The 55,251-nt window shown below is 75.1% G+C and carries 54 protein-coding genes, 3 tRNA genes, 1 pseudogene and 1 riboswitch (1 of these 59 only partly in view); of the genes and pseudogenes, 30 read left to right on the forward strand and 28 right to left on the reverse strand.

Annotation, left to right across the window (positions count from 1 at the left end; translation table 11 throughout):
- A pseudogene (locus ABZ449_RS19925) lies at window positions 1–238 on the reverse strand (hypothetical protein); the annotation flags it as partial.
- Between the two features lie 10 nt (window positions 239–248).
- On the opposite strand from ABZ449_RS19925, the gene ABZ449_RS19930 reads away from it, so the two are divergent.
- Entirely contained in the window at window positions 249–812 is a 564-nt protein-coding gene (locus ABZ449_RS19930; protein WP_360347357.1) for an NPCBM/NEW2 domain-containing protein, read from the forward strand.
- A 118-nt stretch (window positions 813–930) separates the two neighbouring features.
- On the opposite strand, the gene ABZ449_RS19935 is transcribed toward ABZ449_RS19930, so the two are convergent.
- The 3 genes from ABZ449_RS19935 to ABZ449_RS19945 form a co-directional block, all read right to left on the reverse strand.
- The gene (locus ABZ449_RS19935) at window positions 931–1,635 is read right to left on the reverse strand and encodes a DsbA family oxidoreductase (RefSeq protein ID WP_360347359.1); all 705 of its coding nucleotides are present in this window, start codon (window positions 1,633–1,635) and stop codon (window positions 931–933) included.
- A gap of 96 nt (window positions 1,636–1,731) precedes the next feature.
- Entirely contained in the window at window positions 1,732–2,253 is a 522-nt protein-coding gene (locus tag ABZ449_RS19940) for a universal stress protein (RefSeq protein WP_360347361.1), read from the reverse strand.
- A gap of 166 nt (window positions 2,254–2,419) precedes the next feature.
- Complete coding sequence (locus ABZ449_RS19945; protein WP_360347363.1) at window positions 2,420–4,555, reverse strand: asparagine synthase-related protein; 2,136 nt, start codon at window positions 4,553–4,555, stop codon at window positions 2,420–2,422.
- Between the two features lie 815 nt (window positions 4,556–5,370).
- Between ABZ449_RS19945 and ABZ449_RS19950 the strand changes: the two genes are divergently transcribed.
- From ABZ449_RS19950 to ABZ449_RS19985, 8 genes are all read left to right on the forward strand, one after another.
- A complete protein-coding gene (locus tag ABZ449_RS19950) occupies window positions 5,371–6,798 on the forward strand; it encodes a hypothetical protein (RefSeq protein WP_049658584.1) in 1,428 nt (475 codons plus the stop codon).
- Between the two features lie 77 nt (window positions 6,799–6,875).
- Window positions 6,876–6,939: transfer RNA gene (locus ABZ449_RS19955), tRNA-OTHER, on the forward strand.
- Window positions 6,940–7,365: 426 nt separating this feature from the next.
- A complete protein-coding gene (locus ABZ449_RS19960; RefSeq protein WP_360347365.1) occupies window positions 7,366–8,943 on the forward strand; it encodes a TROVE domain-containing protein in 1,578 nt (525 codons plus the stop codon).
- Between the two features lie 274 nt (window positions 8,944–9,217).
- The gene (trmB, locus tag ABZ449_RS19965) at window positions 9,218–10,048 is read left to right on the forward strand and encodes a tRNA (guanosine(46)-N7)-methyltransferase TrmB (RefSeq protein ID WP_360347367.1); all 831 of its coding nucleotides are present in this window, start codon (window positions 9,218–9,220) and stop codon (window positions 10,046–10,048) included.
- A 280-nt stretch (window positions 10,049–10,328) separates the two neighbouring features.
- The gene (locus ABZ449_RS19970; RefSeq protein ID WP_360347369.1) at window positions 10,329–11,507 is read left to right on the forward strand and encodes a PrsW family intramembrane metalloprotease; all 1,179 of its coding nucleotides are present in this window, start codon (window positions 10,329–10,331) and stop codon (window positions 11,505–11,507) included.
- Window positions 11,508–11,557: 50 nt separating this feature from the next.
- A tRNA-Met gene (locus ABZ449_RS19975) sits at window positions 11,558–11,631 on the forward strand.
- 192 nt (window positions 11,632–11,823) lie between these two features.
- Window positions 11,824–12,612, forward strand: coding sequence for a hypothetical protein (locus ABZ449_RS19980; RefSeq protein WP_360347371.1), 789 nt, complete (start codon window positions 11,824–11,826; stop codon window positions 12,610–12,612).
- A 506-nt stretch (window positions 12,613–13,118) separates the two neighbouring features.
- Entirely contained in the window at window positions 13,119–14,366 is a 1,248-nt protein-coding gene (locus ABZ449_RS19985) for a hypothetical protein (protein WP_360347373.1), read from the forward strand.
- Here ABZ449_RS19985 and ABZ449_RS19990 read toward each other — a convergent pair.
- The 4 genes from ABZ449_RS19990 to ABZ449_RS20005 all read right to left on the reverse strand — a co-directional run bounded on the left by ABZ449_RS19990 (window position 14,363) and on the right by ABZ449_RS20005 (window position 17,239).
- Entirely contained in the window at window positions 14,363–14,818 is a 456-nt protein-coding gene (locus ABZ449_RS19990) for a GNAT family N-acetyltransferase (RefSeq protein WP_360347375.1), read from the reverse strand. The two genes, ABZ449_RS19985 and ABZ449_RS19990, sit on opposite strands and share 4 nt — an antisense overlap.
- A gap of 36 nt (window positions 14,819–14,854) precedes the next feature.
- Window positions 14,855–15,619, reverse strand: a complete 765-nt coding sequence (locus ABZ449_RS19995) for a hypothetical protein (RefSeq protein ID WP_360347377.1) — start codon at window positions 15,617–15,619, stop codon at window positions 14,855–14,857.
- A gap of 136 nt (window positions 15,620–15,755) precedes the next feature.
- Complete coding sequence (locus tag ABZ449_RS20000) at window positions 15,756–16,484, reverse strand: sensor domain-containing protein (protein ID WP_360347379.1); 729 nt, start codon at window positions 16,482–16,484, stop codon at window positions 15,756–15,758.
- Window positions 16,485–16,648: 164 nt separating this feature from the next.
- A complete protein-coding gene (locus ABZ449_RS20005) occupies window positions 16,649–17,239 on the reverse strand; it encodes a GNAT family N-acetyltransferase (RefSeq protein WP_360347381.1) in 591 nt (196 codons plus the stop codon).
- Between the two features lie 42 nt (window positions 17,240–17,281).
- Here ABZ449_RS20005 and ABZ449_RS20010 point away from each other — a divergent pair, with 42 nt between their 5' ends.
- Window positions 17,282–18,157, forward strand: coding sequence for a hypothetical protein (locus tag ABZ449_RS20010; protein WP_360347383.1), 876 nt, complete (start codon window positions 17,282–17,284; stop codon window positions 18,155–18,157).
- A gap of 127 nt (window positions 18,158–18,284) precedes the next feature.
- Here ABZ449_RS20010 and ABZ449_RS20015 read toward each other — a convergent pair whose 3' ends face one another.
- Window positions 18,285–19,133 carry a M23 family metallopeptidase gene (locus tag ABZ449_RS20015; protein ID WP_360347385.1) on the reverse strand — a complete coding sequence of 283 codons (849 nt, stop codon included), beginning with the start codon at window positions 19,131–19,133 and terminating at the stop codon, window positions 18,285–18,287.
- Between the two features lie 13 nt (window positions 19,134–19,146).
- Window positions 19,147–19,305: riboswitch (cyclic di-AMP (ydaO/yuaA leader) on the reverse strand.
- Window positions 19,306–19,514: 209 nt separating this feature from the next.
- Here ABZ449_RS20015 and ABZ449_RS20020 point away from each other — a divergent pair.
- The 10 genes from ABZ449_RS20020 to ABZ449_RS20065 all read left to right on the forward strand — a co-directional run bounded on the left by ABZ449_RS20020 (window position 19,515) and on the right by ABZ449_RS20065 (window position 27,234).
- On the forward strand, window positions 19,515–19,805 hold the full coding sequence (locus ABZ449_RS20020; protein ID WP_360347387.1) for a YiaA/YiaB family inner membrane protein: 291 nt from the start codon (window positions 19,515–19,517) through the stop codon (window positions 19,803–19,805).
- Between the two features lie 105 nt (window positions 19,806–19,910).
- The gene (locus ABZ449_RS20025) at window positions 19,911–20,738 is read left to right on the forward strand and encodes an alpha/beta hydrolase (RefSeq protein ID WP_360347389.1); all 828 of its coding nucleotides are present in this window, start codon (window positions 19,911–19,913) and stop codon (window positions 20,736–20,738) included.
- A 57-nt stretch (window positions 20,739–20,795) separates the two neighbouring features.
- A complete protein-coding gene (locus ABZ449_RS20030) occupies window positions 20,796–21,362 on the forward strand; it encodes a WHG domain-containing protein (RefSeq protein ID WP_360347391.1) in 567 nt (188 codons plus the stop codon).
- A gap of 367 nt (window positions 21,363–21,729) precedes the next feature.
- A complete protein-coding gene (locus tag ABZ449_RS20035) occupies window positions 21,730–22,995 on the forward strand; it encodes an ATP-binding protein (RefSeq protein WP_360347518.1) in 1,266 nt (421 codons plus the stop codon).
- On the forward strand, window positions 22,979–23,392 hold the full coding sequence (locus ABZ449_RS20040; RefSeq protein WP_360347393.1) for a roadblock/LC7 domain-containing protein: 414 nt from the start codon (window positions 22,979–22,981) through the stop codon (window positions 23,390–23,392). The genes ABZ449_RS20035 and ABZ449_RS20040 overlap by 17 nt, the downstream gene beginning before the upstream one ends.
- Window positions 23,389–23,736, forward strand: coding sequence for a DUF742 domain-containing protein (locus ABZ449_RS20045; RefSeq protein ID WP_360347395.1), 348 nt, complete (start codon window positions 23,389–23,391; stop codon window positions 23,734–23,736). The genes ABZ449_RS20040 and ABZ449_RS20045 overlap by 4 nt, the downstream gene beginning before the upstream one ends.
- A complete protein-coding gene (locus tag ABZ449_RS20050) occupies window positions 23,714–24,349 on the forward strand; it encodes an ATP/GTP-binding protein (protein ID WP_360347397.1) in 636 nt (211 codons plus the stop codon). Before ABZ449_RS20045 ends, ABZ449_RS20050 begins: the two co-directional genes overlap by 23 nt.
- Window positions 24,346–25,845 carry a cytochrome P450 gene (locus ABZ449_RS20055; protein WP_360347399.1) on the forward strand — a complete coding sequence of 500 codons (1,500 nt, stop codon included), beginning with the start codon at window positions 24,346–24,348 and terminating at the stop codon, window positions 25,843–25,845. Before ABZ449_RS20050 ends, ABZ449_RS20055 begins: the two co-directional genes overlap by 4 nt.
- A complete protein-coding gene (locus tag ABZ449_RS20060) occupies window positions 25,830–26,930 on the forward strand; it encodes a cytochrome P450 (RefSeq protein ID WP_360347401.1) in 1,101 nt (366 codons plus the stop codon). The genes ABZ449_RS20055 and ABZ449_RS20060 overlap by 16 nt, the downstream gene beginning before the upstream one ends.
- A gap of 43 nt (window positions 26,931–26,973) precedes the next feature.
- Window positions 26,974–27,234, forward strand: a complete 261-nt coding sequence (locus tag ABZ449_RS20065) for a hypothetical protein (protein ID WP_360347403.1) — start codon at window positions 26,974–26,976, stop codon at window positions 27,232–27,234.
- Between the two features lie 197 nt (window positions 27,235–27,431).
- Here ABZ449_RS20065 and ABZ449_RS20070 read toward each other — a convergent pair whose 3' ends face one another.
- Both ABZ449_RS20070 and ABZ449_RS20075 read right to left on the reverse strand, forming a co-directional pair.
- On the reverse strand, window positions 27,432–28,256 hold the full coding sequence (locus ABZ449_RS20070) for an isocitrate lyase/phosphoenolpyruvate mutase family protein (RefSeq protein ID WP_360347405.1): 825 nt from the start codon (window positions 28,254–28,256) through the stop codon (window positions 27,432–27,434).
- On the reverse strand, window positions 28,253–28,753 hold the full coding sequence (locus ABZ449_RS20075; protein ID WP_360347406.1) for a carboxymuconolactone decarboxylase family protein: 501 nt from the start codon (window positions 28,751–28,753) through the stop codon (window positions 28,253–28,255). Before ABZ449_RS20075 ends, ABZ449_RS20070 begins: the two co-directional genes overlap by 4 nt.
- 156 nt (window positions 28,754–28,909) lie before the next feature.
- Between ABZ449_RS20075 and ABZ449_RS20080 the strand changes: the two genes are divergently transcribed.
- The 3 genes from ABZ449_RS20080 to ABZ449_RS20090 all read left to right on the forward strand — a co-directional run bounded on the left by ABZ449_RS20080 (window position 28,910) and on the right by ABZ449_RS20090 (window position 31,063).
- The gene (locus tag ABZ449_RS20080; protein ID WP_360347408.1) at window positions 28,910–29,677 is read left to right on the forward strand and encodes an NRDE family protein; all 768 of its coding nucleotides are present in this window, start codon (window positions 28,910–28,912) and stop codon (window positions 29,675–29,677) included.
- A 155-nt stretch (window positions 29,678–29,832) separates the two neighbouring features.
- Window positions 29,833–30,048 (forward strand): hypothetical protein, encoded by a 216-nt coding sequence (locus ABZ449_RS20085; protein WP_360347410.1) that lies wholly within the window; start codon window positions 29,833–29,835, stop codon window positions 30,046–30,048.
- 97 nt (window positions 30,049–30,145) lie between these two features.
- Window positions 30,146–31,063, forward strand: coding sequence for an undecaprenyl-diphosphate phosphatase (locus ABZ449_RS20090; RefSeq protein ID WP_360347412.1), 918 nt, complete (start codon window positions 30,146–30,148; stop codon window positions 31,061–31,063).
- A 67-nt stretch (window positions 31,064–31,130) separates the two neighbouring features.
- Here the strand turns inward: ABZ449_RS20090 and ABZ449_RS20095 are convergent, their stop codons facing one another.
- Window positions 31,131–31,997, reverse strand: a complete 867-nt coding sequence (locus tag ABZ449_RS20095; protein WP_360347520.1) for a sigma-70 family RNA polymerase sigma factor — start codon at window positions 31,995–31,997, stop codon at window positions 31,131–31,133.
- Window positions 31,998–32,153: 156 nt separating this feature from the next.
- Here ABZ449_RS20095 and ABZ449_RS20100 point away from each other — a divergent pair, with 156 nt between their 5' ends.
- Both ABZ449_RS20100 and ABZ449_RS20105 read left to right on the forward strand, forming a co-directional pair.
- Window positions 32,154–32,636: a carboxymuconolactone decarboxylase family protein gene (locus ABZ449_RS20100; protein WP_360347414.1), complete on the forward strand. Its 483-nt coding sequence runs from the start codon at window positions 32,154–32,156 to the stop codon at window positions 32,634–32,636.
- A 41-nt stretch (window positions 32,637–32,677) separates the two neighbouring features.
- Window positions 32,678–34,159: a PLP-dependent aminotransferase family protein gene (locus tag ABZ449_RS20105; RefSeq protein WP_360347416.1), complete on the forward strand. Its 1,482-nt coding sequence runs from the start codon at window positions 32,678–32,680 to the stop codon at window positions 34,157–34,159.
- A gap of 163 nt (window positions 34,160–34,322) precedes the next feature.
- Here the strand turns inward: ABZ449_RS20105 and ABZ449_RS20110 are convergent, their stop codons facing one another.
- The 10 genes from ABZ449_RS20110 to ABZ449_RS20155 all read right to left on the reverse strand — a co-directional run bounded on the left by ABZ449_RS20110 (window position 34,323) and on the right by ABZ449_RS20155 (window position 45,383).
- Entirely contained in the window at window positions 34,323–34,508 is a 186-nt protein-coding gene (locus ABZ449_RS20110; RefSeq protein ID WP_360347418.1) for a DUF6126 family protein, read from the reverse strand.
- Window positions 34,509–34,540: 32 nt separating this feature from the next.
- Window positions 34,541–35,176 (reverse strand): XRE family transcriptional regulator, encoded by a 636-nt coding sequence (locus tag ABZ449_RS20115; RefSeq protein WP_360347420.1) that lies wholly within the window; start codon window positions 35,174–35,176, stop codon window positions 34,541–34,543.
- A gap of 79 nt (window positions 35,177–35,255) precedes the next feature.
- Window positions 35,256–36,989 carry a pyruvate dehydrogenase gene (locus ABZ449_RS20120; protein ID WP_360347422.1) on the reverse strand — a complete coding sequence of 578 codons (1,734 nt, stop codon included), beginning with the start codon at window positions 36,987–36,989 and terminating at the stop codon, window positions 35,256–35,258.
- Between the two features lie 236 nt (window positions 36,990–37,225).
- Window positions 37,226–39,631, reverse strand: coding sequence for a glycosyl hydrolase family 65 protein (locus ABZ449_RS20125; protein WP_360347424.1), 2,406 nt, complete (start codon window positions 39,629–39,631; stop codon window positions 37,226–37,228).
- Between the two features lie 49 nt (window positions 39,632–39,680).
- Window positions 39,681–40,427, reverse strand: a complete 747-nt coding sequence (locus ABZ449_RS20130) for a beta-phosphoglucomutase family hydrolase (protein ID WP_360347426.1) — start codon at window positions 40,425–40,427, stop codon at window positions 39,681–39,683.
- 138 nt (window positions 40,428–40,565) lie between these two features.
- Window positions 40,566–41,366, reverse strand: coding sequence for a VOC family protein (locus tag ABZ449_RS20135; protein ID WP_360347428.1), 801 nt, complete (start codon window positions 41,364–41,366; stop codon window positions 40,566–40,568).
- Between the two features lie 244 nt (window positions 41,367–41,610).
- Window positions 41,611–42,096, reverse strand: a complete 486-nt coding sequence (locus ABZ449_RS20140; RefSeq protein WP_360347430.1) for an SRPBCC domain-containing protein — start codon at window positions 42,094–42,096, stop codon at window positions 41,611–41,613.
- A 130-nt stretch (window positions 42,097–42,226) separates the two neighbouring features.
- Window positions 42,227–43,957, reverse strand: a complete 1,731-nt coding sequence (locus ABZ449_RS20145) for an LCP family protein (RefSeq protein ID WP_360347432.1) — start codon at window positions 43,955–43,957, stop codon at window positions 42,227–42,229.
- Window positions 43,958–44,501: 544 nt separating this feature from the next.
- A tRNA-Lys gene (locus ABZ449_RS20150) sits at window positions 44,502–44,574 on the reverse strand.
- 47 nt (window positions 44,575–44,621) lie between these two features.
- On the reverse strand, window positions 44,622–45,383 hold the full coding sequence (locus tag ABZ449_RS20155; protein WP_360347434.1) for a nucleotidyltransferase domain-containing protein: 762 nt from the start codon (window positions 45,381–45,383) through the stop codon (window positions 44,622–44,624).
- A 154-nt stretch (window positions 45,384–45,537) separates the two neighbouring features.
- Between ABZ449_RS20155 and ABZ449_RS20160 the strand changes: the two genes are divergently transcribed.
- Window positions 45,538–46,299 carry an SDR family oxidoreductase gene (locus tag ABZ449_RS20160; RefSeq protein WP_360347436.1) on the forward strand — a complete coding sequence of 254 codons (762 nt, stop codon included), beginning with the start codon at window positions 45,538–45,540 and terminating at the stop codon, window positions 46,297–46,299.
- 111 nt (window positions 46,300–46,410) lie between these two features.
- Window positions 46,411–47,106, forward strand: a complete 696-nt coding sequence (locus tag ABZ449_RS20165; protein ID WP_360347438.1) for a tyrosine-protein phosphatase — start codon at window positions 46,411–46,413, stop codon at window positions 47,104–47,106.
- Between the two features lie 7 nt (window positions 47,107–47,113).
- Here ABZ449_RS20165 and ABZ449_RS20170 read toward each other — a convergent pair whose 3' ends face one another.
- On the reverse strand, window positions 47,114–47,689 hold the full coding sequence (locus ABZ449_RS20170) for an RICIN domain-containing protein (RefSeq protein WP_360347522.1): 576 nt from the start codon (window positions 47,687–47,689) through the stop codon (window positions 47,114–47,116).
- Here ABZ449_RS20170 and ABZ449_RS20175 point away from each other — a divergent pair.
- Together ABZ449_RS20175 and ABZ449_RS20180 are read left to right on the forward strand one after the other, a co-directional pair.
- On the forward strand, window positions 47,663–48,757 hold the full coding sequence (locus ABZ449_RS20175; RefSeq protein WP_360347440.1) for a hypothetical protein: 1,095 nt from the start codon (window positions 47,663–47,665) through the stop codon (window positions 48,755–48,757). The two genes, ABZ449_RS20170 and ABZ449_RS20175, sit on opposite strands and share 27 nt — an antisense overlap.
- A 154-nt stretch (window positions 48,758–48,911) precedes the next feature.
- Window positions 48,912–49,247, forward strand: a complete 336-nt coding sequence (locus ABZ449_RS20180; protein ID WP_360347442.1) for a hypothetical protein — start codon at window positions 48,912–48,914, stop codon at window positions 49,245–49,247.
- A gap of 15 nt (window positions 49,248–49,262) precedes the next feature.
- Here the strand turns inward: ABZ449_RS20180 and ABZ449_RS20185 are convergent, their stop codons facing one another.
- From ABZ449_RS20185 to crcB (ABZ449_RS20205), 5 genes are all read right to left on the reverse strand, one after another.
- Complete coding sequence (locus ABZ449_RS20185) at window positions 49,263–50,090, reverse strand: TIGR02452 family protein (protein ID WP_360347444.1); 828 nt, start codon at window positions 50,088–50,090, stop codon at window positions 49,263–49,265.
- Window positions 50,091–50,311: 221 nt separating this feature from the next.
- Window positions 50,312–52,480: a DEAD/DEAH box helicase gene (locus tag ABZ449_RS20190; RefSeq protein WP_360347446.1), complete on the reverse strand. Its 2,169-nt coding sequence runs from the start codon at window positions 52,478–52,480 to the stop codon at window positions 50,312–50,314.
- 1,139 nt (window positions 52,481–53,619) lie between these two features.
- Complete coding sequence (gene crcB, locus ABZ449_RS20195) at window positions 53,620–53,994, reverse strand: fluoride efflux transporter CrcB (RefSeq protein WP_360347448.1); 375 nt, start codon at window positions 53,992–53,994, stop codon at window positions 53,620–53,622.
- A complete protein-coding gene (locus tag ABZ449_RS20200) occupies window positions 53,991–54,377 on the reverse strand; it encodes a DUF190 domain-containing protein (RefSeq protein ID WP_360347450.1) in 387 nt (128 codons plus the stop codon). The genes crcB (ABZ449_RS20195) and ABZ449_RS20200 overlap by 4 nt, the downstream gene beginning before the upstream one ends.
- Complete coding sequence (crcB, locus tag ABZ449_RS20205; protein WP_360347452.1) at window positions 54,374–54,943, reverse strand: fluoride efflux transporter CrcB; 570 nt, start codon at window positions 54,941–54,943, stop codon at window positions 54,374–54,376. The genes ABZ449_RS20200 and crcB (ABZ449_RS20205) overlap by 4 nt, the downstream gene beginning before the upstream one ends.
- Before the next feature lie 70 nt (window positions 54,944–55,013).
- On the opposite strand from crcB (ABZ449_RS20205), the gene ABZ449_RS20210 reads away from it, so the two are divergent.
- On the forward strand, window positions 55,014–55,251 hold the 5' portion of the coding sequence (locus tag ABZ449_RS20210; protein WP_360347454.1) for a metallopeptidase family protein. It continues 104 nt past the right edge of the window; 238 of the gene's 342 nt are visible here — the first part of the coding sequence; it begins with the start codon at window positions 55,014–55,016; its stop codon lies off the right edge, out of view.

The following is a 55,251-nucleotide window of genomic DNA, read 5'->3' on the forward strand; positions in this document are numbered from 1 at the left end:
CCCGCGCCGCGGCCCCGGCCGCCGCCACCCCGGCGCCGCCCGCGGCCACGCCCGCCGCGGCCCCGGTCCCGGTCCCGGCGCCCAGCGCCGCCGACCCGGCACCGGAGGCGCCCGCGGCGAGCCCCGAAGCCGAACCGGCCGCCAAGCCCGCGCAGACCCCGCCGCCCGCCACCACCCGGGCGCCGGAGTCCGGCCCCCCCGCGCCCAGCAGCCCGAAGCCGCCGGCGTCGACCGGCACTCCCCCGGTCGTGTCCCTGCCGACCCTGCCGCCGCTGCCCACGCCCGACATCCCGGCCGTACCGACGCCCACCCTGCCGCCGCTGCCGACCCCGACCGTCACCACGCCGGTGCCACCCGTCCTCAGCGACTTCTGGGGCAACTCGCTGCCGGTCCTCAAGCCCGGCAACAACCGGGTCCCGCCGGCCGGGCCGAACATCCGGCAGAAGGGCAGCGACAACTTCTGGCAGCGCGACGGCGGCTGGATCGACGGCGACTACCACCCGCACGCGATCACCGTGCACGCCCCGGCGACCACCGTGATCGACCTCAACCGCGGCTGCGAGTCCTTCGACGCGGTGGCCGGGGTGGACGACGCCACGCTCTCGCCGGGCAGGGTCGTCTTCTCCGTCCAGGGCGACGACGGCAGGACCCTGTGGAGCTCCCGCGCGCTGGCCGTCGGCGACGACGCGGTGCCGGTGCACGTGCCGCTGGCCGGACAGAAGACGATCAAGCTGGTGGTCACGCCGGTGAACGGGATCTGGTCGGCGCTGAACGTCGCGGACTGGGCCCAGGCACGCTTCCGGTGCTCGTGACGGACGCGCGCTGCGGGCGGTCATGACGCAGGCCCGCTCCAGGGGTGCTGGAGCGGGCCTCGGGTCCGCGGTGCCGGGCGGATGGCGGCAGGCGGGGTGGCGCCGGGCGGACCGGCCGTCAGATGGCGCAGGAGCCGTCCGCGCAGGCCTCCCCGGCCGGGGCGACCTGCACCGGGGCGGGACGGCGCTCGCCGATCTCGGTGGCGACCTGCTCCAGCACCTTGCGGAAGGTCTCGGCGTCCTGGCCGCCCTGGACGGCCCACTTGCCCTCGAAGACGAAGGTCGGCACGGCGCTGATGCCCAGCTCGCGGCCCTCGGCCAGCTGGGCCTCGACCTCGGCGGTGCCCTCGTCGCCCGCCAGGTAGGCGGCCACCCGGTCCCGGTCCAGCCCGGCCGACACGGCGACCTCGGTCAGCGCGGCACGGTCACCGACGTCGACGCCGTCGGTGAAGTGCGCCTTCAGCAGCGCCTCCTTCAGCCGCCCCTGGACGGCCGCGCCGTACTCGGCCTCGGCGAGGTGCAGCAGGCGGTGGCCCAGGAAGGTGTTGGCGTGCAGCGCGGCGTCGAAGTCGTACGTGATGCCCTCGGAGAGGCCGAGCTCGGCCACCCGCGCGTCCATCGCCACCGACTGCGGGCCGTAGCGCTCGGCCAGCCAGGCGCGGTGCGGGCTCGCGGTCGCCGGAGCGTCCGGGACCAGCTGGTACGGGCGGTAGACGACCTCGACCCGTTCCTTGCCCGGGAAGTCCGCCAGGGCCTGCTCGAAACGGCGCTTGCCGACGTAACACCACGGACAAGCGATGTCGCTCCAGATCTCGACCTTCATGCGGGGGTGCTCCAGGGGCGTCTCAGGGATGTGTACGAGATGGGTGAACGATGAACCATCTCGGTACATTCCCGGCAGCCCGGTCCCTGGAGCGGGTCAGGCCGCGGGCGGCGCCGGGACCACCAGCACCGGGCAGGCGGCGTGGTGCACCACCGCGGAACTCACCGAGCCCATCAGCAGCCGGGCGAAGCCGCCGTTGCCCCGGGTGCCGATCACCAGCGTGTGCTGCCGGGTCGCCGCCTCCAGCAGCACCTCGATCACATTGCCCAGCACCACGTGCAGCGCCAGCTCCCCCTCGTACGGCGCGGGACGCTGGCGCTGCACGGCGGCCACCGAGCGGCGCAGCCCGTCCGCCATGCTCTCGACCAGCGTCTCCACGCTCTCCTGCACCAGCTCCGCCATCCCCGGCGGGTAGCCGGCCGGCGCCGGGTTGACCACGGCGAGCACGTACAGCGGCAGCCCGAACAGCTCGGCCTCCGTCATCGCCCGGTCCAGCGCCCACAGCGACCCGTCCGACCCGTCGCACGCCGCCAGCACCCCCGGCGGTCGCCCCGTCGGCGGCCGCCCGAGCACCGACAGCACGACGGGCACCTCCCGCCCCGCGCTCCCACCCGCCACCGCGCACCCTCCTCGCCCCGGATCCACACCCCCGCCATCATCACCGCCCCGCTGACCCGCACCCGGCAACCGCGCCGCAGGGGCACGGTGAGGGGCGGGCGGCGGCCCGGGACCTGCGGGGGGCGCGCGCGTCCGGGCGGCAACCGGGCCGGGGGCGGGGTGGCCGTCAGGGGGTGAGGGCAGGGCGGCGGGGGGTGGGGAGGCCGGTCCAGCAGGCGCCGTGGCGGCGGGCGCGGAGGCGGCGGAGCCAGAGTTCGGTGGAGACGAGGTCGGCGAGGCCGGCGAGGGCGGCCGGGGAGAGGGGGGTGGCGGGGTCGGCGGCGTGGGCGAGGCCGGCGCGGACGGCGGGGAGGTCGATGAGGCCGGCTTCGGCGAGCAGCGGGGCGTCGAAGAGTTCGGCGAGGCCGTCGGCGGCGAGGCGCAGGCCGGCCCGGGCGGGGGCGGTGCGGTCGGGGCGGGGGCCGCGGCCCCAGTCACGGGGCAGGTCGGTGCGGCCGGCGCCGGTGAGGACGGCGTGCAGGAGGGCGTGCCGGGCGCCGGGCTGGAGGCGGACGTCGTCGGGCAGCAGCCGGGCGGCGCGCACCACCTGGTTGTCGAGGAAGGGCGCGTGCAGCCGCTGGCCGGGCTGTTCGGTGGCGTGCACGAGCGTGCGGAAGGAGCGCGCCTGGCGGTAGAGGGCGTGTCGGGCACGGTACGCGCCGGGGTGTTCCTCGGGCGCCGGTTTGCGCGCCGCCAGGCGGAGCCGCAGCGCGACCGAGGAGAGCGCCTCGTCGGAGAGCCAGCGGGCCGCCGGGCCGGGCACGCACCAGGCGAGGTCGACGGCCGAACGGGCCCCCGCCGTGCCGCCGCCGTCCGGGACGTGGCGGGCGGTCAGCCTGGCGGCCGCCTCGTCCAGCGCCTCGGCGTAGCGGACCCGGGAGAGCCGGTGGGCGGCCCGGAGCACGGTGAGCGGGGTGCGCAGCGTGCCGGTGAGGACGCCCGCGGCCGCCCGGTCGACGCCGGCCAGTGCGACGACGGGGGGCAGGAGTTCGCGCGACCGGCCGGTCCGGACGAGGTCGGCGAGCCGGGCCGGGTGTCCGTCCAGGACCTGGCGGGCGCCGTAACCGGTGAGGTGGTCGGTGCCGCCGGCGCCGAAGCGGGCCTCGGCCCGGGCGGCGGCGACGAGTTCGGGCCCGGGTTCGTCGGTGAGCCGGCCCGTCTGCGGGTCGGCGCCCGGCCCGGCGTACGGGAGGGTGTCCGGGCCGGGATCGAGCACGGTGTGCCGCAGCCTCGGGGTGTCGGGGGCGAGCGCGAGGCCGACCGGGGGCTCGCTCTCGCCGAGCGTGACGGCGGCCAACTGTTCGGGGGCGGCGGGTTCCCGGGCGGTGGCGCGGGCCCAGGAGCCCTTGACCGCGCCGCTCCTGGCCCCGGCGGCGGCCACCCGGGCCGTCGCGGTGGCCGGGGGCGCCGGCGGCAGCGGGACGGCGGCGGCGAGCAGGGCGACGGTCGCGGAGGCCGTTCCGTACGAGAGGTCGACGCCGAGCCGGGCCCGGCCGGCCGGGTCGAGGGCCGGCGTGCTGGTGCGGACCCGGGAGCGGACGGACTCCAGCAGGGCGCGGGTGAGTTCGCGGACGGCGGGCGCCTCGTCGCGCGGCTGCTCGGCGCCGGCCGGGGAGTCGTAGCCGGACAGGTACGGTCGGCCGCCGCGGATGCCGAGCACGTGGCCGGGCGGCACCCGCTGGACGCCCAGGTACGGGGTGTCGGCGCCGAGTGCCTCGGGGGACTCGGGGCAGGCGAGCCGGGCGGCGAGGTGGCCGGTGTCCAGCGGGGCGCCGACCAGGTCGGCGAGCGGCAGGGCGGCGGTGGCGTACGCGGTGCCGCCGGCCCACGGGGTGTGGAAGACGGGCTGGGCGCCGGCGAGGTCGGTGAGCAGCAGGGTGGAGCGGGTGCCGGAGCGCAGCACGACGGTGTAGCTGCCGGGCCAGGTGGTCAGGTGGCGCACGGCGCCGCCGCGGGCGGCGGCGAGGCCGGCGGCGAGTTCGGCGTCGGTGGCGCCGCAGTGGCCGAGGACGGCGAGCCGGGAGGTGGCGGGGGTGTCCTCGATCCGGTCGGGCGCGGTGGGGCCGGTGCTGACCACGGCGGGGGCGCCGGGGCGGAGGGTGACCAGGCGGATCTCCGCGGGGCGCCAGTCGCCGACGGCCCAGAGCGGGTCGGGCCCGGTCCACAGCGGGCGCGCGGCGATCGGCTCGACCCCGCCGCGCACTTCGTGCGCCGGGGCTTCCGCGCTCGGCACACCCGTGCACCAGCCCGTCAGCCACCGCATCGCGCCTCCACCGGACGAGGACCTGCATCCGTGCGGCGCGTTCGCCGCCCGCCGGGCGGCCGGGTGGTGTGCCGTGGCGGCCCGCGCGCGTCCCGGCGTGCCCCCGCAGCTCGACGCGCCGTCAGGGACATCGTGCCACCGCGGGGCGTCACCGTGGCCGGTGTTCCGGGTTCCGCTCCTGTTCGGACGGGCCGTTCGGAGCGGCCGTTCGACGGGCCGCCGGGGCCGGGCGGGCGGGCGCGGGCCCGCTCCGGACGGGGGCCCGTCCGGTGCCCGATCACCGTGGGTGGGCAAGTTCCGTGCGCTGGAGGGGAGTTCGATCCGCCCGGGACTCCGGGGGGCGGGCGGGCCGGGCCTCCCCCTCCCCGGCCCGGACCGCCGGCGAACGCCTTTGGCATGGGCATCGCGAGATGGCCGAAAGGCATCGCCCGGCCCGGGAGGGCATCCGCATGCCCTCCCGGACTTCACCACCGCCCGCGGGGATTGAGGCGGCGGCATCCCCCGGCCCGCCGGGTCCTCGACGGCAGGCCGACCCACGACCACCAGCGAATCGCCGACCAGCCGGTCGGGCCAGGGGGCACGGCCGGGCGCACGTGTACACGGGACCGGAGCACGACGCTCCGGCGCGCGGCACGGTCGGCCGGATCCGAGCGGTCCGGACCAACTCCGGTGCGGCACGGCCGAGTGCGCGATCCCGCCATCCGGAATGCGACCTCTTAACCGTCGGAACGCGTCCGACTACGCTAGGTACAGCAGCTACGGCCCGGTGCCGCCCGGGCCCCGCGCACAAGGCCGCAGGAGGTGCAGCCGCCACCATGACCGTCAGCCCACGTGGACCGAACGAACGGCTCGGCACGCTCCTGACCCTCGCCCAGATCAGCAACGCCGGACTGGCCCGCCGGGTCAACGACCTCGGCGCCCAACGCGGGCTGACCCTGCGGTACGACAAGACCTCGGTGGCCCGCTGGGTCAGCAAGGGCATGGTCCCGCAGGGGCCCGTCCCGCACCTGATCGCCACCGCGATCGGCGGCAAGCTCGGCCGGCCCGTCCCGCTGGAGGAGATCGGCCTGGGCGACACCGACCCGGCGCCCGAACTCGGCCTGGCCTTCCCGCGCGAGGTCGCCGACGCGGTCCGCTCGGCGACCGACCTGTGGCGGGTCGACCTGGACCTGAGGCGGGGCCCCGGCGGCGGCCGCTGGAGCGACAGCCTGGCCGGCACCTTCTCGGTCGCCGCCTACGCGACGCCCGTCTCCCGCTGGCTGATCACCCCGGCGGACGGCTCGGTGGCCCGCGAGGTGCCGCGCTCCCCCACCGACACCTCCTCCTACCGGGTCGGCCACTCGGACGCCGCCAAGCTCCGCGAGGCCGCCCAGGAGGCCCGCCGCTGGGACTCCAAGTACGGTGGCGGCGACTGGCGTTCGTCGATGGTGCCGGAGTGCCTGCGGGTGGAGGCGGCGCCGCTGCTGCTCGCCTCGTACAGCGACGCGGTCGGCCGGGCGCTGTTCGGCGCGACGGCCGAACTGACCAGGCTGGCCGGCTGGATGGCCTTCGACACCGGTCAGCACGAGGCCGCCCAGCGCTACTACATCCAGGCGCTGCGGCTCGCCCGGGCCGCCGCCGACGTCCCGCTCGGCGGCTACGTGCTGGCCTCGATGAGCCTCCAGGCGGGCTACCGGGGCTTCGCCGAGGAGGCCGTCGACCTCGCCCAGGCCGCGCTGGAGCGCAACCGGGGCCTGGCCACCGCCCGCACCATGAGCTTCTTCCACCTGGTGGAGGCCCGGGCCCAGGCCAAGGCCCGCAACGCGGCGGCGTGTGCGACGGCGCTCGGCGCGGCGGAGAGCGCACTCGAACGGGCACGCGCCGGGGATCCCGATCCGGCGTGGATCGACTTCTACGCCTACGACCGGCTCGCCGCCGACGCCGCCGAGTGCTTCCGCGACCTCGGAGTGCCCTCCAAGGTCCGGCAGTTCACCCGCGAGGCGCTGGCCACGCCCACCGAGGGCTTCGTCCGCTCGCACGGCCTGCGGCTGGTGGTCTCGGCGATGGCCGAGGCGGAGGCGGGCAACCTGGACGCCGCGGTCGCCGCCGGGGAGCGCGCCGTCGAGGTGGCCGGCCGGATCTCCTCGCAGCGCAGCCGGGAGTACGTGGTGGAGATGCTGCGGCGGCTGGAGCCCTTCCAGGGTGAGCGCCGGGTACGGGAGTTGACCGAGCGGGCCCGGGCGGTGATCGTCGCTCCGGCATGAGCGGACGGGACCGGCGCGATCCGGCGGTAAATGGGGTGCGCCCACGGGAGGGGCCTGGCTAGGGTCTCTCTCGTCCAGGTGCGCAGGCAGAGGTTACTTCCACTCTTAATGGGCAGGTCGCGGGTTCGAATCCCGTCATCGGCTTCGGTCCGGTGTAGCTCAGTGGCCAGAGCAGCTACGTCACCTCAGCCGCCTTCGATCTCTGGACACCTACAGGTGAATAGTTCGTCCGCACCTCCCGGTGCGACGGCGGCGGTTACTTCGGTCGAGTGCCCCCAGCGGGGCGCGTTGAAGCTGGGTTCCATCGACCGCGGCCGGCTTTGATCTCGGGAGGCAGCGCGCTCCGGAGTGCCCGGTGCGCAGGCGGGGGTTACTTCGGATCTTGGTGTTCCGGGTTCAAGTCCCGGGCGTGCCGTGCGCGAGTGCGGCCGCTAGCTCAATTCGGTAGAGCACAAGGCATACACCCCCGCCGAGGTCGGCCGCCCCGCGGCCGGCACGATCTCGGGCACCCCGGCAGCGGCATGCCTCCCTCCCCACCGACACCAGCAGGCCGAGGGAGGCTTCCGCATGTCCAGGTTCAACCTCCGCAGGACCAAGGCGAGTCCGAGCTCGCCGGTGCTCACCACCGGCCGGCGCACCGTCAACCACAACGGCGGCCCGGGCTTCGTCCGGGACCGCAAGTCCGAGCTCTTCCTGCTCGCGGTGGCCAACATGGTCGGCCAGGACACCTTCCACGAACGCGGTGGCGAGCGCGACGACCGCTACACCGCACTGGTGCGCGAACTCGCCGTCGCCGACCCGGAGTGGACCGTCGGGCTGCTGCGCTGGCTGCGCTACGGCGCCCACATGCGCACCGCCGCCCTGGTCGGCGCCGCCGAGTTCACCCGCGCCCGGCTGGACGCGGGCGCCCACGGACACTCCCGGCAGGCCGTCGCGGCGGTGCTGCGGCGCGCCGACGAACCCGGCGAGCTGCTCGCCTACTGGACCTCGCGCTACGGCCGGGCGCTGCCCAAGCCGCTCAAGCGCGGTGTCGCGGACGCCGTCCGGCGCCTGTACGACGCCCGCTCGCTGCTCAAGTACGACACCGCGGGCAAGGGCTACCGCTTCGGCGACGTGATCGAGCTGACCCACCCCTCGCCGGCTCCGGAGAAGGAGTGGCAGGGTGCCCTGTTCGCGTACGCGCTGGACCGCCGGCACCGTCCGGAGGAGGCCGTCCCGCCCGCGTCCGACCGGCTGCTGACCGCCAACCGCGAGCTGCTGGCGCTGCCCGTCGAGGAGCGCCGGCCGGCGGTGACCGCCGAGGACGGCGCCGAGCGGCTGGCCGCCGCCGGGCTGACCTGGGAGGCGCTGGCGGGCTGGCTGCAGGGGCCGCTGGACGCGGCCTCCTGGGAGGCGGTCATCCCGTCGATGGGCCCGATGGCGCTGCTCCGCAACCTGCGCAACTTCGACCGGGCCGGGGTCTCGGACGCCGTCGCGGCCGAGGTCGCCCGGCGGATCTCCGACAAGGGCGAGGTGCGGCGCTCGCGCCAGTTCCCGTTCCGCTACCTGGCCGCGCACCGCAACGTGCCCTCGCTGCGCTGGGGGCACGCGCTGGAGACCGCGCTCGGCCACTCGCTGGCCAACGTGCCCGAACTGCCCGGCCGGACGCTGATCCTGGTGGACCGCTCCGGTTCGATGTTCGACCGCTCCGGCGGGCCGACCGAGCTCAACCGGGCGGACTCGGCGGCGATCTTCGGCACCGCGCTGAAGGTCCGGGCCGCCGAGGCGGACCTGGTCGAGTTCGGCACCAGCAGCCGGGTGGTCGAGGTCGGCCGGGGCGAGGCGGTGCTGCGCGTGCTGGAACGTTTCTCCAACCTCGGCGGCACCAACACCGCCGACGCCGTCCGCACCCACTACCGCGGCCACGACCGGGTGGTGATCGTCACCGACGAGCAGACCGGCCCTGGTTCCTGGGGCGGCGACCCTCTCGCCGCCGTCCCGGCCCGGGTACCCGTCTACACCTGGAACCTGGCCGGCTACGCCACGGGCCACGGCCCCAGCGGCGGCGCCCACCGGCACACCTTCGGTGGCCTGAGCGACGCGGCCTTCCGGCTGATCCCGCTCCTGGAGGCCGGGGCCGACGCCCGCTGGCCCTGGGAGGAGTAGCGGAGCCGCACGGGGGCGTCGGTCGGGGGGCCGGCGTCGGTCGGGGGGCCGGCGTCGGTCGGGGGGCCGGCGTCGGTCGGGGGGCCGGCGTCGGTCGGGGGGCCGGCGTCGGAGGAAGGGGAAGGAGCCATCACGGGGGTGTGGCTCCTTCCCTGCTTCCCCACCTCCCCCAGGGGATGCGGCGAGGGCCGGTGAACCGAGCGGTGGCCCGGTGGATGAGCCCGGTCACAGGCCCGGCCGGAGAGCCCCGACAGCCCCGTAGACTCGGGTGATTGTGACTGCCACCGCTCCGATCCCCCAGCCCTCGCCGTCCGCCCGGCTGTCCGCCGCGCCGGCCGCCTACCCCGCGCCGATGTACCCGCACAAGGCCACCGAGGCCCAGCACCGCGAGCGTCGCATCCGCAGCTTCCAGCCGCGCCGGGGCCGGATGACCAACGCCCAGGCGAGCGCCCTGGACCGGAGCTGGGAGACGTACGGCATCCCCATCGACGGCACCCCGCTGGACCTGCCGGAGCTGTTCGACGGCCTGCCGGTGACCCTGGAGATCGGCTTCGGCATGGGCGAGACCACCGCCGCGATGGCCGCCGCCGACCCGGCCATGGGCATCCTCGCCGCCGACGTGCACACCCCCGGCCACGGCAACCTGCTGGGCCTGTTGGAGCGGGACGGTTCCCGGAACGTCCGGACCGCCGCCGGCGACGCGGTGATCCTGCTGCGCGACATGCTCCCGGACGCCTCGCTGGCCGGTCTGCGGGTCTACTTCGCCGACCCGTGGCCCAAGCCGAAGCACCACAAGCGCCGGCTGGTCCAGCCCTCCTTCCTCGACCTGGTGCTGCCCCGGCTCGCCCCCGGCGCGCTGGTGCACTGCGCCACCGACTGGGAGCCGTACGCGGAGCAGATGCTGGCCGTGCTGTCCGCCTCGCCGGAGCTGGAGAACCTGCACCCCGAGGGTGACGGGACCGGCTGGCCGGAGCCCGCGGACCACCCGGACGGCAGCGTTCCGGGCTACGCCCCGAGGCCGGACTGGCGCCCGGTCACCAAGTTCGAACGGGCCGGGATCGCCAAGGGCCACGTCGTCCACGACCTGCTGTTCCGCCGCCGCTGACGCTCCGGCGCCGTTCGAACGGGCGGCCGCGCGGCGACCGGACGGGCGGGAGCCGGACGGCCGGTCCGTCCCGAGTCCTCCCGACGGGCCGCCACCGTGGCCTACCCTGTGCCGCATGGGCAGCCCGTCCGGCGGCGGGTTCCGGACGGGCGGTCGCACGACGGTTCGAGCCGCCGCCGACGCACCGGAGACGGTCCCGAGCACCGGAGACACCCGGACCATTCCGGGGCCCCGGAGGCGCCGGGCCCACCGCCTGCTGCCCCGGCCGGGTGCCGTCGCCGTGCCGGTCCCGGCGGTCGACCCCGTCGCGCGGGCAGGCGCCACCGCCCCCGGGGCCCGGCCGGGCCGCAGCCGCTCGGTGGCGCTCTCCTCGGTCACCGCGACCGCCGTCCTGACCCTGACCTGCTGCGGGGTGCTGATCCTGCACCTGGTCCAGCGGCAGACCGGCACCGTCGGGCTGCTGGTCGGCCTGGGCCTGGCCGTGGTGCCGCTGCCGTTCGTGCTCGGCGCGCTGGCCTGGCTCAACCTCACCGCCCGGGTCCCCCTGAGGCACACCGTGTTCTGCCTCGGCTGGGGCGCCTGCGCGGCCACCACCGCCGCCATCCTGGCCAACAACTGGACGGCGAGCTACCTGACCCGGCACCGGGGCCCGTTCGGGGAACTGCTCGGCGCCGGGATCGCCACCCCGGTGATCGAGGAGACCGCCAAGGCCACCGCCCTGCTGGTGCTCCTGCTCCCGCTCGGCCAGCGGCTGCGCTGCCGCGGCCGCCGCACCGGGCGCCCCTGCGCGCCGCTGCTGCGCCGGTCGCCCGCGCCCCGGAGCCCCCGCCCGCACCCGCGCCGCCCGGTCGGCCCGCACGTCCGCCGCCCACCGCGCCGCCGACCGCGCCTGCGCTCCTACCTGCGGCCGCTGCCCTACCTGCGCCCGGCTCCGCCCGCCGGGACGCCGCACCACCGCTCCCGGCCGCGCACGCTGGCCGCCGGGGTGGTGCTCGGCGGGATGACGGCCTGCGGCTTCGCGTTCACCGAGAACGCCCTCTACCTGGGACGGGCCTTCACCAGCGACCAGCGGCAGCGGCTGGACAGCATCGGCCTCGGCGACCCGCCCAGCCTGCGCGACTTCGACAGCACCGTGCAGACCTTCGTGCTGCGCGCCCTGCTCTCCCCCTTCGCCCACCCGCTGTTCACCGCGCTCACCGGGATCGGCCTGGCCGTCGCCCTCACCGCCGCGCGGCGCTGGCTGGCCCGGCTGGCGGTGCCGGCCGGGCTGCTGCTGGCGATGGCGCTGCACGGCACCTGGAACGCCGCCGCCGACCTCGGCACGGACGGCTTCCTGGTGGTGTACGGGGTGCTGATGGTGCCCTGCTTCGCCGCCCTGGTCGCCTTCGCGGCCTGGGCGAGATGCCGAGCGGCCCGGCATCCGGCGCCCGGCCGGCGGCGGGTCGCGAGGGCGTCCTGAGGAACGGATTTCCCATCTCGGCGACTTCCACGTATTGTTGTGTTCACCGACGCGGGGTGGAGCAGCTCGGTAGCTCGCTGGGCTCATAACCCAGAGGTCGCAGGTTCAAATCCTGTCCCCGCTACTCAGTAGCCGGAAGGCCCGGAGGATTCGTCCTCCGGGCCTTCCGCGTGTCCGGGCACCGGCAGAGCACGGTCCTGCCACGAACCTGTAACAGCGGCCCGTCCCGTGATCGCCTGTCCGAGCCCTGAACCATACTGAGGAAAAATTCATCTCATTGGGGGGCTGTTCGGGCCGCCCGGACAGGAATCACCACATGCTGTCGAAGCGACTGGTCAGCACCGCCGCGATCTGCCTCGTCCTGGCGGCCGGCACCGCGGCGTGCGGCAGCACCAAGAGCGACGGGAAGGCCGGCGACGCCAAGGCGGCCACCACGCAGAAGCTCGACACCGACAAGCTCAGCGCCCAGGAGATCTCCAAGCAGGCCAAGGACGCCCTGGCCTCCGCGACCTCGCTCAAGATGGCCGGCACCATCAACACCGGCGAGGGCACCATGGAGCTGAACCTGGCGCTGGACAACAAGAGCCAGTGCACCGGCACCATGGCGATGCCCGGCATGGGCAAGTTCGAGATCATCAGCGACGGCAAGACCTCGTACGTCAAGCCGGACAAGGACTTCTGGACCAACGTGGGCGGCCCGAACGGCGCCAAGGCCGCCGAGCTGTTCAAGGGCCGCTACCTGACGGGCTTCGAGAACGACCCGTCGATGGGCTCCCTCACCAGCGTCTGCAACCTGGCCGAGTTCAGCAAGAAGATCACCGAGGACAAGAGCAGCAACGAGAAGATGGAGAAGGGCGCCGCGGGCAACGTCAACGGCGTGAAGACCTTCAGCCTGAAGGTCACCGACTCCGACAACGAGGTCACGACGCTCCACGTCGCCACCGAGGGCAAGCCCTACCCGGTGCAGATCGAGCACACCGGCGCCAAGGACGGCAACGGCAAGATCGACTTCAGCGACTTCGACAAGCCGCTGACCATCCAGGCCCCGTCGGCCGACAACACGGTCGACTTCACCAAGTTCCAGGCCCAGCTCAAGGGCGCCTGAGCGGCGGATCCGGGTACCCCGCACGGCTGACACCGACGGCCGGGCGGGGCTCCGCGAATAATCCGTTGCCTCCCTTCAGTGCGCTGCCTAGGCTGGCAGCACACTGAAGGGAGGTGATCCTGAGTTGAGTTACATCAGGATGCGTGAGGTGGCTGCTCGCTAGAGCCGCCCCTGCCTGCGCAGGGTGAGGCCCCAGGCCTCCGGCAGGCGAAATCCATAGCAGTCACCCGGCCCGCGGGCTCACCGGTACATCCCCGGTGCCTCGGCGCCTGGCCAGTGCACGGGCCGGCGTCGCAGGAGCAGCCCGCGGGCCGTCTGCGTTCCCGGGGAGCTTCCGGCACGGTTCCGGAGGCTCCCCGTGGCGTGTCCGGGAGGATCGGCCGGGCGCGAGCCGGACGCCGGCCGGGCGCGAGCCGGACGCGAGCCGGGCGTTTCCGCGACGGAACCGCGGCGCTAGAGTCGGCGCGGGTTCCGGAGCGGAGCGGCGCGGACACAGGGGGTGGGCGATGGCGGGGACACGGCGGCCGGGCGGCGTCGGGGCGGCGCTGCGGACGGCGCAGTGGGGTGCCACCGGGGTGCTGGCCGGGACGGGGCTGGTCGGGCTGCTGCTGTTCGCGCTCGGCCGGGAGCACGCCTGGCAGGCGCTCGGCGGCGGGCTGGTGGTGGTCGGGGCCTCGGTGGTGCTCGGCGGCGCGCTGGGCTTCCTGTTCGGGGTGCCCCGGGTGCGCGGCGCCGGCGCCGGGGCCGGCGAGCCGCAGGGCTCGTACGCGCCGAACACCAATCTGGAGCAGGTCTCGGACTGGCTGACCAAGGTGCTGCTGGGCGTCGGGCTGACCCAGCTCGGCTCGCTCGGCGAGCGGCTGCACGACCTCGGCACGGCGCTGGCGCCCGCGCTCGGCGGGGGCGCGGACGCGGTGCCGTTCGCGGCCGCGCTGGTGCTGTACTTCCTGGTCTTCGGATTCCTGGCGGGCTGGCTGGTGACCCGGCTGGCACTGCCGCAGGCGCTGACCGAGACCGACCAGGCCCTGGACCTCTTCCTCGCCGGGCAGGACCGCGACCGGCACGGCGACAAGGTGGGCGCGGACGACCTGCGGGTCCGCGCGATGCAGCAGCTCGGGCTGCTGGGCGGCAGCGCGGAGCGCCCGGCCGCACTGGCCGGGCAGCTGCCGCCGTCCTCCGGTACGCCGGCCGGGCCGGAGGGCGTGGTGGCGGAGGTCCGCTCGACCGCGCGGCGTTCGGCGCTGACCGCCGACCAGGTGCGGGCGCTCTTCGCGGACGGCTCCGAGGGGCGCCGGATCCAGGCGCTCGCACTGATGCAGGGCGATCCGGCGCTCGCGGACCTGCCGAGCGTGCTGGACGCGATCGAGCACCCGCGCTCGGGCTTCGAGCAGTACCACGCGCTGCTGGCCGCCCGGGGGCTGCTCTCCCGGCTGCCCGCCGCCGGGGCGCAGCGGCTGCGGGACGCGGTGGCGACGCAGCTGGTCGACCCGCGGGGCATCCCGTACGGGTCGGACCGCAGTTGGCTGGCGGAGAAGATCCTCTCCCGGCTCCAGGCGCCGGCCCTCGTGCCGGAGCAGCCGGCTCCGGCCGCGCCGCAGACCCCGCAGGCCCAGCAGGCCCAGCGGCCCCCGCAGCCGGTACCGGTGGTGCCGGCCCAGCCGGACGGGCCGACGGCCGAGCCGAGCGGGCCGGCGGCCGAGCCGAGCGGGCCGGCGGCCGGGGCGGGCGGGCCGGCGGCCGGGGCGGGCTCCTAGTCCTCCTCGACGGCGAAGCGCAGTTCGGGCTGCTCCCAGGGCGTCCTGGGCTGCGGGGGCCGGGTGCCGGTGCGCACGGCTCCCACCTTCAGGTAGAAGTGCTCCGCCGGCGGGTGGGACACGACCTTGACCGAGGCGATCCCGGTCTCCCGCGCGCGGTCGAGCATGTCGGCGATCAACTGCCGCCCCACGCCCAGCCCCTGGGCCTCGTCGGCGACGAACATCAGGTCCAGTTCGGCCGGCTCGCGGATCAGGCCGTAGAAGCCGAGCAGGCGGTCGTCCGCGGCGTCCACGGCCATCCGCACCAGGTGCCGGGCGATGTAGTCGGGTCTCACCCGGTAGCCGTCGATCATCGCGAAGTACGCACCGCGGTAGGCGCCGGAGGCCTGCATGAGTGCGGTGAGCCGGTCGGTGTCGGTCTCGTCGGCGTGCCGGATGGTCGTCTCGATCATGCGGGCGAGTATAGGGGCGACCTGCGACAGTGACTATTACATGACTGGCCGCCGAACCGCCCGGCGACGGTGGTCGGCGGCCCGCAGCACCAGGACCCGCCGGGGCCGGCCCTCCACCGGCCCGGGGTAGCGGCGGACCTCGCTCGCTATCCGGCGCTCGCCGAGCGCGTACCGCAGCGGGCCGAGGTGGCCGCAGCGTTGGCCGTACCCGTCGTTCAGCGGCTGGACCCGGACCTCGCCGTCCGGGGAGGTGACCCGGACCAGCTCGGCCAACGCAGCCAACTGGCCCTCGGGGCCGAAGAGTTCGGGATAGGCGAAGAGCAGGTGACCGCTCAGGGTGAGGGCGAAGGCGCCGTCCGCGAAGGGCAGCCGGGGCAGCGCGGCGGCCACGTACCGCTGCGGGTGGGCGGCCCGGTCGGCGGCGAACAGCCGGAGGGCCCGGTCCCAGCTGCGCAGGTAGCGCTCGGCGCGGTACGGGCGGGGCGAGGGGTAGAGCTGCGGGCGGGCGGCCATCGCGGCGGCCATCGCCGCCCGGGCGGCCACGGCGGCGTCCGCGACCACCGGCAGCGGCAGCGCGTACGCCGGATCGACGGCGATCACCCGGCAGCCCAGCCCGCGCGCCTCGGCGGCCAGGCCGGCCGCACCGCCGGGGCAGTCCAGCAGGGGGCCGGGCAGGGCGGCGAGCCGGGCCCGGGTGAGGCCGAACAGGGCGCAGTACTCGTCCAGCGGACGGGAGGTGACCAGGACGTCCGGGGGATCGGGGGGATCGGGGGGATCGGGGGGAATGCCGACGGCCGCCATCCCGCCATCCGAACACGCCGCCGCCCCGCCCGCATCCGGAAGGCGTCCGGGGTACGGGCGGGGCGGGGGCACCGCGCGGGGCGGGGAACAGTCGCGGGACGGGGCCCGGACGGAGGCTTCGGCCGGAGCCGGGAGGTCAGCGGCCGAGCAGACCCTGGGCGGCGGCCCGGTTGACGTTGGTCAGACCACGCACCAGCTGGGTGGTGAGGAGCACCAGCAGCAGCCCGAGGACGGAGAGCCCGGCGATCTGCCAGGGCGCCTGGACCTCGTACAGGTGCCGCACGCCGTCGCTGTCGTAGAAGTCGAACACCCGGTACCCGTTCCACGGGGTGTAGGCCCCGAAGACCCAGTGGTACAGCGGGTAGAGCGCGAACGCCCAGCCCAGCACCAGGAACACCAGCGTCACCGCGAAGCTGAACACCGCCCAGGGGAACATCACCACCTGGTACAGCACGGCCTTCCAGCCGGCCGCGTCCGCCAGCCGCGCGGTGATCGCACCCCAGCCACCCGGACGGACCTGGCGCACCGGCTCCGGGCCGGGGACGTCCAGGGCCAGCATGCCGCGCACGCGGGCCCGCTCCAGCCGGCCGAAGCCGCGGGCGACGCTGGTCAGGGCGCCCAGCACGGGCAGACCGAGGGCGGTGACGAAGGTGCCGAGGCCGACGCAGAACAGGGTGACAGACACGACGAACCCGGCGATCGCCACCGGCAGGCCGCTGAGCGCGTAGCCGACCTCGCGGTAGTAGTACGCCGAGAACGGCGCCCGCCACGCGGCCGGCCGCCGCCCGGTCCGGCGGGCCCGGGCGGGGCTCGGGTCGTCACCGTGACCGCCCAGGACGTCCCGCTCCTCCGTGCTGCTGCTCATGCTCCCGGCCCCCGGCCCCTCGTGCTGTCGGTCGTTCGTCCCGCTGACGGGGTCCAGTCTGGTGGACGCGCCGACCGGACGGGATCCGGAGGCCTGGCGGATCCGGGGTGGGGTTAACCCCCCTCCGCCCGGACGGACCGCCGCGGACGGATCGCCGCGAGCGGTCAGCCGGCCGCCGGCACCCGGGTGCCCGCTCCCGGCCACTGGTGGGCGAGCAGCGCGTAGCGGAACGACTCGGCCCGGGCGCCGTCCTCGACCACGCCGGGCCGCAGCCCGCCCTCCAGCCGGAAGCCCAGCCCGGTGAGCACCTTCACGGAGGCCGCGTTGTCCACGGCGACCAGGGCGGTCAGCCGGTGCAGGCCCAGTGCGCCGAAGGCGAAGTCGCAGAGCAGGCCGACGGTCTCGCCCGCGTAGCCGCGGCCCCAGCACCCGCGGGCCAGCACGCACCCGAGCTGCGCGCCGCGGTGCCCGTCCAGCGTGAGCGAGGCCTGCCCGATCGGCGTCGCGTCCGCCGGCTCCTCGGCGTCGGCGAGCCTGGTGACGGCGAGCCGGTAGGTGTCCCGCTCCTCGGCCATCGCCTCCTCCAGGTAGAGCTCGATCTGGTCGGCGCAGTCCTCCCGGTCGCTCGGCCCGAAGGGCAGGTGCCGGGTGACCTCCGGGTCGCCGAACAGCGCGTGCAGCGCGTCCACGTCCTCCTCGGTGTGGTGGTACTCGCGGACGGCCAGTCGCGGGCCGGTGAGTCGTACGGGGACCATGGCTGCCGACCCTATCCCCGCCCGGCGGCTACCGTTCGGACTATGAACGACGAAGACCTGCGGCTCGCCCCGCGCACCAAGGCCGCCGACCTGCTCGCCTGGGCGGCCGAGCAGGGCCGCGCGCCGGTGGCCGGGGCGCCGCTGCGCGCGGTGCTGGCGCTGCTGGAGCTGGGCGAGGGCAGGATGCACGACGGCTGGCCCGAACTGACCTCCAACGCGGTGGAGCACCTGCTCTACGAGCGGCTCCACCTGTACGTCCAACCCGCACCCGAGGAGGACCCGCTCGCCTACGGCGACGCCGTCCGGCTGCTGATCGACCACCAGCGGGCGGCCCGACGGCTGAACGCCAAGCGCCAGGAGCGGCTGCACGCGGAGGCCGAGTGGCAGGGCGAGGTCGCGGCCGGGCTGCTGCGCCGCGCCGATCTGGTGACCTGGCCGCGGCTGTACGCGCTGCTGCTGCACGCGCACGGGGCGGACGTCACCGACGAAGCGGCGGTGCGGGACTGGCTGGCCGGTTTCGGCGAGCTCGCGGAGGAGGAGCGGCTGGCCGCGTACGAGGCGCTGGTGCCGGCCGGCTGGCTGGACGAGCCGGACGAGCAGGGCTGGGGCCCGGGCCGGGTACTGTCGGTCGGCATGGCCACGGACGGCGCCCGGCGACTGCTGGAGCAGGGCCTGATGCGGCGCAGCTACCGCAACCTGGCCGAGCTGACCGCGCAGGGGCGGCCGATGCCGGACGAACTGGCCGGTGACTTCGGGCAGTTCGAGGAGGCGGCGGTCGACGCGGCGCTCGACCTGTTCGGCGACTGGACGGTTCCCGGGCTGCCGCGGCTGCTGGTGACGGAGTTCCCGGAGCTGGCGCCGGAGCCGGGCCAGGAGGAGATCGAGGCGTACCTGGCGCAGCTGCCCGCCGAGGAGTGAGACCGCACGGCGAAGGCCCCCGGCCCCGGAGCGGCTGCTCCGGGGCCGGGGGCCTTCGTGCGAGTGCGTCGGACCTCGCGCGCGCGTCGGGCCACTGCGCGGGTGCGCCGGGCCTGTCGCGGGTGGGTCAGGGGTTGAGGCCGCGCTGCTGGAGCCAGGGCTCCGGGTCGACCGGGGCGCCGCCGCCGGGGCGGACCTCCATGTGCAGGTGCGGGCCGGTGACGTTGCCGGTCGCGCCGACCTTGCCGATCTGCTGGCCGGCGGCGACCTTGCCGGAGCCCTTGGTGATCGAGGAGAGGTGGCAGTACCAGATCTCGGTGCCGTCGGGCAGGGTCTCGACGATCCGGTAGCCGTACGAGCCGGCCCAGCCGGCCGAGGTGATGGTGCCCTGGCCGAGCGCGTGGACCGGAGTGCCGGTGTCGGCGGCGAAGTCCAGACCGGTGTGCAGGTTGGCCCAGTAGCGGGCGCTCTGGCCGTAGTGGGCGGAGAGCCGGTAGTCCTGCACCGGGAGGGTGAGGGCGGCGGCCTGGGCCCGCTCGGCCTCCTCGGCGGCGCGCTTGGCCTCGGCCTCCTTGGCGGCGGCCTTGGCCTCCGCCTCCTGCGCGGCCTGGAGCCGGGCGGTCTCCTCGGCGGCGGTGCGCTGGCTGTCGGCCTGGTTCTGGATGCGGGCGGCGAGCGCGAGGCCGGGGTCGGCGGAGAGGGCGACGGGAGTCTCGTCCGGGACCTCGACGGCGGGGGCGGCGGCCGGGGTCGCCGAGGCGAAGCCGGTGGCGCCCAGGGTGGCGGCGACGGCGGTGACGCCGAGCAGCGGGGAGGCTCCGCGGGTCTGACGCGGCATCCGGTGCCGGTTGGTCTCGACCTCCGTGGCGAAGCCCTCCGGGCCGAAGGCCTCGGGGCCGTCCGTGCCGGGGTGGTCGAGGAGCTGGGTACCGGCTGCGAAGCCGGCCGGGTGTGCCGGGGTGTGCGTCGACGCCACGGGAGGCGCGCTCCTTTCCTTCCTTCGCGCCTACCGGGTTAGCTGACGGGTTCGGAGCAGGAAGGTCTCCTACGGCCGGGCCGGGGCCCCGCCGATTCACCCCAAGGAACGTGGTTCCCCGGCTCCCCGACCTGCCCGGAGGCGGGTCCGCGGGATTAGGCGACGGCGCACGGTGCCGTCTGGGTACGGCGTTGACAACCGCGCTGCGTTATCAAACGTTAATCCTAGGAGGCTCCGATTCCAAGCCATCCGTTCGGAGCAGCCTAGGGCAAAGTGATCGGACGTCAACGAACGACACCGCCGAACCGGCCTCCCGTACACAGCCCCATCTGAGTACCGCTACTCATGTGCGCCCCCTCCGGACGGCCGCATCCTGACGCCATGAGCGCACCGATGCAGACCCGCACCACGGCCGCGTACCACATCCAGGCCGTCCTCTCCTTCGCCCTGTCGGCCACCGCCCTCGCCGCCGGGATCGCCTACCTGCCGGTCGGCGGCTGGACCAGGGCCTTCCTCGGGATCGGCCTCCTCTACACCGTCACCTCCGCGTTCACGCTGGCGAAGGTGATCCGGGACCGGCAGGAGTCCAACGAGATGGTCACCCGGGTGGACCAGGCCCGGCTGGAGAAGCTGCTCAGCGAGCACGACCCGTTCAAGGTGGAGGGAGCGTGACCGCTCCACGGCCGACCGCTTGACGGCTAAGGCTATTAGCCTTAGCTTTGTGGCTATCGGCACTCACCGCCGACGTCCCGCACCGGCGGCCCGAGGAGGACCACCATGAACGGCACCATCACCCCGAGCACCCAGTACCTGACCGTTCCCGGCGGCCGGGTCGCCTTCGACGACACCCGGCAGGGCCACGGCACCCCCGTCGTCCTGCTCCCGGGCATGCTCGACAGCCGGGCCGCGTACCGGCACCTGCGCCCACTGCTCGTCGCCGCCGGCCACCGCGTCGTCACCATGGACCTGCGGGGCTTCGGCGAGTCCTCCGTCGCGTGGGACGACTACGGCCCCGCCGCCGTCGCCGGCGACGTCCTCGCCCTGCTCGACCACCTCGGCATCGAGCGCGCCGTCCTCGCCGGGAACTCCTACACCGGGGCGACCGTCGTCAAGGCCGCCGGGGACGCGCCCGAGCGGGTCGCCGGGATCGTGCTGATCGACGCCTTCGTCGAGAACCCGCCGCCGGGCGCCCTCATGCGCACCGTCATGGGCCTGATGGGCGTCGCCCTCGTCCACTGGCCGGCCTCCTGGGGCTTCTACCTGCGTCGGATGGCCTTCCCGGGCGCCAAGCCCGCCGACTTCGACGCGTACGTGGACGGGCTGGTCGCCGCGCTGCGCACCCCGGGGCGCAAGGCCGCCGTCCGCGGGCAGGTCCACGGCGACTCGGCGCCGGTCGGCTGGACGGCCGCGGTGCGGTGCCCGGCGCTGGTGGTCATGGGCAGCAAGGACCCCGACTTCCCGAAGCCGGAGCTCGTCGCCGACCGGCAGGCCGCCGCGCTCGGCGCTCGCAAGGCGATGATCGAGGGGTCCGGGCACTATCCGATGGCCGACAACCCGACCGCCACCGCGGACGCCCTGCTGCCGTTCCTGGCCGAGCTCGGCTGAGCCCCGACCCACCCCGTCCGACCCACCCGACGCCGTACGTACGGAGAGACCGAACCCATGCCCCGCGTAGGACTGACCCCCGGGCAGGTCGTCGACCACGCCCTCGCCCTCATCGACGAGCAGGGCGCCGAGGCCCTCACCCTGGCCTCCGTCGCCGCCCGGGCCGGGGTCGCCACCCCTTCTCTGTACAAGCACGTCAGCGGCGGCCTGGCCGAACTGCGGCGACTGATCGCCGTCCGGGTCACCGGGGACCTGGCCGACCGGCTGGCCACCGCGGCCGTCGGACGCAGCGGGGACGACGCCGTCGCCGCCGTCATGCGCGCCTACCACGCGTACGCCACCGAGCACCCGCACCGCTACAGCGCCCTCCCGCAGGCCCCGCAGCCCGACGACGAGCTGGCCCACGCGGCCGCCCGGCTCGTCGGCGTGATCGTCGCCGTGCTGCGGGAGTACGGCCTCGACGGCTCCGAGGCGATCCACGCCGCCCGCACCGTCCGTTCCCTCGCCCACGGCTTCGCCGCCCTCACCACCGCGGGCGCCTTCCAGCTCGCCGAGGACCTCGCCACCACCCACGACCGGCTCATCGCCATCCTCACCACCGGCCTCCGCACCTGGCCCGCGTAGCAGGCCGGGCCACGAAGGAGTCCGGCCCGCGAAGGAGCCCGACCCAGGGGGAGTCCGGCCCGCGAAGGAGGCCGGCCCGCGCAGCGGGCCGCCCGTGCGCCGCCGCTCGCGCACCGGGCGGCACCCCTTCGGCGACACCGTGCGCACAGGCCCCACACATCGTGGAGCGCGATCCGGCCGTCAGGCTCGACTCCGGCGCTCCCCGCCGTCGCCGGTCAGGCCGCTCCACGGCTCGTCAGGCGGAGGGATCGCGGGCGAACGAGTCCCGATTGACGCCGAATTGACTCGATATTGACGAGATCCGGTCACTTGGCGAGATCCGTTCACACCTTCGTAGGATCATCACCCTAGAATTCGCGGCGTGACGATGACTCAGTGGTCCGTAACGGCAACCGGCGTGCTCGCCGTCCTCGCCCTCGTGGCCGCCGCGCGGTACCGCGCCGTTTCCGTCACCCAACGCCGCCGCGCCGACCGGCTGCACGGCGAACTCCTCGGCCTCCAGGAACAACTGGCCGCCGAACTCTCCCGCCGCGGCGAGGACCTCGCCGCCGTCCAGCAGGAGCAGGAGCACACCGCCTCCACCCAACGGGCCTTCCTCAGCGTCGCCCGCCGGATCCTGGTGATGGCCCACGACCAGCAGGCGCTGCTGGACGAGATGGAGCGCACCCACGACGACCCCGCCCTGCTGGAGGGCCTGCTCAAGGCCGACCACGCGGCCGCCCAACAGGCCCGGCTGGCCCAGACCCTGGCCGTGCTGTGCGGCGCGCGGGCCGGCCGGCACTGGCCGGAACCGGTCTCCCTGGAGGACGTCGTCCGCGGCGCCCAGTCGCGCATCCTGCCGTTCCAGCGCGTGGTGGTGCGCAGCCGGACCGAGACCGCGGTGGTCGGCGCCGCCGCCGAGGCGCTGATCCACGCGATCGCCGAACTGCTGGACAACGCCACCCGCTACTCCCCGCCCAGCACCCAGGTGTTCGTCACCCTGATGCCGGTGCACAACGGCGCCGTCATCGAGATCGACGACGGCGGCGTCGGCATGCCCGAACAGGCCGTCGCCAAGGCCGCGGCCGCACTGGCCGGCGGCAGCACCCTGGAGGTCTCCCGGCTGGGCGAGGTGCCGCAGCTGGGGCTCGCCGCGGTCGGCCGGCTCGCCGAGCAGTACGGCTTCCGGGTCACGCTCAGCTCGGCGCCCTCGCCGTACGGCGGCGTGCGCGTCGTCCTGCTGCTGCCCAACGCGCTGCTCACCGAGCCGCTGCCGCCCACCGTCCCCGGCCTCGGGCCGGACGACCGGGCGTTCAACCCCGGCCCCCGACCGGCGTCTCCCGCCGATCACCCCCTGCTGGAGACCCCGCCCTCCGGCCGGCACGCCGCCACCGGAGACACCCCTCCCCCGCTGCCCCGCCGGAGCCACCGGCGCGGCCGCACGGGCCGCCCCGCCCAGCACGCCGCTCCCCCACCGCAGCCCGCGCCGCCCTACCGCTCGGCCCGGGACGCACAGGCGTTCATGGCGATGTTCCAGGCCGGGACCGCCAGCGGCCGGTCCGCCGTCCGGGCCCAGGCCCAGTCCGACCCTTCCCTTCCCGCTTCCCCCCGACTTCCCCAGCGCTCCGGAGAGTTCCATGACCACCACCCCTGATCTCGGCTGGCTGCTCGCCGACATCATCGCCGTCCCCCAGGTCCAGCACGCCGTCGTCGTCTCCAACGACGGCCTGGAGATCGGCCGCAGCGGCGGCATCGCCCGCGACGACGCCGAACGGCTCGCCGCCGCCTGCTCCGGACTGCAGTCGCTGGCCCGCGGCGTCGCGACGGGCTTCGGCGGACCGGGCAGCGCCACCCGCCAGATCATCATCGAGTACGGGGGCGGCTACCTCTTCGTCGTCGCCGCCGGGGCCGGCGCGCACCTGGCCGTGGTGACGAGCGAGTCGGTCGACGCCGGCCTGGTCGCCTACCAGATGCAGGTCCTGGTCGAGCGGATCGGCACCCACCTCACCAGCCCGCCGCGCGTCGACCACGCGGCGGGGGGCCACCGGTGAGCGGCCCGGTCCGGCCGTACGTCATCACCGGTGGGCGCAGCCGCTCCACCCGGGCCGAGCTGGCCCTGGAGAGCCTGGTCAGCGCGTTACCCGACCCGCCGGACCTGCCCGAGCACCCGCTCCTGAACCGTGAGCACCGGCGCATCCTCGACCTCTGCCACAGCCTGCTGTCCATCGCCGAGGTGGCGGCCCACCTGGGGCTGCCGCTCGGCGTCGTCAAGGTGCTGGTCGGGGACCTGTGGGACCTCGGCACCGTGCAGGTGCTCCCGCCCGTCCCGCAGGCCGAACGCCTGCCCGCAACCCTCCTGGAAGAGGTGCTCGTTGGCCTCCGCCAACTCCGCTGAAGCCGTCCCCGGGGCCACCGGTTCCGCCGACGGGCCGCAGTACCTGCCGTCCTCGGTGCAGGGCGCGGTCAAGATCCTGGTCACCGGTCCGTTCGGGGTGGGCAAGACCACCCTGGTCGGCTCGCTGAGCGAGATCACCCCGCTGCGCACCGAGGAGACGATGACCGCGGCCAGCGCGGGCGTCGACGACCTCACCGGTCACCCCGGCAAGACCACCACCACGGTGGCCCTGGACTTCGGCCGGATCACGCTCAACTCGCGGCTCGCGCTGTACCTGTTCGGCACGCCCGGGCAGCAGCGGTTCCGGCCGCTGTGGGACGACCTGTCGCGCGGTGCGCTCGGCGCCATCGCCATGGTCGACCTGCGCCGCCCGGACGAGAGCTTCGACGTGCTCGGCCGGCTGGAGGAGCAGCGCATCCCGTTCGCGGTCGCGGTCAACACCTTCCCGGACACGCCGAGTTACCCGGAGGAGGAGCTGCGCTCGGCGCTGGACCTGCTGCCGGAGGTGCCGATCCTGCACTGCGACGCACGCGACCGCCGGCAGTCCTACGACCTGCTGATCGACTTCGTCGACCACCTGCACCGCAGCTCGATCCTGGAGCTCCAGGGATGACCGCCCCCGAACCCCCCGGCGCTCCCGTCTGCCCGGTCGCCCACGGCGCCGGCCTGCCCGGTGGAATGCCCGGCGGGATACCCGGCGGGATACCCGGCGGCCTGCCCGTGGGCGTCCCGCTGACCCCGCTGTACGGCCCGGCCGTCGCCGAGGACCCGCACGGCCTGTACGCCCGGCTGCGCGAGCGCTACGGGCCGGTCGCGCCGATCGAGCTGGAGCCCGGGGTCGAGGCCTGGCTCGTCCTCGGCTACGCCGAGCTGCTCGAACTCACCCGCAACGAGGCGCTGTTCTCCAAGGACTCGCGCCGCTGGCGGGTGCCCGCCGAGGGCCGGCTGGCGGCCGACTCCCGGCTGCTGCCGATGACCTCCTGGCGGCCCACCCTGCTCAACCTGGACGGCGCCGAGCACCAGCGGCTTCGCCGCGCCGTCTCGGACACCCTCGCCCAGATCGACCACCGCCAGCTGCGCGGCACCACCGAGGCCGCCGCCAACGGGCTGATCGACGGCTGGGGCCCGGACGGCACCGCCGACCTGGTCGCCCAGTACGCGCGCCGGCTGCCGCTGCTGGTCTTCACCCAGCTGCTCGGCCTGCCCCCCGACGCCGGCCCGCACCTCATCCGGCTGATCAGCCACATCGCCGACAGCGGCGCCGAATCGGTGCGCGCCAACCAGGAGTTCCAGGCGGTCCTGGTCGACCTGGTGCGGCGCCGCCGGGCCACGCCCAGCGCCGACCTCACCTCCTGGCTGCTGGCCCACCCGGCCGCGCTGACCGACGAGGAGGCGGTGCACCACCTGGTGGTGATGATGGTCGCCGGGAACGAGACCACCATCTGCTGGACCGGGAACACGCTGCGGCTGCTGCTCACCGACCGGCGCTTCCGGGCCACCCTCACCGGCGGACGGCTGACCGTCTCCGACGCGCTGGAGGAGGTGCTCTGGCGCGACCCGCCGACGCAGAACTTCCCCGGCCGCTGGGCCACCGCCGACACCGTGCTCGGCGGCCAGTACGTCAGCGCCGGAGACATGCTCGTCCTCGGTCTGGCCGCGGCCAACGCCGACCCGGCCGCCCAGGGCGTCTCGGCCGCCGCCCAGGGCTCGCTCGGCGGCAACCGGGCGCACCTCGCCTGGGGCGCCGGCCGGCACGTCTGCCCGGCCCAGCACCCGGCCCGGATCATCGTCGAGACCGCCGTCGAAACCCTGCTGCACCGCCTGCCCGACCTCCAACTGGCCGTACCGGCGGGCGAGCTGACCTGGCGCCCGTCCCCGTGGTCCCGGGCCCTGACCGCTCTCCCGGTGCTCTACAGCGCCTTCACCCCGCCCCGCCCGCCAGCCCTCGAGAGGCCCGCATGGACACCGCCACCGGCGCCGGAACCCCCGCCGAGCCCATCAGACTCGACCCCTTCGGACGCGACCAGCACGGCGAGAACGCCCGACTCCGCGCGGCCGGCCCCGCGGTCCTGGTGGAACTCCCTGGCGGGGTGGTGGTCTGGGCGGTAACCCACCACGACACCCTCCAGTCGCTGCTGGCCGACCCCCGGGTCGGCAAGGACCCCCGGCTCTGGAACGCCTTCCGGGAGGGGCGGCTGCCGGGGGGCTGGCCGCTGCTCAACTTCGTCGTCGTCCCCGGCATGATCACCGCCGACGGCGAGGACCACCGGCGGCTGCGCGGGCTGGTCTCGCAGGCCTTCACCCCGCGCCGGACAGCCGACCTCGCCCCCGCGATCGAGGCCCGGACGATCGCGCTGCTGGACGGGATCGCCGAGCTGGAGGGCGAGTTCGACCTGCGGCGGCACTTCGCCTACCCGCTGCCGATGCAGGTGATCGGCGAACTGCTCGGCCTCGCGCTGGAGCAGCAGGACGAACTGCACGAGCTGTCCGACACCATGGTCTCCAGCTCGGCCACCCCGGCGGCCGCCCTGGCCGCGCAGCGGGGCCTGAACGCGCTGCTGGCCTCGGTGGTGGCGGCCAAGCGGGCCGAGCCCGGCGACGACCTGACCAGCGACCTGATCGCCGCCCGCGACGCCGGCCACCGCCCCGACCAGCAGCGGCTCAGCGAGGCCGAGCTGGTCGGCACCCTGCTGCTGATGCTGGTCGCCGGGCACGAGACCACGCTCAACCTGATCACCAACGCCGTCCGCGCCCTGCTCGACCACCCGGACCAGCTGCGGCTCGTCCTGGACGGGCGGCAGCCGTGGTCGGCGGTGGTCGAGGAGACGCTGCGCCACGACTCCCCGGTCGGGCAGTTCCCGCTGCGCTACGCCACCGAGGACATCGCGGTCGGCGACGTGGTGATCCGGCGCGGCGAGGCCATGCTGGCCTCGTACGCGGCGGCCGGGCGGGACGCCGGGCACCACCCGGACGCGGACCGCTTCGACCTCACCCGGCAGCCCGCCAAGCACCTGTCGTTCGGCCACGGCCCGCACTTCTGCCTCGGCTCCGGGCTCGCCCGGCTGGAGGCCGAGACGGCGCTGCGGCACCTGTTCGCCCGCTTCCCCGGGCTGGCCCTGGCGCCGGGGCGGAGCGACGAGCCGATCGCCTCGTTCGTCAGCAACGGCGTGCGCACCCTGTGGGTGACGGTCTGAGCCGGCCGGTTACCTGAGGGCGGTCCGGGTCGTTCGGCAGGGCATGAAGAAACTCGCCACCCTGGCCGCCCTCACCATGGCGGGCCTCGCCCTCGCCGTCCCGGCGGCCTCCGCCACCTCCCAGACCGCCTCCTCGCCGGACGCCACCGGCGGGCTCACCGACGGGCTCGAAGTCTCTCCCGCCGACCTCGTCCTGAGGACGGCGGGCCAGCTCCCGCTGGTCGGCAAGCCGGCCAACGAGGTCGAGGCGATCGGGACCAACCAGATGAGCCACCCGGGGCTCAGCGGGCACGTCCTCAACTGATCCCGCCGGTCCGGTGGCCGGGCGGCCGGCGGCCGGGCCTCCGGTGACCGGGCGGGCCGGTGCCGCACCCGCCCGGTGACGGTGAACGACCCCGTGGGCTGCCGGCCGACCCCCGTACGGCCGGCCGCCCACAGCCCTCGGCCCTCGGCCCCTGCCCCTGCCCCTGCCCCTGCCCGCGGACACCCGGCCCGCGGCGCTCAGCCCGCGGACAGCCGGTTGAGCTCCGGGTAGCTCATCCCCTCGGCGAGCGCGGTGAACGTGCCGCTCCCGTACACCTCCCGGGCGGCCCGGCGGACCGCCGCGTACGCCACCTCGGCCAGGCCCGGGCCCAGGCTGATCCGGGCCACGCCGAGCTTCGCCAGTTCGGCGACCGCCGGGGCGCCGGGTCCGGCCAGCACGTTCAGCGGCGCCGGGACGGCCGCGACCAGGGCGGCGATGGTCTCCGGGTCGGACACCCCGGGGGCGAACACCCCGTCCGCGCCCGCCGCGACGTACGCCCGCAGCCGGTGCACCGCGTCGTCCAGCCGGCCCTCCGGGGCGCCGATCCCGCGCAGGAAGACGTCGGTACGGGCGTTGACGAAGAGCGGCACGCCGGCCGCGTCCGCCGCGGCCCGGGCGGCCGCGATCCGCTCGGCGGCCTCCTCCGGGGGACGGCCCTCGTCCTCCAGGTTCACCCCGACGGCGCCGGTGGCCAGCAGTGCGGCGACCGTCTCGCCGACGCCGGCGGCGGTGTCCGCGTAGCCGCTCTCCAGGTCCGCGGTGACGGGCAGGTCGACCGCGCGGACCACCTGGGCGGTCCGGGCCAGCACCTGCTCGCGGTCGGCTCCGCCGCCGTCCGCACGGCCGAGCGACCAGGACACGCTCGCGCTGGCCGTCGCCACCGCCCGCGCCCCGGCCTCGGCCACCAGCCGGGCGCTCGGCACGTCCCAGGCGTTCGCCAGCACCAGCGGCTCGCCCGGGCGGTGCAGCTCGCGCAGCAGCCGGGCCTTCTCCCGCCGGGCCCCGAGGTCGTCGGCGCTCACCTGGCGGCCGGGCTCATGCGGGTGGACACGCCGATCCGGTTCCAGGCGTTGATGGTGACGATCAGCGCGAGCAGCTGGGCCAGTTCGGTCTCGTCGAACCGCGCGGCGGCCTCCGCGTACACGTCGTCCGGCACGTGACCCTCGGTCAGCAGGGTGACCGACTCGGTGAGGGCCAGGGCGGCGCGCTCGCGGGCGGTGAACCAGGGGGTCTCGCGCCAGGCCGGGAGGGAGAGCATGCGGTGGTCCTGCTCGCCGTGCTTCCGGGCGTCGGTGGCGTGCATGTCGATGCAGAAGGCGCAGCCGTTGATCATCGAGGCGTGCACCTTGACCAGCTCGGCGATCACCGGGTCGAGGCCCTCCCGGGAGGCCCGGTCCAGGGCGATCATCGCCTGGTAGAAGGCGGGTGCGAGCTTGTTCATCTGCAGGCGCTGCTCGGGGGCGGGCACCGGGGCCCCGTTCGTGCCGGTCGTCCCGGCCGTCGTCGCGTTCGTCGTCATGGCCGCCAGCCTAGGAGTGCGGTGGCCTGCCGTCCTGGTGCGTTCGGCCGTCCGTTCCTTGGGCCACTTCCGGCACACGAACGGGCGTGCGAGGATCGCTGGCAGGAGATCGCCGAGAGGACGAGGTCAGGGGGCACGGTCGTGTGCACGGCGTTCGTGAGCATCGAGCCCGGAGCCGCCGTCCCGGTGCTGCTGCTGTCCGTCCGGGACGAGTACCTGGGCCGAGCCTGGCTCCCGCCGGACCACCACTGGCCGGACCGTCCCGAGCTGCTCGGCGGACTGGACCTCGCGGCCGGCGGCACCTGGCTGGCCGTCGACCCCGGCCGGCGCACCGCCGCCTGCCTGCTGAACGGCTTCGGCCCGCTCGCCCCCACCGACACCCGGCGCACCCGCGGCCGGCTGCCGCTCACCGCCGTCCGGGAGGGCGGCATCGGCCACCTCGACCCCACCCCGTACGACCCGTTCCACCTCGTCCTGGTCCGGGCCGACGGCGCCCGGGTGTCCAGCTGGGACGGCGGACGGCTGGAGGAGCGCGAACTGCCGTCCGGCCTGAGCGTGGTGCTCAACGACGGGCTGGAGGGCCTGGCGGCCGGCCGGACCACCTCCGAGCGGATCCGCGCCCTGATGGCCGCGCGGGCCGCCCACTTCCGCGCCCGCTTCACCGCCGAAGCCCGGCCCGAGCCGACCGGCGAGGGGCCGGCCGAGGCGGCCTGGGGCGGGTGGCTGCCGATCGTCGCCGGGGACGGGCTGGCGCCGGACGCGGACGCCGCCCTGGTCCAGCGGCGGGACTTCGGCGACGGGCGGCTCTGGGGCTCGTCGTCGATCTCGCTGCTCGCCCTCGGACCGGACCTGCTGCGCTACGACTTCGCTGCCGCGCCGGTGACGCAGGACGGGCCGGGGTGGCGGCGGGTGGCGACGGGCTGACGGCCTCGCCTCGGCGGCGGGTGGCGACGGGCCGACGGCCTCGCCTCGGCGGCGACGGAGCGCGGACCGCCGAAGTGCGCGCGGCGGAAAAGGACTTGAACCTGACGCTGCGGGAGGCGGCATCGTGGCGACGGTCGAGCCCGAAGGAGACCGCCGTGACCCGCCCGGACCCCGCGCACCGCCCCCGCCGCCTGCGCGCCGTGCTGACCGTCGCCCTGCCGCTGGCGGGCACCCCGGCCGCGGTGACCGCGCTCGTCCTGCTCGGCGACGCCGCGCACCGGGCCGTCCCGTCCGCCGACCTCCTGGCCACCGTGGCGGCGGCGCTGATCGGGCACCTCTGCCCCGGCGTCCCGCAGCCGTACGGTCGGTGAACTTCCGACGACGGGACTGCCGAACGTCTACATGCGCGTAGTAGCTTCGCGACGGCCCCGGACCCGGGCGGCCGCCGACCCCGAGCGAAGGTGCGCGATGTCCACCCTGACCTACCCGGAAGCGATAGGCGTCGGCCTGCTCCAGGGCGTGACGGAACTCTTCCCGGTCTCCAGCCTCGGCCACAGCATCCTGCTGCCCGCCCTGGTCGGCGGGCGGATCCAGCACGACCTCGACATGACCGCCGAGGGCTCCTCCTACCTCGCCGCCCTGGTCGCCCTCCACCTGGCCACCGCGCTCGCGCTGGTGGTCCACTTCCGCAAGGACTGGGTCCGGGTGGTCAGCGGACTGTTCGGCTCCATCCGCCACCGCCGGGTGGAGACCCGCAACGAGAAGCTCGCCTGGCTGCTCGTCCTCTCCACCATCCCGGTCGGCGTGGCCGGCCTCGCGCTGGAGAAGGCCCTGCGCAACGCGCTCGGCAAGCCCGTCCCGGCCGCGGCCTTCCTCGCCCTCAACGGCCTCGTGCTGCTCGGCGCCGAGCGGCTCAAGCGCGGCGGCACCGGCCGCCGCCGGGCCGGACACGGCACACCCGCCGACCGGCCGGGCACGGACCCGGCGACCGCCTCCGACCAGCGGCTGACCAGGCTCGGCTACGGGCAGGGCGCCTGGATCGGCGCCGCGCAGATCCTCGCGCTGTTCCCCGGCATCAGCCGCTCCGGCGTCACCATGAGCGCCGGCATCCTGCGCGGGCTGCACCACGAGGACGCCGCCCGCTTCTCCTTCCTGCTCGCCACCCCGGTCATCCTGGCCGCCTCGGTGCTGAAGGTGCCGGAGCTGTTCACGCCGGAGAACTCCGGCGCGCTCGGCCCCGTCCTCGCGGGCAGCCTCGCCGCCTTCCTGGCCGGCTACGTCTCGGTGCGCTTCCTCACCAGGTACTTCGAGACCCGCAGCCTGACCCCGTTCGCGCTCTACTGCTTCCTGGCCGGCGCCGGCAGCGCGGTCTACCTGTCTCTCTGAACCAACTCCGCGGCGCCCCAGGCGAGTTCGACCGGACAGGAGCGGCCTGGCGGCGGCCCGGGGCGGGTCAGGCCGTGAGGCCCAGGGCGGCCAGGCGGGTGGGGTCGGTGAGGATGTCCATCGCGGTGATGCGGCCCTCGTGGATGGTGAACGACATGACCGACAGCGGGCGGCCGTCGGCGAAGGACACCACCCCCGGCGAGCCGTTGACCAGGACCATCCGGCCGCCGGCGGCGAAGCGGGCGAAGGCGATCGCCTGCGAGGCGACGTCCGACGCACCGCGGCGCAGCACGCTCGGCACCAGCGTGCCGCCGTCCGACCGGGCCACCACGTCCGGGTCCAGCACGGCCAGCAGAGCATCGAAGTCGCCGGCCCGGGAGGCGCTCAGGAAGGCCTCCACCACCTCGCGCTTGCGGGTGCCGTCGGAGTCCGCGGCCGGGGTGGCGCCCCGGACCCGGCGGCGGGCCCGGCTGGCCAGCTGCCGGGTGGAGGCGGAGGTGCGGCCGAGCACCTCGGCGATCCCGTCGAAGGGCACCTCGAACATGTCGTGCAGCACGAAGGCCACCCGCTCCGCCGGGGAGAGCGTCTCCAGCACCACCATCAGCGCGATCCCGACCGAGTCCGCCACCAGGATCTCGTGCTCCGGGTCCAGCGCCGACAGCCCGCTGACCACCGGATCCGGCAGCCGCACCAGGCCCTCCTGCTCGGGCAGCGGATCCTCCCGGCGGGAGGTGCGGGAGCGCAACTGGTCCAGGCAGACCCGGCCGACGACGGTGGTGAGCCAGGCCCCGAGGTTGCGCACCTCGCCCACGTCGCTGCGGCTCAGCTTCAGCCAGGCCTCCTGGACGGCGTCCTCGGCCTCGGCGATCGACCCGAGCATCCGGTAGGCCACCGCGCGCAGCTGGGGGCGCTCCGCCTCGAAACGCCGGGCCAGCTCGGCCGGTTCGGCGGATTCGGCGGGTTCGGCCGAACGTGCCGAACCTGCCGAACCTGCCGAACCTGCCGGGGAGATTTCCTCACTCACCCTGTCACATCCTCGCGTCGGGATCCGTCGGTCCAGTGACGGACGCTAACCGACCAGGAGGACGCCATGACCACCGCCGCCGCCGCTTCCCCCACCGCCCGCATGAAGAACCCCGCCGTGGTCCTGCCCGACGCCATGCAGGGCGTCCGGACCATCTACCAGGCCGTGTACCAGGGCGGCGTCGACCCGAAGATCCTCGAACTGGTACACCTGCGGGCCAGCCAGATCAACGGGTGCAGCGCCTGCGTGTTCGCGGGCGTCCAGGGCTCCAGGAAGCACGGCGAGACCGACGAGCGGCTGCACGCGGTGGCCGCCTGGCGCGAGGCGCCGTTCTTCACCGACGGGGAGCGCGCCGCCCTCGCCCTCACCGAGGCCGCCACCCGGATCGCCGACCGCTCGGGCAAGGCCGTCCCGGACGACCTGTGGAACGCCGCCGCCGACCACTTCGACGAGGAGCAGCTCTCCGCGATCATCCTGATGATCGGCCTGACCAACCTCTTCAACCGCATCAACACCACCATCGAGGAGCCCGCCGGCACCACCTGGTGACCTCCGGCGCCCGAACAGGCCCGCCACGCGAGAATGGGGCCGTGAGCACCTCCCGGACCCCTTCGCGGACCGCCGCCCGGACCGCCTCCTGGACCACCTTCGGCGGCGACCTGCACCTGGACCTCACCGAGCGACGGGCCGCCGGCGCCGGGCTGCGGGCCGCCCTGGAGGACGCGCTGCGCGAGGCCGTCCAGGACGGGCGGCTCGCCCCCGGCACCCGGCTGCCGTCCTCGCGGGCGCTCGGCGAGGACCTCGGGATCGCCCGCAACACCGTGGTCGAGGCGTACGGCCAGCTCACCGCGGAGGGCTGGCTCAGCTCTCGCCAGGGCTCGGGCACCACCGTCGCCCGGCGGGCCGTGCCGGAGCCACCCCAGGGCCGACGCCCGGCCGCCCCGACCGCCCCGACCGCGCCGAGGCGCCCGACCGCCCGGTACGACCTGATGTCCGGCCGGCCCGACCTCTCGCTCTTCCCCCGCACCGCCTGGCTCGCCGCCGCCCGCCGCGTCCTCGCCACCGCACCGCACGAGGCCCTCGACTACGGCAGCCCGCTCGGCCGGATCGAACTGCGGCAGGCACTCACCCACTACCTGGCCCGGGTCCGCGGCGTCCGCACCGACCCCGACCACCTGCTCGTCTGCACCGGCGTCACCCAGGGCCTCGGCCTGCTCTGCGCCGCCCTGCGGGAACGCGGTGCCCGCACACTGGCCGTCGAGGAGTACGGGCTGCCGCCGCAGCACGCGATCGCCCGCGCCGCCGGGCTCGGCACCACCCCGGTGCCGCTGGACGCGGACGGCGCCCTCGTCGATCGGCTCGACACCCGGGCGGGCGCCGTCCTGCTCACCCCGGCCCACCAGTACCCCACCGGCGCGGCGCTCTCCGCCGACCGGCGGGCGGAGGCGGTGCGGTGGGCGCGGGAGCAGGACCGGTACGTCATCGAGGACGACTACGACGGGGAGTTCCGCTACGACCGGCAGCCGCTCGGCGCGATGCAGGCGCTGGACCCGGAGCGGGTGGTGTACGCCGGAACGGCCGCCAAGAGCCTCGCGCCGGGGCTGCGGCTGGCCTGGCTGGCGCTGCCGGACGCGCTGGTCGAGCCGGTCGCCCGGCTGAAGGCGCTGGCCGACACGATGTCCCCGGTGCTGGACCAGCTGACGCTGGCGGAGCTGATCACCTCCGGCACGTACGACCGCCACGTGCGGCGCTGCCGGCTGCACTACCGGCGCCGGCGCGACCACCTGGTCGCGGCGCTCGCCGAACACGCCCCGCACGTCCGGGTCACCGGCATCGCGGCGGGCCTGCACGCCGTCCTCCAGCTGCCGCACGGCTCCACCCCCGAGGCCGAACTCCTCGCCCGCGCCCAGCAGGCCGGTCTCTCCCTCAACGGCCTCGGCTGGCACCGCGCCACCGACGGCCCGGCCACCGACGAGGCCCCGCCCGCCCTGGTCATCGGTTACGCCACCCCGCCGGAGCACGCCTTCCCGGCGGCTGTCGGGGCTCTGTGCGAGCTGCTGCGCGGGGCGTGAGCGGGCAGGGGCCGCGGCCGGGCGCGCGGTGGGCCGCGGCCGCCGGGGCGGCGACGTGGGCGCCCCGCCGCCGGGGTCGGCCGGCGGGGCCGGTGGGGGGGGGAGGGCGGCCCGCCCGCCCCCCTCGGGGGGGGGGGCGGGCGGACGATCCGGGAGGGGCGGACTACTTACGGCTGCCCAGTTCGAACAGGAGGATGATGAAGCCGGCGAAGACGTGGATGCCGGCGGTGTAGATCACCAGGCGGTGGTAGACCCGCTTGTTGGCCCACTTGCCGGCGTCCATGGTCTTCGGGCCGGCGGCGGTGTCGGCGGCAGCTGCCGGGGTGACGGTGGTGGTGGGATCGGCCATGGTGATCTCCTCCGGGGTGTTCTGACGGCTGGTCAGTGAACGGCGGCGGGGCCGCCGCCGAGGCAGAGTTCGCCGCCGGGGCTCTGCAGCAGGGTGTGGACGAAGAGCAGTTCGACGCCGCTGTCCGACTCCGCGGCGATGCAGTGCGGGGTGAGCGAGTCGTAGTGGGCGGAGTCGCCCACCCCGAGGTGGTGGACGCGGTCGCCGAGGGTGACCCGCAGCGCGCCCCGCAGGACGTAGAGCCACTCCTCGCCCGGGTGGACCCGGACCACCGAGTCCTGCACGCCCGGCGGGACGTGCACCCGCAGGGCCTGCATGGCGCGACCGGGGGCGCCGGCCCGCCGGTAGCCCCAGCCGCCGGCCCGCCCGGGCTCGATGGCGCCGCCGCGGACGATCGGGTCCGGCTCGGCCAGGGTCTCGCCGAGCAGGCCGGAGACCGAGGTCCCGTACGCGCGGGCGAGGCCGAGCAGGACGGGCAGCGAGGGCTGCCGGCGGCCGGTCTCCAGTCGGGACAGATAGGCTGGGGAGAGTCCGACCCGCCCCGCGGCCACTTCCAGCGTGAGACGGCTGCTGAGCCGGTGCTCACGGAGACGGGCGGCGAGGCCGGCGACCTCCTGGTCGTCGAGCTGTTCGCCGGTGGCGGCGGCGCCGGTGGGGCTGCTGGTCATGTGTCCAGTGGACACCCGGCGTGCCGCACGGGCAAGAAATTTGCCTCAGAGGCAAAGGCCTCCGGAACCCCGCCCCGCCTCACGGCCGGGGGATGTTCCGCAGGTTGCTCCGGGCCAGGTCGATCATGCGTCCGACGCCGCCCGAGAGCACCGTCCGGCCCGCCGCCAGTGCGAAGCCCTTCAGCTGGGCGGCGGTGATGTGCGGCGGGATGGACAGCGCGTTGGGGTCGGTGACCACGTCCACCAGGGCCGGGCCCGGCCGCTCCAGCGCCTCCGCCAGCACCTCCCGCACCCGGGCCGGCTCGGTGACCCGCTTGGCCTGGATGCCCATCGCCCGGGCGATCCCGGCGTAGTCCACGTCCCCGTTGTCGATCTCGGACTCCGGGTACCCGGAGACCAGCATCTCCAGCTTGATCATGCCCAGGGCGCCGTTGTTGAAGACCACCGTCTTCACCGGCAGCCGGTGCTTGGCCACCGTGAGCAGCTCGCCGAGCAGCATGCCGATCCCGCCGTCGCCCGCCATCGCGACCACCTGCCGCCCCGGGCAGGCGAGCTGGGCGCCGATCGCGTGCGGGAGGGCGTTGGCCATCGAGCCGTGCAGGAAGGAGCCGATCACCCGGCGGCGGCCGTTGGGCTGGAGGTAGCGGGCGGCCCAGACGTTGTTCATGCCGGTGTCCACGGTGAACACCGCGTCCTCGGCGGCCACCTCGTCCAGCACCGAGGCGACGTACTCGGGGTGGATCGGCAGGTGCTTCTCGATGTCCCGGGTGTACGCGCCGATCACGTCCTCCAGTGCCCGGCAGTGCTTGCGCAGCATCCCGTCCAGGAAGGCGCGGTCGGACTTGGCGTCCAGCAGCGGCAGTACGGCCCGCAGGGTGGCGGCCACGTCGCCGTGGACGGCCAGTTCGAGCGGGGTGCGGCGGCCGAGCCGGGTGGCGTCGTGGTCGACCTGGACGGTGTGCGCCCCCGGCAGGAAGGAGTCGTACGGGAAGTCGGTGCCGAGCAGCAGCACCAGGTCGGCGGAGTGCAGCGCCTCGTGACAGGCCCCGTAGCCGAGCAGGCCGCTCATGCCGACGTCGTACGGGTTGTCGAACTGGATCCACTCCTTGCCGCGCAGGGAGTGGCCGATCGGCGCGTTCAGGGCCTGCGCGGCCGCCAGCACCTCGGCGTGCGCCGTGCGCACCCCGGCACCGCAGAACAGGACCACCTTGCGGGCCGCGTTGAGCAGCCGGGCCAGCTCCTGCACCTGGGACCAGGGCGGCGCGGCGACGGCCTCCTCGGTGAGGAAGCGGCTGGTGCCGGTGGGTGCGGCGGCGGTGAGCGCGGCGACGTCCCCGGGGAAGGCCAGCACGGAGACGCCGTGCGAGCCGAGCGCGTGCTGGACGGCGACCCGCAGCAGGCGGGGCATCTGGGCCGGGGCGGAGAGCATCTCGCACCAGTTGCTGCAGTCGGTGAACACCCGCTCGGGATGGGTCTCCTGGAAGAAGCCGGTGCCGATCTGCCCGGACGGGATGTGGGAGGCGAGCGCGAGCACGGGCAGGCCGCTGCGCTGGGCGTCGTAGAGGCCCTGGACGAGGTGGGTGTTGCCGGGGCCGCAGGAGCCGGCGCAGACCGCCAGCCGGCCGGAGAGCTCGGCCTCGGCGGCGGCCGCGAAGGCGCCGGCCTCCTCGTTGCGCACGTGCACCCAGCTGATGCCGTCGGCCCGGCGGATCGCGTCCACGACGGGGTTGAGGCTGTCGCCGACGACGCCGTAGACCCGCTCCACCCCGGCCTGCCGGAGCACCTCCACCATCTGTTCGGCCACGCTCGCCACGGCTGCGACTCCTTCGCTGGGGCGGCTCCACAGGACACCTGCACTCTCCGGGGCGGCCGGGGGCGGCGCAGCCGGGGGGCGGCGAACGGGTGAGGCGGGGCGGGGCGCCTGCCGGGGGGACTGGGCGCGGAGCGGGCGTGCGACCCCGGGCCGTCCACTTCGCGCCGTTCCCCGCGCCCCCTGTCGGGACGCGGGGAACTCCCGGGCGGGGCGGACGCGCCGGGCGGGGAGCGCGGCTACTCGGCCGCCAGGTGGTCCTGCTGACCGAGCTTGCCCGCCGCGAGGCCGGCCTGGGGCTGGCGGCGGGCGGGTTCGCGGCCCGGGGGCTGGGCGACCCGCTCCTGCGCGGGCGGCACGGTGGTCGGCAGGCTGACCGGGGCACCGGACTTGACCTGCACCCCCTCGCCGTCGTGCCGCAGGTGGAGGACCTCGCCGCGGCGCAGCGTGTACGTCGTCCGCTCGTGGGTGATCTCGACGCCGAGCAGGTGCCCGCGCACCAGCAGCGAGAAGCTCAGCCGCATCAGCCCGGACGGCAGCCGCGGCCGGAACGAGAGCGTCTCGCTGTGGTCGCGCAGCCCGCCGAAGCCGGCCACCAGGGCGATGCAGGCCCCGGCGAGCGAGGCCATGTGCAGGCCGTCGCGGGTGTTGCCGCCGAGGTCGTGCAGGTCCATCAACGCCGCTTCGGCCGTGTAGTCGTAGGCGAGGTCGAGCTGGCCGACCTCGGCGGCGATCACCGCCTGGGTGCAGGCGGAGAGCGAGGAGTCCCGGACGGTCAGCCGCTCGTAGTAGGCGAAGTTGCGGGCCTTCTGCTCGTCGGTGAAGGCGTCGCCGCGGACCTGCATGGCGAGCACCAGGTCCGCCTGCTTGACCACCTGCTTGCGGTACAGGTCGAAGTACGGGAAGTGCAGCAGCAGCGGGTACTTCTCCGGCGGGGTGTGCTCGAAGTCCCAGACCTGGTGGTGGGTGAAGTCGTCGGCCTGCGGGTGGACGCCGAGGTCCTCGTCGTACGGGATGTACATCGCGGCGGCCGCGTCGCGCCAGGCGGCGGTCTCCTCGGTGTCCACGCCGAGCAGCGCGGCCTCGTGCGGGTGGCGGACGGCGGCCTCGGCGGCGGCGCGCAGGTTGGTCTGCGCCATCAGGTTGGTGAAGACGTTGTTGTCCGCGACGGCGCTGTACTCGTCGGGCCCGGTGACGCCCTCGATGCGGAACTTCCCGGCCACGTCGTGGTGGCCGAGCGAGCGCCACATCCGGGCGGTCTCGACGAGCAGTTCGAGCCCGTACTCGCGCTCGAACTCGGCGTCGCCGGTGGCCCGGACGTAGCGGGCGACGGCGGCCGCGATGTCGGCGCCGATGTGGAAGGCCGCGGTGCCGGCCGGCCAGTACCCGGAGCACTCCTCGCCGCGGATCGTCCGCCACGGGAACACCGCGCCGGCCAGGCCGAGTTGGACGGCCCGTTCGCGGGCCAGAGGCAGGGTGGTGTGCCGCCAGCGCAGGGCCTGGTTGACCGCCGCGGGCAGGCAGTAGGTGAGCACCGGCAGGACGAAGGTCTCGGTGTCCCAGAAGCTGTGCCCGTCGTAGCCGGGCCCGGTCAGGCCCTTGGCCGGGATGGCCCGCTCCTCGCTGCGGGCGCCGGCCTGCAGGACGTGGAAGACGGCGAACCGGACGGCCTGCTGGAGTTCGACGTCGCCCTCGATCTCGATGTCACTGGTCGCCCAGAACTCCTCGAGGAATTCGGCCTGTTCGGCGACCAGCCCGTCCCAGCCGGTGTAGCGGGCGGCGGTCAGCGCGGCCTCCACCTGATCCCGGACGGCGGGCAGCGAGCGGGTGCCGGACCAGCCGTAGGCCATGAACTTGGTCAGCCGCAGCCGCTGTCCGGCCTTGAGCACGGTGGTGACGCTGATCCGGCAGTGGTCGGCCTCGGACTCGGCGACGGTGTCGGACTTCTCCGGTCCCTCGATGATGTGGTCCATCCCGGCCGCGACCCGGATGCCGCTGTAGCGGGTGCGGTGCACCAGGACGGCCTTGGTGGCGCTGGCGTGGTGCGCCTCCGGGTGCAGCGGCGCCTCCATCACGGCGGCGGCCCGCGGGTCCCCCTCGGGGCCGCCGGGCAGCTGCTCGTTGGCGACCAGCTCGGACTGGAGCACGATCCGCACCGGGCCGTCCACCGCCTCGACGCTGTACTCGACGGCGGCGACGGCGCGCTGGGTGAGCGAGACCAGCCGGGAGGAGCGCACCCGGATCGTCCGCCCGGCCGGGGAGGTCCACTCGGCCTCGCGGTGCAGTAGCCCCTCCCGGAAGTCCAACCAGCGCTTGTGGCTGAGGAGTTCGCCGTAGCGCAGATCGAAGGGCTCGTCGTCCACCAACAGCCGGATGATCTTGCCGTTGGTCACGTTGATGACGCTCTGGCTGGACTCCGGGTAGCCGTAGCCGCCCTCGCCGTACGGCAGCGGACGCAGCTCGAAGACGCCGTTGAGGTAGGTGCCGGGCAGGCCGTGCGGCTCGCCCTCGTCCAGGTTGGCGCGCAGGCCGATGTGCCCGTTGGACAGCGCGAAGACGGATTCGGCGCGGGCCATCGAGGACAGGTCGAGGCCCTGTTCGGTGATCTGCCAGGGGTCGATCGCGAAGGCGTCCGCGGCACTCATGCGCCCACCTCGCCGCGCTCACTACATGCGCCCACCTGGCTGCGCTCGCTCATGCCTTGTCCCCCAGGAGCTCGGAGAGGTCCTGGACGACCACGGTCGCGCCGTCCCGGCGCAGTTCGGCGGCCTGGCCGGTGCGGTCGACCCCGACCACGGCGCCGAAGCCGCCGGCCCGGCCGGAGGCGACCCCGGCGAGCGCGTCCTCGAAGACCGCGGCGCGGGCGGGTTCGACGCCGAGGGCGCGGGCGGCGTACAGGTAGGTGTCGGGGGCGGGCTTGCCGGGCAGGCCCTCGGCCTTGGCCACGTTGCCGTCCACGATCACCTCGAACAGCTCCTCGATCCCGGCCGCCCGCAGCACGTCGCGGCAGTTCGCGCTGGAGGAGACCACGGCGCTCGGCAGCCCGGCCGCGCGCAGCCGGTGCACGTACTCCACCGAGCCCTGGTACGGCCGGACGCCCCGCTCCCGGATCAGCCGCAGCACGGTGTCGTTCTTGGCCCGGCTGATCCCTTGTACGGTACGGGAGTTGGGTGGGTCCTCCGGGGTTCCCTCGGGGAGTTCGATGCCCCGGCTGTGCAGGAACGCGCGGGTGCCGTCCAGGCGCGGGCGGCCGTCCACGTAGGTGTCGTAGTCGATGACTGCGTCGAAGGGGACGAACTGCCCGCCGGTACGGGCGGCTTCGGCGCGCAGGAAGGCGTCGAAGGTGTCCTTCCAGGCCGCGGCGTGCACCTTCGCGGTCTGGGTGAGCACCCCGTCGAGGTCGAAGAGGAAAGCACGGATGTCGTCCGGTAGCCCCAGCATGGGTGCAGTCTTACCCGGGAACGGGGGGGAAGCCGCCCATTTCCCGGCGGCGCGTCGCGGGAAGGGCGGCTTCCGGTCGCCCGGCCGTCCGGGGACGGCGCTGCGGCGATCACGGGGGCTACGGCGGTCACGGGGGGGCTACGGCGAGTCGGGCATCTGCGCCTCGGGCGCCTCGACGACCGCGAAGACCGCGCCCTGCGGGTCCTGGACCACCGCCATCCGGCCGGACTGCATGTCGAAGGCCGGCTGGATCACCGAGCCGCCGGCCTTGACCAGGGCGTCCACCGTGGAGTCGGTGCTGTCCACGGAGAAGTAGGTCATCCAGTGCGAGGGCGTGCCGGGCGCCAGGTAGCCGGGGACCGCCTGCATGCCGGCCACCGTGCGGTCGCCGACGTTGAGCGAGAAGTAGCCGTCCATGCCCTGGATGGTGGCCGGGCGCAGCCCGAGGGCCGGCTGGTAGAAGCCTCCGGCCGCGTCGGTGTCGGAGGTGTTGAGCTCGTTCCAGGTCAGTGCGCCGGGCTCGTTGACGACGCCCGCGCCGATGAACTCCTTCGCCTGCCAGACCCCGAACACGGCACCGGTCGGGTCGGCGGCCACCAGCATCCGGCCGATCTCGCCGACGTCCATCGGGTCGTACAGGACGGTGCCGCCGGCCGCGGCGATGGCCGTCCGGGCCGCGTCGGCGTCGTCGGAGGCGAGGTAGGTGGTCCAGGCGACGGGCGGCTCCGGCTGCCCCTCGGGCGCCATCCGCGCCATGATCCCGGCGACCGGCCGGCCGTTGAGCGCACACACGGCGTAGCCGCCGAACTCGGCCGGGCCGACCTCGCCCTGCCAGCCGAACAGGTCGCGGTAGAAGTCGAGCGCGGCCTGCTGGTCGCTCGCCATCAGGTCGACCCAGCACGGGGTGCCGGGCTTGTACGGATCGGTGACTACGGGCATTGCTGGGCCTCCCGGAGGCGGTGGTGGCCGGCTGTGGTGATCGGGACGGTCAGGACTGTCGGGATGGTCGGGGCGGTCAGGACGGTCGGCCCGTCGTCCCGGGCGGGCCGGGTGGGGGTCCGGCCCCGCCCGGTGACGACGGCGGTACACCGCCACCATCGGTCCGCCGCCGCGATCCCGCCACCGGACGGCGCCCTGGCGGGCGACCGGCCGCCCGGACCGTCACCGGGCGCCCACGGGGTGTTCACGGGGCGTCGTGGCGGTGCTCGGTGACGAAGTAGGGCTGCACCTTGCCGCTCTGCGCGTAGTCCTTGAGCCGGACCAGCAGTTCGGCCCAGGTGCCGGCCACCGCCGGGACGCCCTCCTCGCTGCCCGGCTGCCAGCCGCCGTGCCGGAACAGCAGCCGGGTGCGCTCGGGGGCGGCGGGCCGCTCGGGCATCGGGCTGCCGCCCGGGGCCGCAGCCGGCTCGGCAAGCTCCCAGCTGATCCAGGTGCCGGCCCAGTGCGGCGGGAAGGAGCCGGCGTTGGCCCACACCACCCGGTCCCGGTCGGCCCGCTCCACCCGCAGCCGGAACGGCTCGGGGACGTCCGGGAAGTCGAACAGCAGGACGTCCCCGTCCCGGTCCACGCCGGTGGTCCACCAGGAGGTCAGCCCGTCGTGGGTGGTGAGCGCGGCGAGCACCACGGCCCGGGGCGCGGCGATGTCGAGTTGGAGGGCGATCTCGGGCATGGGTCCGCCTTTCGGTGACCGCGCGGCCCCGCCGGGGGGCCACGGGCCCACCATGGCACGACCCCCGGGCCCGCGCGCCCCGGAGGGCGCCGGCCCGGGGGTCGCCCCGCGGGTGTTCCGCTCGGTCCGATCAGCCGCCGCTGCCGTACGACGTGTTCGCGCAGATGTCGTCGTCCGCCGAGCGGGCTTCGTTGGTGATGGTGGTCGGCAGCGGCGGCGGGGGCGTCGGGACGCCGGGGGCGGCCGAGGGCGCGCCGCCCGCAGGAGCACCGGAGGCCATCCCCATGGCGGCCGCGAAGTCCTGGCCGACGATCACCGAGATGCCCCGGGCGCTGCTGGACTGCAGGTCGGCGCCCGGGAACAGCGCGGCGACCTTCTCGGCGTTCGCCTTCTGCCCGGAGCCGTACTCGATCGTGGAGGTCTTGTACCTGGTGCTCGCCGCCTGGCCCGCCGTGCTGGCGGTGAACTTGGCACCCTTCAGCTGCTCGGTCGCCTTGCCGGCCAGGCCGTTGACGGTGGTTCCGTTGTAGACCGCGACCCTGATCGCCGAGTTGCCGGCGTCCCCGGCCGGCGCGGCCGGAGTGGTGGGCGCGGCGGGCGGCTGCGGGGCCGGGCTGGTGCCCTCGGCCGGGGCGTCCGGCTGCTGGCCGGTGGCGTTCTGGCCGTCGATGGTCTGGTCGGCCTTGAGGGTCTCCCAGAGCTTGCCGGCGTCCGCCTGGACGATGTCGAGGTCCTGGTCCTGGGTGCGGTAACGCCAGGGCACCGTCACGAACTTGAGGTCGTGCATGTCGATGTTCTTCAGCGACAGGCCGAAGGAGAGCAGCTTGTCGGCGGAGTCCAGACCCGGGTCGACGACCAGGGACTTGGTGGCGGCGTCGGCCAGCGGAAGGAGGGTGGTGGGGTTCATCCCCTCCTTCTTGATCTTGCTGGCGAGCGAGCCGAGGAACGCCTGCTGGCGCTTCATCCGGCCGATGTCCGAGCCGTCGCCGATGCCGTGCCGCAGCCGGACGTAGTCGAGCGCCTTCTGGCCCTCCACGGTCTGCTTGCCCTGCGGCAGGACGACCGCGCCCTTCTTGGGCAGCTTGGGGTTGATGTCGCCCTCGTAGATCGGCTTCGGCAGGCAGATGTCCACGCCGTTGACGGCCGAGGTCATCGAGGCGAAACCGTTGAAGTCGACCACGAGGGTGTGGTCGACCCGGATGCCGGTGAGCTTCTCCACCGTGTTCTGGGTGCAGGCCGGGTTGCCGTCGTCGCTGCCGCCCATCGAGAACGCGGCGTTGAACAGGTCGGTGTTGCCGCCCTTGGTCCACTTGCCGTTGGGCAGCTTGCAGGACGGCAGCTCGACCTTGGCGTTGCGGGGTATCGAGATCCCCACGGCGTGCTTGTGGTCGGCGTAGACGTGCAGCAGGATCGTGGTGTCCGAGCGGGCGCCGCCGTCCTCGCCGCCGCCGAGGTCGGCGTTGTTCTTGCCGCGGCTGTCCGAGCCGATCAGCAGCACGTTGACCGGCTTGTTGCCGTCCGCGTCGGCCTTGGCCTCCGGGGGGCGGTTGCGGGCTATCGCGTCGCCGTCGAAGGACTTGATGTTGGCGTTCAGCTTGAGGTAGATCGCGCCGCCGACTCCGGCGACGACCACCAGGGCGCCCGCCGTCGACCAGGCGACGATCTTCTTCACGTTCTTCTTGGGCTTGGCGCTCTTGCGCGCCGCGGCCCGGCCGCCGCCGGACGCCCCCGCCGCATCCGTCGCTCCGCCACCGCTGCCGCCGCCGCGGCCACCCTTGCCCTGGGCGGCGCGACGGGCCTCCGCCCGGCCGCCGGCACGCGGGGAGGGCACGGCGCCCGCGGCGTCTTCCGTCGCGGGCACGCCTTCGCCCCGAGCCGGGCTCTCGCCCCTCCGACCTGACATGCGCGTACCTTTCACCGACGGAAGCGACGCCCCTGACGATCCGGCGCACCGCACACAGAGAGACGGCCCGGACCGTTCCCAGGTTGCACATACGACCGTCACCACTAACCGACGATCGTGGCTTCCGATCATATTTAGGCCCGACACGATCACCGACCCTCGGCCCTCGGGCAACCCCGCCGACCGGCGGGCAACATCCCCGCAGAACAGTCGAAAACGCCCGATTCCGACGTGACCCATGCCACTTCACCGGCCTCACACCCAGGTCGGGATCCGGCCACCGGCGCGACCCGTGGAGGCCTCGCAGGGACGCTGCCGGCCGCCGGCCCTCGCCACCGACCGCGGCGGCGGATCGGCCCACCGCTCGCACCGCACACCGCAACACCGCTGCGACATCCGGGAGTTGGACACCCGGGCAGGTTGCGCGGCCTGAGGTCGGACAGCCCGCGCCGGGAAAGGGACGAGGCCGGATCGGAGATCGCCTGATCCGGCCTCGGAGCGGTGGGCCACCAGGGGCTCGAACCCTGAACCTACGGATTAAAAGTCCGCAGCTCTGCCAATTGAGCTAGTGGCCCGCGGCCCTTGGGCGCCCGGCATGCCGGGTGGAAGGACCACGGCGATCCTACCCGGTGGGGCCCAGGGCTCCGCCAGTGGATTGCGCGGGCGTGCCGGGGTCGTGGGGCGGTTCCCGCGGCGGGGTGTAGTGGGCGGCGCGGACCCGGCGGAGCCAGTCCTCGACGGGGCGCAGGTCGGGGGCGGCGGGCAGGGCTCCGGGGCCGGCGAGGCACTCGGCGGCATCGGCGAGCAGACCCTCCGCGAGGGTGGGGCGGTCGGCGATGCGTTCGCCGAGTTCGCGGATGCGTTCGGGGTCGGGCAGCCGGATCAGGTTGCGGCCGGTCCCGTGCAGGCGAACGGCCTGCTCGACCAGCCGGACCAGGTGACGGGCGTGCTTGGCGGCCCGGCGGCGGGCGGCCGGGTCGGCGGTCTCGCGGGTCAGCAGCTTGCGGAACTGCTGGTCGGCGTAGCCCAGGTAGGCCTTCCGGACGGCCGGCGCGCTGAGGAAGGCCGTGCGCAGGCCCACCAGTTCGTCGCCGAGCGGGGTGCGGACCTCGTACAGCTCGTCCGGCAGCCAGACCAGTTCGGAGGCGGTCGGGTTGCAGCTCAGCGCCAGCCGGCACCACTTGGCGGCCTCGTGCAGGGTGAGGTCGGGCACGGTGGTGACGTGGGACTCGGCCGGGCGGTGCAGGCCGTGCAACTCCTCGGTGGGGGTGGCGAACAGGCCCAGCCGGTCGATGTCGGAGCCGGCGTGGGCGAAGCCGTACGCGGTGGAGCCGACGATGCCCGAGAGCAGCACCGTGCCGGGAACGGCGGTCGTGGTGGACATCGGCGGACTCCTCTCGGACGGACGGGCGGGCACCGCATCCTCGTCCGGGCATCCTCGCCGGAACGGGCCGCACCGGGCGAGCGAATTCCGCCCGCGGCCCTGCGGGCGACCACCGCGGGTGTCACCGGCCGGGCCGCCGGGTAGCGTACGGGCCATGTCGACCACCCCTACCGACGAGGTCCTGATCGTCACCGGCGCGAGCCGTGGCATCGGGGCCGCCACCGCCCTGCTGGCCGCCCGCCGCGGCCACCGGGTCTGCGTCAACTACCGTACGGACGAGGCCTCGGCGGCCGCCGTGGTGGACGCGATCCGGGCCGGGGGCGGCACCGCCCTGGCGGTGCGCGCCGACGTCACCCGCACCGCCGAGGTGGAGCGGCTGTTCACCACTGTGGACGACGAACTCGGCCCGCTCACCGGGTTGGTGAACAACGCCGGCACGCTGGAGAAGCAGTGCCGGCTGGAGGAGATCGACGAGGACCGGCTGACCCGGATCTGGGCCGCCAACATCACCGGCCCGTTCCTGTGCGCGGCCCAGGCCGTCCGCCGGATGTCCACCCGGTACGGCGGGCGGGGCGGCGCCATCGTCAACGTCGGCTCGGCCGCCTCCCGGATCGGCTCGCCGAACGAGTACGTCGACTACGCGGCCGCCAAGGGCGCGGTGGACTCGATGACCCGCGGCCTCGCCCTGGAGGTCGCCGCCGAGGGCATCCGGGTCAACGCGGTGCGGCCGGGGCTGATCCACACCGACATCCACGCGCTCGGCGGCGAGCCCGGGCGGGTCGACCGGGTCGCGCCCGGCCTGCCGATGCGGCGCGGCGGACAGCCGGAGGAGGTCGCCGAGGCGATCCTCTTCCTGCTCTCCCCGGCGGCCTCGTACACCACCGGGTCGTTCCTGGAGGTCTCGGGCGGGCGCTGACCGGCCGGTCGCGCACCGGCGGGGGCCGGTTTCGGCCAGCGTCGTCCCGCCACCGGGCCGCCCCCTCCGGTTTCCTTCCGCCCACCCGCCCCCGCCCGTACGGTGGTGACCATGACCGACGCCTTCATCGACATCCCCGGCGTGCGCAACTTCCGTGACGCGGGCGGGATCGGCGCGCTCCGTCGGGGCGTGCTGTACCGCTCCGGGTCCTTCCACACCCTGACCGAGGACGGCGCCCGGCGGCTCGAGTCGCTCGGCCTGCGGACGGTGATCGACCTGCGCAGCGCGTTCGAGCTGGAGGTCTGGCCGGACCAGCGGTACGGCCTCGACCACGAGACCCTCGGTCTGCCCACCCTGCCCCCGCACCCCCGGGACGACGACCGGCCGTGGCCGGAGGACCAGACCGCCCTCTACCCCTTCATGGCCTCGACGGCCGGCCCCTCGATCGCCGCCGTCGTCCGCCGCCTCGCCGCCCCGAACACGCTGGCCGCCGTCGTCCACTGCGCCGTCGGCAAGGACCGCACCGGGCTGACCATCGCCGTCCTGCAGTCCCTGCTGGGCGCCTCCGAGGCCGAGATCACCGCCGACTTCCTGCTCTCCAACATCGGCCTCGGCCTCGACAAGGGCCCCGCCCCGTACATCGACGAGACCGGCACCGAGCGCCTCTCCCGCCCGGTCGACGCCGAACTCCTCGCCTCCTCGCTGGCCTGGATCCACGACCACCACGGCACGGTCCCCGGCTACCTGCGCCACCACGGCACGACGGACGCCGAACTCGACTCCGCCCGCGCCAACCTCACGGGCTGACCGGACTTCAGCCCGCCCGGCGCTCGAAGCGCCACCACTGGGTCGGCGCGTCGACGTCCTCGTGCTGGTGGACGTCGGCCTCCGGGGCGGCACCCGCCGTCAGGGGCTTGCCGCTGACGAAGCTGGTGACCGTGTAGGTGCCCGGGGCGTCGACGTGGGCCTCCAACAGCCACTCCTGGGCGCCGAAGGCGTTGGCCGACCACTGCTGGACGCGGACGCCGTCCTCCGTCGAGGCGCCGGTGACGTCCAGGCGCCTGCCGCTGCCGGCGTTCTCGATGTGGAACAGCGCGCCGCCCGGGTGGACGGCGGTGAGGCGCCAGAGCTGGGCGTCGCTGCCGTCGTCCGCGCCGAGGACGATCCGGGCACCGAGGCGCCGGGAGCCGTCGGCGACCTGCAGCAGCAGGCCGCTTCCGACGTTGCGGACGAGGTAGCTGCCGTCGGTGATCGCGGAGTCCGTCATGATCGAAGTCTGCCACCGGGCACTGACGGAGCCCGGATACGGCCGGGGCTCGGAGGAGTTTCCGCCGGACCGGCTCCGCCCCCTATGCTGCGGCGAATGTCCACCGAGCAGATACCGTCGCACCGTCAACAACCCACCTTCTCCGAAGCCGTGGCCGCCCTGGAGGCCGTGGTCACGGCCGGGGACGACGAGCAGTTCGGGCCCGCCCTCGGGCTGGTCGGCGGGCTGTTCGGTGCGGCCGACCCGGCCGAGCGGGCGGCGGCCGGCCCCCGGCTGGCCGCGCTGCTGCCGGACGCCCCGCCGTTCCCCCGGGCGCACCTGGCCATGGTGGTGGGCGCCTGCGTGGAGCACGGCGCCGACCCGGTCGTCTGCTCCGGCCCGGTGCTGGCCGGTCTGCGCGGGGCGCTGACCGGCGCGCAGCTGCTGGTGCGGCGCTGGGTCTCCACCGGCGGCGGCCCGCTGCCCAGCGCGGAGGAGGACGATCCGGCCGAGGCGCACGAGCGGATCGCCGACCCGGCGCACCTGGACGAGTGGCACGCCCACCTGGCCGTGGTCGCCTGGTGGACGCTGCACCTGTGGCAGCAGGCGGCCTGGGCGGTGTACGCGCACGCGGAGGTCCGGACCGGGGCCCGCGCCTCGGGCGTGACCGAGGTGATCCTGGAGCTGTTCGAGCGCTACCAGGGCGAGCAGCACGACTTCAAGGGCCTGGTCCACCTGGCGCTGATGCTGGACGCCGAGCCGCTGCTGGTGCTCGACCGCCCCACCGGCACCGGCTACCTGCTGCGGATGAGCGGTCTGAGCGACACCTTCCAGCTGCACACCCTGCTCGCCGACGTGCTGATCGGCGGCGGCCACCTGCCCGGCACCCCGCAGGACCGGGAGGTGGTGGCGCTGGCCCGGACGGCTCACCTGGACGGCCGGCGGGTGATCGCCACCGGCGCCTTCAACCTGGTCGCGCCGGACGGCTCCTGGATCTGGAACGAGGGGACGCCGAGCGACATCCCGGTGGTGGACGGCGTGCGCACCCTGGTGCTGGAGCCACTGCCGTACGAGCGGAGCTGGTCGGCCGGGCGGTTCATCCAGGAGGTCCCGGGCGACCTGCGGCTGGAGCGGGTGCTCGACCCGGCGGAGGCCGCACGGCTGCTGGCCGCCACGGTGCCGGGGCAGACGCCCGCGGAGGCGTTCCGGTAGGAGGCCCTTCCGGTGTCCCGGGGGGAGGCGCCCTTCCGGTGTCCCGGGGGGAGGCGCCCTTCCGGTGTCCCGGCGGGAGGCCCCGGCGGCCCCGTTCGTTCACCGGGTTATGGTCGGAAAACGAACGACACAGCCCCCACGAGTGGAGTCCACGATGGCGAAGGTCCCGAACGTGTTCACGGCCGCCGCGCCCGCCGCGCTGACCGCGGCGACCGGTCTGGTCGGCGGTTACGGCGTCGCCCGGTGGAGCGGCCGGCGCGAACTGGGCGGCGCGGTGCTGGCGGTGGCCGGTGCCGGGGCCGCCGCGCAGTGGCGCCGCAGCGCGGGTGCAGGCACCGCGGCGGCGCTGACCGGTCTGTACGTGGCGGCCTTCGGCGGCTCGCACCCGCTGGCGAAGCGGATCGGCGCCTGGCCGTCCGTCTTCGCCGTGACCGGTGTGGTCGCGGCGGCCTCCACCGCCGCCACGGCGCTCGCCGCCCGCCGGAAGTAGCCGGCTACCGGACGGTCACCTCGCGCCGAACCGGGCCTCGAAGGCGGCCCGGTTCGCCGAGACCGGCGAGCGGTCCCAGACCGCGAACACCACCCGCTCGAAGGCCGCCCCGTACCGGGCCAGCGCCCCCTCGAAGGCCTCGGCGACCTGCGCCGGATCGTTGCGGAACACCCCGCAGCCCCAGGCCCCGAGCACCAGGGTGCGCACCTCGTGCCGGGCGGCCGCCGCGAGCACCCGCACGGCCCGCTCGGCGAGCACGTCCCGGACGTCCACGCCGGCCGAACGCCGTTCCAGCTGCCCGGCGTTGGGCGCGGGCGAGGTCAGGAAGGTGACGGGGTACGGCTGCGCCAGCAGCTCGCCGCGCCCGTCCCGGATCACCGGCACCGCCGGTGAGACGATCACCCGGTGGCTGTACCGGAGGTCGGTGGAGGCCCGGTGCGCCTCGTAGTAGTCCGGCGCCTCCAGCAGGCAGCCGTACAGCAGCGCGCTGCGGCACAGGTCCTCCTCCTGGGCGCGGGCGCCGCGCAGGTAGCCGCCGCCGGGGTTGCGCGCGGAGGCGAAGTTCAGCACCCCGACCGGCCCCGCCCCGGCCTCGACCAGCCGACGGGCGGCCTGGATGCTGCCCTCGGCCGTCACCTCGATCCGCCCGGCCGCCGGCCCCGGCCCGGGCTCGCCCACCGCCAGCAGCGCGTCCAGCCGCTCCGGCGCGTAGGACACCGTGCCGGCCCGCGCCGCCGTCAACTCCTCCCCCACCCGCACGAGTTCGCCCCCGGCCGTCCGGTAGCTCCCCCGCGCGGCGATCTCCTCGTTCACTCGTGCCACGTCGTGCAGTCTGCTGCTCATGGCCGTGACGCTACGGGACTGTCGCGCCCGCGCGCCACGGGTTATTCTCACTTCCAGCACAACACCCCGTGGGGGCACCGCGCCGTGGGGGCGTGGGGGTGTCGGGGGGTGTCGGGGGAACGCGAAGGGCCCGCTCCGGGGGACGGAGCGGGCCCTTCGTACGTTCAGCCGGGTCGGCGATCGACTACCGCGGGTGCGGCGTCAGCGTCGCCGGTGCGGCGTCAGTTCTTCCAGCGCGGCTTGCGGTCGTCGCGGTCGAAGCCGCCCGAGCGGCGGTCGTCGCGGTCACGGCCGGCACCGCCGAAGCCGCCACGGTCACGGTTGAAGCCACCGCGGTCGGACTGCGGACGGCCGCCGGAGCGGTGGTCGTCGCGGCGCGAGAACGGACGGCTGCTGCTGCTGCCGCGCTCGTCGCGGTCACGGCCGAAGGCCGGACGGTCGCCGAAGGAACGGGCCGGACGGTCGCCGAAGGAGCGGCCGCCGCGGTCGTCGCGGTCACGGCCCGCACCGAAGCCACCGCGGTCGCGGTCGAAACCACCCGAGCGACGGTCGTCGCGGTCACGGCCGGCACCGCCGAAGCCGCCACGGTCACGGTTGAAGCCACCGCGGTCGCGGTCGAAACCACCCGAGCGACGGTCGTCGCGGTCACGGCCGGCACCGCCGAAGCCACCCGAACGGCGGTCGTCCCGGTCACGGTCACGGTCCCGGTCACGGCCGAAGCCACCGGAGCGGCGGTCGTCCCGGTCGCGGTCACGGTCGCGGTCACGGCCGAAGGCCGGACGCTCGCTGCGCGCCTCGCGGTACGACGCGGTGCGCTCCTCGGCCTGCGGCGCGGCGGCCTCGGCGGCGGCCGGCGCGGCCTCGGTCGCGGCCGACTCGCCGGACTCGGCCTCGGCGGCCGGCTCCTCGTCCTCGATACCCAGCTCGGCCCGCTCGCGCGCCGCACGGGCGGCCAGGCGGTCGGCCTCCTCGCGCAGCTCGGCGGCGCGGCGCTGCGCGCGCTCCAGCTGGCGGGTCATGTCGGCGAGCTCGCGCTCGGCGGCACCGGCGATGTTCGCGGCGCTCTCGGCCTGGACCTCGGTCAGCGAACGGGCGCCGGTGATCTTGGCGACCTCCGCGTCGAAGGCGTGGTCGAGGATGTGGCGCGAGGCGTCCACGCCCGCGTCCTCCATCAGGCGGAAGACGCCGCGGCGCTGGTGCGGCAGCACCAGGGTGACGACGGCGCCGGAGCGGCCGGCCCGCGCGGTGCGGCCGGAGCGGTGCAGGTAGTCCTTGTGGTCGCCGGCCGGGTCCACGTTGAGGACCAGGTCGATGCCGTCGACGTGGATGCCGCGGGCGGCGACGTCGGTGGCGACGACGACGTTGGTGTAGCCGTCCTTGAAGTCGCCGAGGACGCGGGTGCGGGCGCCCTGGGTCATGCCGCCGTGCAGCGCGTCGGCCTTCACGCCGGCCTCGATGAGCTGCTCGGCGACGCGGTCGGCGCCCATCTGGGTGCGGACGAAGATGATCGTGCGGCCCTTGCGGGCGGCGATCGCGTTGGTGATCGGCGCCTTGTCCTTGGGCTTCACCACGAGGATGTGGTGGGTCATGGTGGTGACCGCGCCGGCCGACGGGTCGACCTCGTGGGTGACCGGGTTCTTCAGGTAGCGCTTGACCAGGGTGTCGATCTCGTTCTCCAGGGTGGCGGAGAACAGCAGGCGCTGGCCGCCGCTCGGCACCTGGTCGAGGATCTCGGTGACCTCGGGCAGGAAGCCCATGTCGGCCATCTGGTCGGCCTCGTCGAGCACGACGGTCCGGACGTCGGCCAGCTTGGCGCTGCCGCGGTTCAGCAGGTCGCGCAGACGGCCGGGGGTGGCGACCAGGATGTCGACACCGCGCTCCAGCGCGTAGATCTGGTTCGACATCGAGGTGCCGCCGCAGACGACCTTGAGCTTGAGGCCGAGCACCGAGCCGAAGGGCTCCAGGGCGTCGGCGACCTGCATGGCCAGCTCGCGGGTCGGGACGAGGATCAGGCCGCGCGGGTGCTTGGGCTTGGTGCGCTCGCCGTCGGCGAGGCGGGTCAGCAGCGGCAGGCCGAAGCTCAGGGTCTTGCCGGAGCCGGTGCGGCCACGGCCCAGCACGTCCTTGCCGGCCAGGGCGTCCGGGATGGTCGCGGCCTGGATCGGGAACGGGGTGGTGACACCGCGCTTGGCGAGGGCACGCACCACGTCGTCGTGCAGGCCCAGGTCGCCGAAGGTGATGGTGGGCTCGGCGGCCGCCTCCTCGGTGGCCTCCACGGCCTCGGCGATCACCTCGTCCGCGGCGGTGTCGATGGTGTCGATGGTGTCGGTGACATCGGCGGCGGCCTCGTTCGCGGGCATGGCGAAGCGGGCGTCGTCAACGAGAGACATGCAAAACCTTCCGGAAGTGGCACGCGCCAAAGTCCGGGGTTCTGTTTCACAACCGCCTCTATGCGGTCAGCCACGGATCGCCGGAACGCGCCAAGGGCGCCAGATGGGATAGGGCGCCAGTCAAATGGATCAAACGAACGATCTACCACCATAGACGAACCTGGGGATCGGAGGCAAACCCCCTGCTCAATCCCCTAGTGCGCGCCCGCTCGCGGGCTCGGGGCCGAGGAACCGGAACTGCCGGAGGACGGATCCGGGGCCGGCGGGACGGTCGCGGCGGGCGAGCTGTGCTCGGGCGCCGGAGTGCTCGACGGGCGGCTGCTCGGGGTGCCCGAGGGCGACCCGGCCGAACCGCCGCCGGAGCGGCCCTCCCCGGTGCCGCCCGCCCCGCCGGTGCCGCCGGAGCCCGCCGAACCGCCGGACCCGCCCGCGGCACCGCCCGGATACGGCGCGGGACTTGTGTTCGTACCGCCCGCCGAACCGCCGCCCGGACCACCGTCGGGGGCACCCGGCCCCGGCACCGGGACCACCCCCGCCACCGCGCCGTTCGCCCCCGGGACCGCCTCGCCGGGCACGGCGGCCGAGGCTCCGCTCGACCCGCCCTCGCCCTGCAGGCCCCCCGACCGCTCGGGGCGCCCCGCGGCCCCGCTCGGGTGCCCCGCGCCCGGCGAGGCCGAGGTCCCGACCATCCCGCCCGGCCGGACCGCCGGACCGGCCTGCCCGACCGGCGTCACGCCGTGCTTCTCCTCCGCCGCCGGGCCCACCGACATGCACCCGGTCAGCCCGAGCCCGGCCACCGTCAGCAGCGCCGCCGCCCGCACCGCGCTCGAGCGCGGGCCCGCCGCCCCCCGCCCCGGAGCCGTACGCACCGCGGCCAGCCGCACCCGCACCGCCCCTACCGCCCGCACCGTCCGTGCCGCCGCCCGTACCGAAGCCACTGAGGTCCCTCTCTACCGCCCCACCCGGACCGCCCACTCGCGCGCGGCCGCTTTTCGGTGCCCAACGCGCGCCCGGCCCGGCGGGACACGGGCAGGGCGCAAGCTCGCCCGGCGGGGCCGGCGCTCCGGCGGCCGCTCGAGGCCGCACGACGGCCCTCCGGCGGCCGCCCGGGGCCCGCATGACACCCCTCCGGCGCCCGCTCAGCCCCAGAGCGCCGAGGCCAGCTCCGCGCCCGCGTACACCGCGGCCAGACCGGCCGCCACGCTGCCGGCCGCGTTGGCCAGCGCGTACCGCCCGGCGCCGGTCTCGGCCAGCCGGAGGGTCTCGTACGAGAAGGTCGAGTAGGTGGTCAGCGCCCCGCAGAGCCCCGTACCCAGCAGCAGCTGGACCTCCGAGGAGGCCGCGCCCGCCGCCACCGCGCCGGTCACCAGCCCGAGGATCAGGCAGCCGGCCACGTTCACCGTGAACGTCCCCCACGGGAACACCGAGTCGTGCCGGGACTGCACCGCCCGGTCGGTCAGGTACCGCAGCGGCGCGCCGACCACCGCACCCGCCACCACCAGCAGCCAGTTCACTCCGGCGCCTCCCCCGGGCCGGGCTCACGGCCGGGCTCATGGCCGGACTCGCGGCCCGCGTAGGTCACGACCTCGCAGCGGTCCAGCAGCACCAGACCCTCCGCCACCATCCCGTCCAGCTGCGGCAGGAAGGCCCGCACCCGCTCCTCCTCGTCCACGATCACCACCGCCACCGGCAGGTCCTCGCTCAGCGACAGCAGCCGCGTGGTGTGCACCAGCGACGAGGCCCCGAACCCCTCGATCCCCCGGAACACGCTCGCCCCGGCCAGCCCGGCCTTCCGCGCCCGGTGCACGATCTCGCTGTACAGCGGCCGGTGGCGCCAGCGGTCGCTCTCCCCGATCAGCACGGTCAGCCGCAGCGCCGGCCCGCTCAGCCGGCTCACCGCGCACCCCCGGCCCCACGGCGGACGGCCCCACGGCGGACGGCCCCGCGACGGACGGCCCCGCGACGGACGGCCCGGTGGATCAGACGCCGGGTCAGCCCGGCCGCCGCCCACACCGCCAGCAGCGCGCCCACCAGGGTCAGCCCCAGGTACGCCACGGCCGGGCCGGGCCGGCCGGCCTCCAGCAGGCGGCGGACGTCCACCGCGTACGTCGAGAAGGTGGTGAACCCGCCCAGCACCCCGGTGCCGAAGAACGGCCGCACCAGCGGATGCGCCTGGCGCCCCTCGGTGATCACCACCAGGAACACCCCGATCACCGCGCAGCCGACCACGTTGACCAGCAACGTCGTCCACGGGAAGGCCGTCGGCCCGGTCCGCCAGCCGAGCCCGGCCGCGTACCGCGCGGTCGCCCCGACCGCCCCGCCCGCCGCGACCACCGCCACCGCCCGCCCCTGCCCGCGCAGCACCGGCGGCCGACCGGGCCGGCGGTCACGGCGGGCCCGCACCGCGGCGCCGCTCACCGCGCCGCCCGCGGCGTCGTCCACGGCGCCCTCCGAGGTCGTCATAGCCCCATCAAACACCGGGCTCCGCCACCTGGCACACCGTCATCCGACACCGGACAATGATCCGGTGGAGATGACCCGGGAAGAGTTCGAGACGCTGGTCAGCGACGCCCTCGACCAGATCCCCCCGCAGCTCGCGGCCATGATGGACAACGTCGCGATCTTCGTCGAGGACGAACCCGACCCCGGCGACCCCGAACTCCTCGGCCTCTACGAGGGCACCCCGCTCACCGAGCGCGGCGAGTGGTACGCGGGCGTCCTGCCCGACCGCATCCTGATCTACCGCGGCCCCACCCTGCGCCACTGCGAGA

Source organism: Kitasatospora sp. NPDC005856 (assembly GCF_040629945.1).
Lineage (GTDB): Bacteria > Actinomycetota > Actinomycetes > Streptomycetales > Streptomycetaceae > Kitasatospora.

Bases quoted from the DNA above. Each gene is read 5' to 3' on its own strand.
- ABZ449_RS19990 (WP_360347375.1), bottom strand. From the start codon at position 14,818: ATGATCGAGACGACCATCCGGCACGCCGACGAGACCGACACCGACCGG.
- ABZ449_RS19950 (WP_049658584.1), top strand. From the start codon at position 5,371: ATGACCGTCAGCCCACGTGGACCGAACGAACGGCTCGGCACGCTCCTG.
- ABZ449_RS20030 (WP_360347391.1), top strand. From the start codon at position 20,796: ATGCCCCGCGTAGGACTGACCCCCGGGCAGGTCGTCGACCACGCCCTC.
- ABZ449_RS20135 (WP_360347428.1), bottom strand. From the start codon at position 41,366: ATGCCCGTAGTCACCGATCCGTACAAGCCCGGCACCCCGTGCTGGGTC.
- ABZ449_RS20000 (WP_360347379.1), bottom strand. From the start codon at position 16,484: ATGAGCAGCAGCACGGAGGAGCGGGACGTCCTGGGCGGTCACGGTGAC.
- ABZ449_RS20180 (WP_360347442.1), top strand. From the start codon at position 48,912: ATGGCGAAGGTCCCGAACGTGTTCACGGCCGCCGCGCCCGCCGCGCTG.
- ABZ449_RS20075 (WP_360347406.1), bottom strand. From the start codon at position 28,753: ATGACGACGAACGCGACGACGGCCGGGACGACCGGCACGAACGGGGCC.
- ABZ449_RS20190 (WP_360347446.1), bottom strand. From the start codon at position 52,480: ATGTCTCTCGTTGACGACGCCCGCTTCGCCATGCCCGCGAACGAGGCC.
- ABZ449_RS20115 (WP_360347420.1), bottom strand. From the start codon at position 35,176: ATGACCAGCAGCCCCACCGGCGCCGCCGCCACCGGCGAACAGCTCGAC.
- ABZ449_RS20020 (WP_360347387.1), top strand. From the start codon at position 19,515: ATGAGCGCACCGATGCAGACCCGCACCACGGCCGCGTACCACATCCAG.
- ABZ449_RS20140 (WP_360347430.1), bottom strand. From the start codon at position 42,096: ATGCCCGAGATCGCCCTCCAACTCGACATCGCCGCGCCCCGGGCCGTG.
- ABZ449_RS20175 (WP_360347440.1), top strand. From the start codon at position 47,663: ATGTCCACCGAGCAGATACCGTCGCACCGTCAACAACCCACCTTCTCC.
- ABZ449_RS19935 (WP_360347359.1), bottom strand. From the start codon at position 1,635: ATGAAGGTCGAGATCTGGAGCGACATCGCTTGTCCGTGGTGTTACGTC.
- ABZ449_RS20125 (WP_360347424.1), bottom strand. From the start codon at position 39,631: ATGAGTGCCGCGGACGCCTTCGCGATCGACCCCTGGCAGATCACCGAA.
- ABZ449_RS19980 (WP_360347371.1), top strand. From the start codon at position 11,824: ATGCTGTCGAAGCGACTGGTCAGCACCGCCGCGATCTGCCTCGTCCTG.
- ABZ449_RS20160 (WP_360347436.1), top strand. From the start codon at position 45,538: ATGTCGACCACCCCTACCGACGAGGTCCTGATCGTCACCGGCGCGAGC.
- ABZ449_RS20005 (WP_360347381.1), bottom strand. From the start codon at position 17,239: ATGGTCCCCGTACGACTCACCGGCCCGCGACTGGCCGTCCGCGAGTAC.
- ABZ449_RS20010 (WP_360347383.1), top strand. From the start codon at position 17,282: ATGAACGACGAAGACCTGCGGCTCGCCCCGCGCACCAAGGCCGCCGAC.
- ABZ449_RS20025 (WP_360347389.1), top strand. From the start codon at position 19,911: ATGAACGGCACCATCACCCCGAGCACCCAGTACCTGACCGTTCCCGGC.
- ABZ449_RS20110 (WP_360347418.1), bottom strand. From the start codon at position 34,508: ATGGCCGATCCCACCACCACCGTCACCCCGGCAGCTGCCGCCGACACC.
- ABZ449_RS20040 (WP_360347393.1), top strand. From the start codon at position 22,979: ATGACCACCACCCCTGATCTCGGCTGGCTGCTCGCCGACATCATCGCC.
- ABZ449_RS19995 (WP_360347377.1), bottom strand. From the start codon at position 15,619: ATGGCGGCCGTCGGCATTCCCCCCGATCCCCCCGATCCCCCCGATCCC.
- ABZ449_RS20035 (WP_360347518.1), top strand. From the start codon at position 21,730: ATGACTCAGTGGTCCGTAACGGCAACCGGCGTGCTCGCCGTCCTCGCC.
- ABZ449_RS20155 (WP_360347434.1), bottom strand. From the start codon at position 45,383: ATGTCCACCACGACCGCCGTTCCCGGCACGGTGCTGCTCTCGGGCATC.
- ABZ449_RS20090 (WP_360347412.1), top strand. From the start codon at position 30,146: ATGTCCACCCTGACCTACCCGGAAGCGATAGGCGTCGGCCTGCTCCAG.
- ABZ449_RS20065 (WP_360347403.1), top strand. From the start codon at position 26,974: ATGAAGAAACTCGCCACCCTGGCCGCCCTCACCATGGCGGGCCTCGCC.
- ABZ449_RS20055 (WP_360347399.1), top strand. From the start codon at position 24,346: ATGACCGCCCCCGAACCCCCCGGCGCTCCCGTCTGCCCGGTCGCCCAC.
- ABZ449_RS19960 (WP_360347365.1), top strand. From the start codon at position 7,366: ATGTCCAGGTTCAACCTCCGCAGGACCAAGGCGAGTCCGAGCTCGCCG.
- ABZ449_RS20100 (WP_360347414.1), top strand. From the start codon at position 32,154: ATGACCACCGCCGCCGCCGCTTCCCCCACCGCCCGCATGAAGAACCCC.
- ABZ449_RS20185 (WP_360347444.1), bottom strand. From the start codon at position 50,090: ATGAGCAGCAGACTGCACGACGTGGCACGAGTGAACGAGGAGATCGCC.
- ABZ449_RS19945 (WP_360347363.1), bottom strand. From the start codon at position 4,555: ATGCGGTGGCTGACGGGCTGGTGCACGGGTGTGCCGAGCGCGGAAGCC.
- ABZ449_RS19985 (WP_360347373.1), top strand. From the start codon at position 13,119: ATGGCGGGGACACGGCGGCCGGGCGGCGTCGGGGCGGCGCTGCGGACG.
- ABZ449_RS20130 (WP_360347426.1), bottom strand. From the start codon at position 40,427: ATGCTGGGGCTACCGGACGACATCCGTGCTTTCCTCTTCGACCTCGAC.
- ABZ449_RS20165 (WP_360347438.1), top strand. From the start codon at position 46,411: ATGACCGACGCCTTCATCGACATCCCCGGCGTGCGCAACTTCCGTGAC.
- crcB (WP_360347452.1), bottom strand. From the start codon at position 54,943: ATGACGACCTCGGAGGGCGCCGTGGACGACGCCGCGGGCGGCGCGGTG.